The organism is Streptomyces bambusae (assembly GCF_020532645.1).
GTDB lineage: Bacteria > Actinomycetota > Actinomycetes > Streptomycetales > Streptomycetaceae > Streptomyces > Streptomyces bambusae.
Genome location: NZ_JAJAUZ010000007.1, coordinates 171289 through 213921, shown reverse-complemented (window position 1 = coordinate 213921; position 42633 = coordinate 171289). Strand labels below are relative to the sequence as shown.

Here is a 42633-nt window from a genome sequence, read left to right as displayed (position 1 = left end):
CCGTTGAGCAGCTGCCGGGGACGCTGGTCGTCGAGGTGGGTGAGCGGCAGGCCTGGCCCTTCCTGACCTTCCTCGACACCGAGAGCGACCCGGAGCGCGAGATGCGGCTCTACCTGGACACCGACTGGCGGATCACGGAGGCGGGCGAGGCCGGCCCCGGGGCGGCCGTGGACCCGGACAATCCACTGCCGGAGCTGGTCCGTCTCAACAACCGGCACGTGGAGGGCGCGGTTCAGAACGCGGACGGGTCGCTCGACATCGCGTTCGACGACAACCTCACCCTGCGGATCTCGGGCGAGCCGACCGCGACCACCGCCGGCGAGGCCTGGTGGCTCTCCCCCTGGCTGCGCGAGCCGCAGGCAGACCGGTAGGGCGACGGGCGGGCGACGTCGAGCCGCCATGGCCGCGCCCGGGCAACACCGGAGCCTCGCGGTCCGCACGCCGGATCGCGCCCGGCCCGGCGTACGCAGGCTCGATTGCACGTACAGCCTGTCATCGACGGCAGCGGTCCGCCGAAGGGCGAGAACGCGCCGACCTCCTGCCGTCGGCCGTTCCCGCCGCACACCACGACCTAGACTGCGACCGCTCCACACCTGGCGATCATCGGGAGGGCACACAAGATGCACCGAGCACTGATCAGCGCATGCGCGGCCGTGACGTTAGTGGTGTCCGGGGGAAGTGTCGCCGTCGCTTCCGACGGGGCTCCGCCGCGCACCACGCACGGCCCCTGCCAGTACACGCAGACCCCGGACGAGCCGCCCGCGCGCTCCGTTCCGCTGCCGCCCGACCCGCGGCGCACCCCGAGCCGCGGCACGGTCGACATGGCTGTTCCGACCAGTCAGGGCCCGCTCCCCCTGCGTTTGGACCGGGCCAAGGCACCGTGCACGGTGCAGAGTTTCCTGCACCTGGCGCGGCACGGGTTCTACGACCGGACGGTGTGCCACCGGCTGACGGCCTATCCGACGTTGAAGGTCCTGCAGTGCGGCGACCCCACCGGTACCGGTGAGGGAGGGCCCGGATACAAGTACAAGGACGAGCTGCCGGTGGATCTGCCCCCCGCACCGACCGATCCGAGCGGCGTGCGCCGCGTGTACGAGCGCGGTGTGCTCGCGATGGCCAACGCCGGTCCCGACACGAACGGCTCGCAGTTCTTCGTCGTCTACGGCAACTCCGCACTGCGGCCGAACTACACGGTGTTCGGCACGGTCGGCACCGACGGCCTGGAGACGCTCGACAAGACCGCCGCCGGGGGAATCGAGCCGACCGCGGAGAACCCCGCGCCGGTCGACGGCACACCCGTCCTGCGGACCGAGCTGCTCCGGGTCCGGCCGTTCTGCCGTCACTGACTCTCCCCGCCCGCCCCGAAGTCGCGGCCGCGGCTGTGCCGAGCTGAGGGCGAACTCGGCACAGCCGCCCGCGAGGGCATCAATATCTCCCTTTTCATCCCTTTCATTCATATAGGCGGGGCCCCCACGACAGCTCCGTATTGAAAATGAGTGTCATAATCGTATAGAAGTACGGGGTGCTCACCTCACGACAGGTGCTGGAGCGCCCGACGGCCCATGGCCGGCCCTTTGCGCTTCCCGCACTCCGACATCCCTCGGTTTCCGCCCTGCTGGCGGACCATCGCGCCCTGCTCACCGACCTCCTGGACGGTCTGGGCTCGCCGCTGCACGTCGTACTGCCCGAGATCTTCGAAGAGAACATCGGCAGGCTCCGGCAGGCGTTCGCCGAGGCGGGCGCCGCCGCCGACATCCTGTTCGCCAAGAAGGCGAACAAGGCCGACTGCTACGTCACGTCGGCCGCGGCCCTCGGCATCGGCGTCGACGTCGCCGGTGCGCCCGAGTTGGTCAAGGCCCTGGCAGGCGGCGTTCCAGGACACCGGATCGGCATATCCGGTCCGGAGAAGGACGATGCGCTGCATCGCCTGGCCGTGCAGCACGGCTGCCTGGTTGCCGTCGACTCGGTCAGCGAACTCCGTCGCCTCGCGGCAACGGCGCGGCTCGCCCAGCGGCAGGCCAACGTCCTGCTGCGGTCCCGGACGACTGCCCAACCCGGAAGCCGCTTCGGGCTGTCCGCTGCCGAGCGTCACGCCGCCGTGGGCCTGTGCGGGGAACTCTCCGGCCACATCAGCCTCCGGGGATTCTCCTTCCACCTGAACGGCTACTCCACGGCGGAACGCGCGACGGCGGCGAACGAGATGATCGGGCACTGCCTCGACGCCAGGCGGCGCGGCTCGCCCTCCGCCCAACTCGTCGACATCGGGGGCGGTCTGCCGGTCCGTTACGTCGAACCCCAGCTCTGGGAGGACTTCCTCCGCCAGAACGAACCCGCCCACTACCACGGGGCGAAGGACTTCAACGGCTTCTATCCGTACGGCGGGCAGCCCGCGGCCCAGGCGGCGCGCGCCATCATGGCGCACCCGGTCGACGGCGGGCAGACCCTGGCGGCGAAGGCGGCACGCCACGGGATCCGGTTCGTCGTCGAGCCGGGCCGGGCCCTGCTGGACCAGGCCGGGTTCACGATGTACCGCGTCCAGCAGGTGGACGACCGGCGGGACGCCTGCGGGTACGCGATCGTCACCGTCGCGGGCAGCAGTTTCAGTCTCTCCGAGCAGTGGTTCAACAGCGACTACCTCCCCGACCCGCTGCTGCTGTCCGCCCGGCCCGGCGCTGCGGAGGTGTTCCCCGCCTGTGTCGCCGGCTCGACCTGCCTGGAGAGCGACATGGTGACCTGGCGGAAGATCGGCTTCCCGCGGCCCGTCCGACGTGGTGACCACCTGGTCTACCTCAACACCGCCGGCTACCAGATGGACTCCAACGAATCGCCGTTCCACGACGCCGCCCTGCCGTCGAAGGCCGTGATCCGGCTCGGTGGCGAAGGTGCCAGGCCGCGTTGGCGACTGGACGGCATCTGATGCGCCCTCGAAACAACCTCATGCAAAAGCCGATGAAGGAGAAGCCCCCCATGGCACCCCCGTACGCTCCACCCGGGCAGCTGTGGCTGCTGCCGCAGTCCCAGCAGGAAGGACTGGACCTCGACCGCCGGAAGGTGATCGAGGTCGTCGAAAACGCCTACCGCGCGCTGCGGGAAGGCGGCTCGGACAACCCGGTCAAGACGATCATCGACGATCCCGGCCACCGCTCCCTGAGCTACTCGATGGTGGCGCGGGACGGCGGCAGCGGAACGGTCTGCTTCAAGGCCGTCTACGAGTTCGACCCCCGCCGCAGCCGCGACGGCTACCGGTTCCACTCGTTCGTATTCCTCGTCGACGACACCACCGGCGCACCCATCGCGCTGATGGACGTGGTGAAGCTCGGACCGCTGCGGTCCTCGGCCACCACGGCCCTCCTCGCCCGCGCGGCCTGCCCCGACGCACGAAGCGCCCTGGTCGTCGGCACCGGCGTCCAGGGGCAGGCGGCACTGCCGATGCTGGTGGCGGCGATGCCGGAGCTGGAGCGGCTGCAGGTGTTCGGCACCTTCCCCGAGGGCCTGCGCGCCGTCCGGGACGGTGTCGAGGGCCGTGAGGTGGAGATCGTCACGGACCTCCGGGCGGCCACCGCGGATGCCGACATCGTGATCGGCGCCTCCGGCCTGTCCGCGAGCGAGGAGGTCCGGCGGGACTGGATGAAGCCGGGCTCGGTCGCGGTGCTCCTCGGGTACGGAGTGCACGCCGACGTGTGCCACGGCGCGGACTACCGCATTGCCACCGACACCGCCCAGATGCATGCGACGTGCGACGACCTGCGCAATGCGGACGGCAGCCTGCCGCAGGTGGACGCCCAGCTGCCGGACATCCTGCTCGGCCGCTCCCCCGCCCGGCGCCGTCCGGACGACGTGGTCTTCGCCTACAACAGCGGCATGGCGGTCACCGACGCCGCGCTCGGCCGGTACGTCGCCGACCTCGCACTGGCCGCCGGCCGAGGGGAAAGGGCCGACTTCTGGTGAGCACCACCGACACCAACGACACGACCGGCACCACCGACACCAACGACACGACCGGCACCACCGGCACGGCCGGCACCACCGGCACGACCGGCACGACCGGCACGACCGGCACGACCGGCACGACGAGTACGACCACCACGGCCCCGACGGGCGCCCGCTGGTGGGCCCGGAACTCCCGCGCACTGCTCGGGCTCGCGCTCCCCCTGATCCTCACGAACTTCGCCTACGTCGCCCTGACCACGGTGGACATCGTGATGCTGGGCAGGCTCGGCGCGCTCGAGATCGCCGCCGCGGGCCTTGCCCTCGCGTTGTTCAACCAGTTGCGCACCACCGGAACGGGCCTGGTCACCGGTGTGAGCAACCTGGTGGCCGAGGCCCGGGTGCAGGGCGACCGGCAGCGCGTCGGCGCGCTGCTGTTCGCCGGATTCTTCTGGGCGACCGTGTGCGGGGTGGCTTTCTGCGCGGCGCTCTGGCTGATCGGTCCGCTCCTGGTCCTGCTGGGCCAGGACGAGGCGGTGGTCGACAAGGCCGGCGAGTTCCTGATGGTCCTTGCGCCCGGCATGCTGCCCTGCCTGTGGTTCCAGACACTGCGGCACTTCACCACCGGCCTCAAGCGGCCCGGCCCGCTGCTGGCCATCACCCTGGTGTCGATCGGCGCGACCATCGGCCTGAACCACGTCCTGATCCACGGTGCGTTCGGCGTGCCCGCCTTCGGATTCGTCGGCGTCGCGATCGCCACCGTCGCGGTGTTCGTCCTGTCCTTCCTGGCGTTCGTCGCGGTGATCCTGCGCGACAGCACCCTGCGTCCCCATCTCGCTTCGCCCGACGCGTGGAGGTGGAACGGCGACGCGGTCCGCTCCGTCTGGCGCCTGGGCCTGCCGATCTCGGGCACCTACGCCTCCGAGGCCGGGTTCTTCAGCGTTCTCACCCTCGTCATCGGCACCCTCGGCGTCGACGCGCTGGCCGCGCAGACCGTGCTGAACCAGATCGTCTACATCGTCTTCATGATCTCCGCCGGTCTGTCGCACGCGGCGTCCATCCACATCAGCGAGGCGGGCGGCCGCGGAGACTACGCCACGGCACGCCGTACGGGGCTGCTCGGCGCGGCCTGGGGTGTGATCGCGACGCTGGTGATCGCCGTCGCGTACCTGGTGATCCCGAACCCGATCGTGTCCCTGTTCATCTCGGCAGAGCACGCCGGCGATGCGGAGATCGTCGCCCTGACCGTGACCGGACTGATGATCGCCGCGCTCATGCAGGTCTTCGACGCCGTGCAGAACATCGGCAACGGCATCCTGCGCGGCATCGGCGACACCGCAGGTCCCTTCCGGATCTCTCTCGTCGGGTACTGGCTGATCGGGCTGCCCGCCGGCTACCTGCTGGGGGTGAGTGCCGACTGGGGCGTCGAGGGCGTCTGGATCGGCCAGACCATCGGCCTCGCGGCCACGTCCGCCCTCCTCATGACCGCCTTCCTGCGCCGCGTCGGCCGGCTCCGACGAGCCGCCTCCAGCGCACCCGTTCCGGAACCGGAGTCCCCATGAACCACGCCCTCGCCCATGCCGCGTCGGCTTCCCTGATCCGCCGGGAAGTGGCGGGTCTGCCGCGCTACGACCCGGGCGCCGACCCGGACGAGGTGGCCGCCCTCAGCGGCTCCGGCCGCGTCATCAAACTGTCCAACAACGAGAACCCGTTCGGTGCGTCACCGAGGGTCGCCGAAGCAGTGCGGCTGGCCCTTGCCGAGGGTGTCTCCCGCTACCCCGACCCCACCGGCAGACGGCTTGCCCAGGCGATCGGGACGGCTCTGGACGTGCCCGCCGAGCGCGTCGTGCTCGGCAACGGATCGGAGAACATCCTCGAGCTGCTGTGCCAGGCCGTACTCGACGCCGGTGACCTGGTGGTCACCCAGGCGCCCGGGTTCAGCCTGCACGAGACCTTCCCCCGCGTCATGGGCGCCCGGGTGGAGAAGGTCCCGGTCACCGCGGAGTTCGGGTTCGACGCGCAGGCCTGGAGCACGGCGCTGGCGGGCGGCCCGAAGCTCGTCTTCCTCGCCAACCCGTGCAACCCCACCGGCGTGGTGCTGAGCGCCGGGCAGCTGGAGCACGTCCTGGCCGCGACCCCCGAATCGGCCCTGCTGGTGCTCGACGAGGCGTACGGGGAGTTCGCCCGGTCCCGTCCCGGCTACCCCGACGGCCTCGAAGCCCTGCGCGGGCTGGACCGGCCGTGGATCGTGCTGCGCACCTTCTCCAAGGCCTACGGCCTGGCGGGCGTCCGCGTCGGGTACGGCATCGCGTCCGACCCGGCGCTGGTCCAGGCCCTGGACCGGGTCCGTACGCCGTACAACGTGAACCATCCGGCCCAGCAGGCCGCAATCGCCGCGCTGGGCGACCACGCGCACCTGGCGGAGACGGTCCGCCGCACCGCCCTGGAGATCGACAGGGTCGGCGACCGGTTGCGCGCATCGGGACTGCGTGTCGTGCCCTCGTCGGCCAACTTCCTCTTCATCGACACCGGCCGGCCCGCCGACCGTGTCGCCCGGGAGCTCCACCGCGCCGGAATCATCGTCAAGGCGTGGCGGGAGCCCGGATACGAGACCTACATCCGAGCCTCACTGTCGACTCCCGGGGACAACGACGTCTTCGTCCGGTGTCTGACCGGGATCTGCGCGAAGGAAAACCGATGATCACCAGCAAGATGTCCGAACTGATAGGGCGGACGCCGCTGCTGAAGCTGCCCGTCGCGGCAGGCGGGGCGACCGTCCTGCTGAAGCTGGAGCAGTTCAACCCCACCGGCACCGCCAAGATCCGGATGGCCAGGAACATGGTCGACGAGGCGGAGGAGGCCGGGCTCCTCGCCCCTGGCGGGTGGCTGGTGGAGTCGACGTCCGGCAACACGGGTCTCGGCCTGGCGCTCATCGCCGCCGAACGCGGGTACAAGTTCACCGCCGTGGTCGACAACCACTCCAGCCCGGACAAGCTGCGGGGCATGGTGGCGTACGGCGCCGACATCCTCAACGTCGCCGGGGACGAGGAAGGACTCGCCACCGCCGAACGCGACACCACGGCGGAGCGGCTCGCCGCCGAGCACGGCGCCTTCTGGACCGCCCAGCACCGCAACATCGGCAACCCCAACGGCTACCGGCCGCTCGCCCGCGAGCTCCACGACGACCTGGGCGACGACATCGACTACCTGTACGGGGCGGTCGGCACCGGCGGTTCGCTCTGCGGCACCGGCCGCGTCCTGCGCGAGCGCATCCCGTATCTGAAGATCATCGGTGTCGAGCCGGTGGGCTCCGTCGTCTTCGGCGGCCCGGGCGCACCCTACCACCAGTCCGGGACGGGTACGCCGGAGGGATCGGAGATCGGTTGTGTCGTCGACTACGGGGTCTTCGACGAGGGGATCAAGGTCAGCGACGCGGAAGCGTTCGAGACCTGCCGCTACCTGGCCAGGAACTTCGGTGTCCTGATCGGCGGTTCGGCCGGCGGCGTGGTGTACAAGGCCCTGGAGCGGGCGCAGTCCGCGCCCCCCGGCACCACGATCGTGGTGCTGGTCTGCGACGGCGGCGACAAGTACCTGGAGACCGTCTTCAACGACGACTGGATGACCGCCAACGGGCTGTTCGACGAGCAGGTCGCCCGCAGGCTCGCCGCCATGCTGCAGTAACTCCCGGCCGCGACCGGCTGCTTGAACCATTCTCCCCCTGCCCGTGAAAAACGAACTGGGACCTTCCTGCCATGAAGATGAAAATGACAACCATAACGACTGCGACTCTGGTGACTCTCGCGCTTGCGGGATGCACTGCGGAGCCCGTGTCCGGTGACCGCAAGCCCGCTGCGGCCAAGCAGCAGGGCGCGGCGACGGCCTACCCGTTCACCCTCAGGAACTGCGGCACCGACGTGACGTACAAGGCCCCGCCGCAGAAGGCCGTCACCCTCAACCAGAGCGCCGCCGAGATCCTCATCCACCTGGGCGTGGGCGACCGGATCGCCGGTTCGGGCTACGAGATCGAGAAGACGCCCGACGCGATCGCCGAGCAGTACAAGAAGATTCCGCTCCTGTCCGCGCCCGGGCAGGAGATCAAGAACGAGAAGCTGCTGGAAGCACAACCGGACTTCGTCTACGGCTCCTTCGCCGGCATGTTCACCGCCGAGCAGTCCGGCGACCGCAAGCAGCTCCACGACCTGGGCGTGCCGACCTACCTCACCGAGTTCGACTGCTCGTTCCACGAGAGCGTGGCCGGCGCGAACTTCGACATGCTGTACGAGGAGTACCGCCGACTGGGCAAGATCATGAACGTGCCCGCCGCCGGGGAGAAACTGGCGGCCGAGCAGCAGGCCGTCGTACGGAAGGCGCTGCGCGCGGTCAAGAAGCGGGACACTCCGCTGAAGGTCATGTGGTTCTACTCCACCTACGAGGGCACTCCGTGGGCAGCCGGCCCGGGTGGCCTGCCGCAGCACATCTCGCAGCTCGTCGGGGCCGAGAACATCTTCGCCGACGCCAAGACCAAGTGGGCGGAGGTGAGCTGGGACGAGGTCGCCGCCCGCAATCCCGACGTCATCATCCTGGCCGACCTGACCCGGGGCGAGCCCAACGACACCGCCGAGGAGAAGATCGCACTCCTCAAGAAGGACCCTCTCACCAGCAAGCTCGCCGCGGTCAAGGGCGACCGGTTCATCTCCGTCCCCGGCTCCCACATGGATCCCGGCTACGGCAGCGCGTCCGTCGTCCCCACCCTGGTCGACGGCCTGAACAGGCTCGGGTGACCGGCCGCCATCATGACAACGAGTCCACACAAGACCGCCGCGCCCACCGGAACCGCCCTCACCGGCCGTGAGACCGTTCCGGTGCGCCGGCGGCGCACCTCGACCGCAGTGCTCTTCGTCCTGGCCGGCGCAGGACTGCTGATGTCCGTGGTCACGGCCTCGCTGCTGGGCAGCGCGGACATCCGGCCCCTGGATGTCGTCTCGACGATCCTGCGGCACATCGGCCTGGGCTCCGTCGCGCCCACCCCGCCCCTGCCCGGACTGCTGGACGCCCTGGTCTGGGAGTCGCGCTTCCCGCGGGTGCTGCTGGCTGCCGCCGTCGGCATGGCGCTGGCGGTCTCGGGCACGGTCCTGCAAGCGGTGACCAGGAATCCGCTGGCCGACCCCTACCTGCTGGGAGTCTCCTCCGGCGCCTCCACCGGCGCGGTCGCCGTACTCCTGCTGGGCCTCGGCGGCAGCATCTCCCTCTCCTCCGGCGCCTTCGCCGGCGGACTGCTCTCCTTCGGCCTGCTCCTGCTCCTCCTGGGCGGGGGCCGCGTCTCCAGCCCCTCTCGCGTGGTGCTGACGGGCGTGCTCGTGTCCCAGTTCTTCGCCGCGGTCACCTCGGTCGTGCTCATGGTCAGCGGGGACGCGAACTCCACCCGCGGCTTCACGTACTGGCTGCTCGGCACGCTCGGGGGCGCCCGGTGGGAAGGGGTGACCGTCACCGTCGTCATCATCCTGACCGGGGTGATCGCCATCCACTTCTTCGCACCCGCCCTCGACGCCTTCACCTTCGGCTGGGACTCCGCCGCCGCCCTGGGGATCAACGTCACGGCGGCCCGCGTCTGGCTGATGGTGCTGACCTCCGTGACCACCGCGGCCGCCGTCGCCGCTTCCGGCGCGATCGGCTTCATCGGACTGCTCGTCCCGCATGCTGTCCGCATCCTGGCCGGCCCGACCCACCGCACCCTGCTGCCCCTGTCCGCGATCAGCGGCGCCATCTTCCTGATCTGGGTGGACGCGTTCGCCCGGACGGCCTTCTCCCCCCACGAACTGCCCGCCGGCGTCATCACCGCGCTCCTCGGCGCGCCCGCCTTCGCGCTGATCCTCAAGCGTCTGGAGTCCTGATGGGCACGATCACCACCACCCGGCTCTCCTGGTCGGTCAAGGGCCACCGGCTGCTGGACGGCATCGACATGGCCGCCCACGACGGCCGGACCGTCGGCCTCCTCGGCCCCAACGGCTCGGGCAAGTCGACGCTCCTGCGCCTGCTCGCCGGACTGCGCCGCCCCGACACCGGCACCGTCCGCTACGACGACACCCCTCTGAACGACCTGCACCGGCGAGTGCTGGCCCGACGGCTCGCCGTCGTCGAACAGGACGTGTCCGCCCACCACCACGTCACCGTCCGCCAGGTCGTGGAACTCGGCCGTACACCGTTCCGCGGCCGCTTCGACGCGCTGACCGGTCACGACCGGCGGACCGTCGACGCAGCACTGGAACGCACCGACCTCACCGACAAGCAGCACCACAGCTGGCACACCCTCTCCGGAGGGGAACGGCAGCGCACCCAACTCGCCCGCGCCCTCGCCCAGGAACCCCGGGAGATCCTCCTCGACGAACCCACCAACCACCTCGACATCCGCCACCAGCTCGAACTCCTCGAACTGCTCACGTCTCTGGACGTGACCTGCGTCGTCGCCCTGCACGACCTCAACCTCGCCGCCCGGTACTGCGACCACGTCGTCGTCCTCGACCACGGACAGGTCGTCGCCGCGGGCACCCCGGAGACCGTACTGACCCCGGACCTGATCCGGTCGGTGTACGGAGTCGACGTGCTCGTCGATCGCGAACCCGCCACCGGCGCCCTCCGCGTCACCTACCTGACCGCCACGGCCACGGCCACGGCCACTGCCACCGCCGCACGCACGACCACCGCCGCCCGTACACCGAACGGTGCAGCCGGCCGGGCGACGACACCGACCGGTGTACGACCGGAGGCCGACATCGGGACGACGACGCCCACGCCCCCTCCGTAGGTTCTGGATCACCGGAACGACACCGAGGAGGACGGCTTGACGTCGACGAACACGCGACCGGCAGGGGGAGGGCGGGCTCCGATCGTCCTGCTCGGCGCCGGGGCCCTGGCGATGGCTGCACTGGAAACGCTCAACCCGGGGTACTCCATGGTGAGCGAGACCCTCAGCCGGTACGTACACGGCACGGCCGGCCGGCTGCTCCCGGCGGCCCTGCCGGCCGTCGGCGCCGCCTCCGCCGTCCTCACGGTACGGATCGGCGCCGCCACCGGGCGGGCGGGGCGGGCCACCGACGGACTCACCGCCACCCGGACGATCGTCCAGGACCGTGAACTGACGGACTGCCGGGTCATCGTCCTCACCACGTTCGAGACCGACGAGTACGTCTTCGCCGCCCTGGCACCGCGCGGGAACGCGAGGTGACCCGGCTGATCGCGACCGGCCTGTCCAACGACCAGATCGCCGCGCAGCTGTTCATCAGCCCGCTCACCGCCAAGACCCACGTCACCCGCGCCATCGCCAATCGGCACGGCCCGGACGGCCAAGCACGCGTTCCTGCGCGGGCTAGGCGCCGACGAACTGATCGACTACTCGACGGCCGACTTCACCGACCTGCGCGAGGTGGACGTGGTGATCGACACGATCAGCAACGACTACGGGCCGAGGTCGCTCCGTACGCTCAAGCGGGGCGGCATCCTCATCGACGTCGTCGGCGTCGGAGTCGACCGGACGGCCGTGCAGGAGCAGGCGCGTGCGAACGGCGTGCGGTTCGTCGAGTACTTCCTCGCGCCGACCCCGGCCGACCCCGGCCGGCTTCGCCGATCTGGTGGACCGTGCCGGCATACGGCCGTTCGTCGAGGAGACCCTGGCCCTCACCGAAGCCGCCCGGGCGCACCGGCTGATCGAGAGCGGACGCGTCCGCAGCAAGATCGTGCTCGTACCCTGAGCGCGGATGACGGACACCCACCACGGCCTCCCTGAGGCGCCGCCTCCGGGCCGGGGTCCCCGCTCGGTCGTCGGCTTCCGCAAGGGTTCGCCGGGAGCCGGTAACCCCTCCGGCCGTGGCCTCGGTGGTGGTCACGATCTCCACCGAGGCCCATGGCATTCTCCCCCGACTTCGCGACTGTCACCCCCGACGGAATGACGGACTCCGGGTCACTTCCAGAAGGGCCCCAGAAGGAGCCACCACTCGGCGCCACCGGCCGCGATTCCCTCGATGTCGGCCACATTGGCGCCAACGGACAGCTGCGGCTCGATCCATTCCCGCGCGCCGAGCTTCAGGTTCAGAATCACTGCATGACCAGATCCGCCGCGGCTGTACACGAGCATGTGGTAGCCGAGACGGAGCGGGTCCTCGCCGGCGGCCAGCGTGTCGAGCTCCGTCTTCAGCATTTCCAGATCGGTGTATTCCTGGGGGTTTTTCCACAGGCCGCATTTCACTACGAGGTTGAGCACATCGGCGTTGTCGATACCCAGCGTCCCCGGAGAGGCCACGGGGATCCCGTAAGTCTCCGCAACCCGCTCCGCGGTGAATCCCGCACCGCCCCCGCCCAGAATGTATGCAACGCACACATGGACGCAGTTGTTGTTCGCGCCCGTGGGATTCCACACCGTGGCACCCTGGACCGGAACCTGCTGGTTGGCCTGCGTCAGGTGGTTCTGACCGGCCTGACTCCTCTGCACGGCAGCCTGCACGGCCTGCGGGTTCTGATGAATGGCCGCCTGGAATTCCTGGCGCTTGAGCGCGAGGAACTGCTGCTTGAACGTGTCCAGGTTCTGACTCTGCAGGAAGTTCTGCCACATCTCGTCCAGGAACTTCCCCTTGAGCATGTTCTCGTATCGCGCATCCCTGGGGCGGTAGTGCTTCTTGACGTCCGCCCATTTTGCAGCGACAGCCGTTCCCTGGTTGGCCAATTCCTGATTGAAGGCGACTGTCAGAACTGATTGATTTTTGAGATACTCCTGCCACGCCTTTTCCATGAGAGGGCGTTGCATTTCCTCTCGAAAGAGCTTGTCCAGGGGATGTTCCATAGCTTCAGAGTTCCTTTTCTGATCGTTCTCGCACGGGGAATAAATATCTCAAAATTAAGAGATTCCACTGCCGGAGCTTATGGAGAAAGGATCTCTGAGCCAACGAGTACGGGGACAAGCATTCGGGTAAGGTCGCTGTGTGGTCCCGGGTGTGGCACTCTGCGGACCGCCGGGCCGTTGTGCGGGGTGGTCCGGTACGGAGGGTGGGGGGAACGACACGTGGTGCGCGGCAGCAGGAGACGGTACGGCGCGGGGGCGGCACTGCTGATCGCCCTGGCGATGGGCGGGACCGGGTGCAGCGGGGAGGACGCCGACGCGAGGGCCGCGGCGGCGACGAAGGCGGCCGAGGCCACCAGGCCCTTCGGGCCGAACAGCGTCAAGGCCGCCCTGACGGCGGTGGCCGAGCAGGTGGGGACCTCGCGCGGGGACTGGACCATGCCCAGCACCAACGCCGCCGCGACCGCGCCCGGCGGCAACCCGCTCTCCGAGTGCGGGATGCACTACGTCGGCTTCGGGTCCGCGGAGAAGTCCGTGACGGTGGACGACGTCGCCGCGGGCGCGGAGGCCCTCGAGGCGCGGGGCTGGAAGCAGGCCCAGCGGCCTCGGGTGCGGAAGGAGAAGGACGGCCGTGTGTTCCACGCCCTGCACGTCCTGGAGAAGCGCCACTGGACTGCACTGGTCGAGTTCCGGCCGTACGAGGCGGACGGGGAGCAGAGGGGCAGTCTTGAGCTGTCCGGCATGGAAGACGACTGCGTCGACCGGGTCGAGGCGATACCCCACGAGTAGGGGCGACCGGCTCGTGCGATCAGCAGGCCGACACCTCGCCGGGAACCGGGCCGGCGAGAGACTGCTTGGTGCCGGCACGCCGGCCGGGAAGTTCCACGTCGCCGTCAGGGCCGAGGACGGAGCCGCCCTCAGGAACCCTGGCCCCAGGCAGGCCACTGCCGGTCTCCGGCATCGATGACTGTCGGTCGGATCGCCGGTACGGCGTGCTCTAATCGCCGGATGGGGAAGATCGAATCAGAGTTGACACGGCGTTGGCTGGACGGCTGGACGGTGGCCCGTGCCCTGCCCGCGGCCGAGGAGGTCGGGGCCTCCGGGGACGGCCTGCGGTCGGCGTGCGGCCAACCCGGCCGTGAGGTCGAGGTGTTCGCGTTGCGGGCGGACGAGGAGCCCGAGTCCTTGGCGCGGCTGGCGGCGACCGTTGCCGCCGCCCGGCAGAGCACCTGGCTCACCGTACCCACGCAGCACCCGGGCGCAGTCGAAGCCGCGGTCCGGGCGGCCGGTCTGGAACTGGTCCACCGGGCCGAGTGGTTGATGACGGCCGACCTGGCCGGACACCCCGTGCACGAGGCTGCCGCGCCGTACGAGCTCGAGGTGCGGACGGAAGGTCCGGTCACGGTCGTCTCTTTCCGCGCGCCCTCCGGAGAGGTGGCCGCACGGGGCACCGTCGCCGTGGTCGGGGCCGATGCGGTCGCCGACCGCATCGAGACGCACGCGGCGCACCGCCGGCGCGGCCTGGGCAGCGCCGTGATGGGCTCCCTGGCCGAGGTCGCCGTGTCCCGGGGCGCCCGTACCGGCCTTCTCATCGCGAGCGAGGAAGGCCAACGCCTCTACTCCGCCCTCGGCTGGCACCACGCAGCCGACGTCGTGATCGCCCGGGGACCGGCGGCTCCCTGAGCAGCGGAACGTGCGCCCTGGGGACGGCGTCCGGGTGGGGTGCCGCGGCTGTGGTGACCGCTTTCAGTCGGGTTCGGACGGGCTGACGGCGACGAGTTCGACTTCGAAGCCGTCGGTGTTCTCCAGGTAGGCGGCGTAGGTCTGCTCGCCTCCTGCGCGCGGGTGCCGGTCGGGGAACATCAGGGTCCAGCCGTGCTGTGGGGCCTCGGTGACCAAAGCGTCCAGGGCGTCACGGTCTTGGACGTGGAATGCCAGGTGGTTCAGCCCGGGTCGGCAACGCTCGTGATGGTCCGCGGTGAGTGCCCGGGACTGTTCGAAGACCAGGTAGGTCGTCCCGAGCCGCCAGCTGCGGCCGTCGTTCCAGCTCTGGAACGGATCGTAGCCCAGGGCTTCCAGCAGCCAGCCGAAGGAGGCGACGGCACGGTGGAGGTCGGGCACCCAGATCTCGACGTGGTGCAGCGTTCCGTTGGCAGGGCGGGCCATGCGGTCACCTCCGGGGCGGGTTCTTCGAAACGGCCGCGATCGCAGCGGACTGCGGCTCGGACCTGGGGGCCAGGGGGTGTAGTCGCCCGGAACCCCGCCCGCCGGCTGCCGGAGCCGTGCGGGCGGGGCGGTCGGCGGATCAGGCGAGGCGGTCGTACAGGTTCCAGTCGGCGCCGATGCGGTACTTCTTCACGTACGGCTTCTTCGGGTCGCCCGAGCCGCGGAAGACCCACAGGACTCCGGCGGCGTCCCGGGCGAGCAGGTCGCCGAGGCGGTCGCGGTGGGTGTCGCCGATGGTGCCCAGCGCGGTGTAGCCGCCCCAGCCGGAGCCCGCGTTGGTGCGCGGGCCGAAGGGGGCGTCCGCCCGGCCGGTGCCGGGGAACACCCAGAGCACGCCGGCGGCGTCGCGCGCGACGAGGTCCGCCCGGCGGTCGCCGGTCACGTCACCGGTGGCGGAGACGGTGCCGTACGTGTTCCAACCGGTCGCCACCCGCATCCGGGGCCCGTACGGTGCGGCGGCCTTGCCGGTGCCGGGGAAGAGCCACAGCGTCCCGGAGCCGTCGCGGGCCAGCAGGTCGGGGCGCAGGTCGCCGGTGAGGTCGGGCGAGGTGGTCAGCGAGGTGTAGCCGCCCCAGCTGCCGGAGACGCGCTGGCGGGGCCGGTAGGGCTCGTTCGGCTTCCCAGTGCCGCGGTAGAGCCACAGCGTCCCGGAGCCGTCGCGGGCGATGAGGTCGGCGCGGCCGTCGCCGGTGATGTCGGGGGTCGCGTTCAGGGTGCGGTAGACGTTCCAGCCGGCGCCGATCCGCTTGCGTGGGTAGAAGTAGCCGACGGCGCCGTTGTAGAGCCACAGCACTCCGCTGCGGTCGCGGGCCACCAGGTCGTTGGTGGTGTCGCCGGTCAGGTCGTAGCTCGGCCGGGGGCCGGGGGCGAGACGGGGCAGGACCCAGGAGGGCCGGCCCTCGGCGCTGCCGGCGCCGGGCACCGGGGTGCCGGCACCGCCCGGCCGGGTGACGGAGTGCAGGGTGGGTCGGCGGTCCTTGCCGGCCAGGTACATGACCGTGCGGCCGTCGGCCGACAGGACGGGGTGCCTGGCACCGCCCGGCTCGTCGGTGATCTGCCGTTCGGTGGACGCCATGTGGTCGTAGGCGAAGACCTGGCCGTACCGCAGGTAGGCGGTCGTCAGGCCGTCGGAGGAGGTGAAGGGCTGATCTCCCCGGTCGACCGGCAGTTGAGCGGCCAAGCCGTCGTGGGCCAGGCGGACCGAGCCGTCGTCGCTGAAGGTGATGCTGCCGTCCCGGGACACCGACGGGTCGGAGAGGACCCCGTCGCCCCAGTTCGCGGAGATGGTGGTCAGGCCCTTGCCGTCGGCTCCGACCCGGCGGACGGGAACCTGCCGTACGCCCTCGCCGGGCTTGAAGCCCAGCAGGAGCGCGTCGCTCTCGACGTCCCAGGTGATCTGGACCAGGGTTCCGCCGGGGACCTTCACGTCCTTGAGGACCGGGCGGGCGCGGGAGCCGTCGGGCTCGGCCGTCCAGATGTCCGGGACGCCGTCCCCGGCGATGAAGGCCAGCCGGTTGCCGTCGGGCGAGAACACCGGGCTGGTCAGCGGGACCCCGGCGGGCAGGCCCGCTCCGGTGGGGCGCAGGACGCGGCGGCCGGAGCCGTCCGTCCCCACCGACACCAGCCGGTACGTGCTCCGGCCGGCCTCCTCGCCGGCCTCGGCGTAGACGATCCGCTGTCCGGATCCTGCGGCGGCGGCCTGCGGCTCCGGTGCGGCCTGCGCCGCGGGCTGCGGGAGGATGCCCGCCCCGCCGAGCACGGCGGCCGTCACCACGACGGTCCCCCACCGCGCGCGCCCCTTCACGTTCTTTGTCATCTGCATGTCCCCCGTCTCGTACTCGTGCACGAACCCGGCGGGCCGCACTCTCCGGCCGCCGGCCGCCCGAGGCTGCTCGGGCGCGCGTTCGATACTGATCAAGGTACCGGGACCCGCATCGTCGGTCGGCGGCCACCCTCGTGGGGGCGGCCAAGGGTCAGGGATGTGGGCGGAAGTCCAGCATGCAGAAGACCTTGTCGTAACGGTGCTCGCCGACGGCCACGAAGTCGGGGAGGCGGCCGTACTCGGTGAAGCCCAGGGCCTGGTAGAGGCGCAGGGCGTGGGTGTTGTCGCCACGGGCGTCCAGGGTGAGGACCTCGATCGCCGCGGTTCGGGCGTCCGCGATCAAGGCGGCGGTCAGGGCGCGGCCGATGCCACGGCCGTGGGCGTCGGCCGCGACCGCGATCTTCTCCAGATCGGCGTGCGGCCGGTGGGTCTCGCGGGCGTAGCGGAGCCAGTACCCCAGACCGACGAGCCGGCCGTCGGCGTAGGCGGCGCGCAGGGCCGCGTCCCCGGCCCGGGCCGCGGACAGGACGGGGTCGAGGAGGTGCGTCACCTCGGTCCGCGAGGGCGGCTCGACCCAGCCCAGCGCGGCGCCCCCAGCGACCAGGTCCGCGAGGATCCGGTGGGCCGACTCCGCGAACCGTGCCGTCAGCCCGGGGTCGGACGCCAGGTCCGTGGCGTCGAGGAGGACGGGCTCGGTGGTCGCACCGCTGTTCGTGGCCGGGTTCATGATCACAGCGTAGCGAGCCCGGCCGAGCCGAACGACGGTCCCTACGGCCGCTCCGGGGGCCGTACCCAGGGGGCGAAGCGCTGGTCGGGGGCCGCGTCCTCGCGCCAGTACCGCAGGACGGATTCCTCGACGATGTCGAGCCGCTCGGCGGCGATGAGGCACGGGACGGGCTCCTGCCCGCCCGCGTCGGCCTCGAAGGCGACCACGACGGGCGGCTCCTCGCCGAACTGACGCGTGAGCCTGCTGAGCTCGGCCGTGTTCGGGGCGCGGAAGCTCGGATCGTGGAACGCGGAGGGGCAACTGACGAAGAGCGGTTCGCCGAAGGCCAGTTCCAGGCCGTGGTGGTACGTCAGGTCGTAGCCGGCAGCCAGGGTGAGCTGCCCGCCGTTCCAGACGACCACGTCCCAGTCCCACCAGGACCCGGGAGGAAGCGCCACGGCAGCATGCACTCGCTCGACGTCCATCCGCGCCCCCTCCGCCCGTCGGATCGATCACCAGATTACGCCTCGGCCGCCGGAAGACCCGCCGGAGAGGCCCTGGACCGCCTGCGTGGACGACTGCCCCGCGGGACATGGCCCGTTCTTTGCCATCTCCATAATCTCCCTTCACCGAAAGCGGACCGAAAAGGGAGAAATCCAATGAACGTCAAGCACATCGTCGCAGCTGTGACCGGATCGGTGGCGGTCGCCGGAACGCTTGCCATGGCGGCGGTTCCCGCCATGGCAAGTGAGACCTCGGCCACCTTCGAGGTGGTGGGCGCGGTACCCCTGGTCGCTGACCCCAAGAACGAGGACTCAAGGCGCGGGTCCGTCGAACCCTCGACCCGGCGATACGACGCGGTCTGCTACACGACGGGCTACGAGACGCAGGGGACGACCTACTGGATCAAGTCCGATACGCTGGAGGGCTACGTGGCGATGAGTGCCGCCATCCGCGCCATCGGAAACCCGCCGCCCTGCGCCTCGTAGGACCACGCCACCGGCCGCGCGCCGGGAGTCCCCCGGCACCCGACCGGGTCGACACGTGTACGGCCCCCACCCGCGCAGGTGGGGGCCGTACGGCGTTGCGCGCACGGTGCCGCTGTACGACGCGGGATCGGCCGGCGGGCACGGGCGGGACAGTGCTACCCCGCTCACGCCGCGGGGCCGGCGGGTCACGCGCCCAGTTCGAAGATCCGGCCGGTCTCCGCGCCCTCGATGGAGCGCACGTACGCCTGGGCCACCTCCGCGAGGTCCACTGGGGCGAAGCCGGGGAAGAAGTCGCCGTACACGTCCAGGGCTTCGGTGAAGACGGTCGGGCTGACGGCGTTGATCCGCTGCGGTGCGATTTCGATCGCCGCGGCGCGGACGAAGGCCTCCACCGCGCCGTTCGCCAGCGAGGCCGCCGTGCCCGTGACGATCGGGCTGCGCGCGAGCACCCCGGTGATCAGGGTGAACGAGCCGCGCGGCGACACCCGGTCCAGGCCCTGGCGGACCAGTTCGACCTGGCTGAGCACCTTGCCCTGGAAGGCGGCGGTCCAGTCCTGCGGAGTCATCTCGGCCACCGGCCGGTAAGGGACCGAGCCGGCGGCGCTCGCCACCGCGTCGAGGTGACCGTCCCGCCCGGCGGCCTCGTACAGGGCGGTGATCTGCTCGGGGTCCGTGATGTCGTACCGCAGGTCCCCGCCGGAACGCCCGGCAGTGACGATCTTGTGGCCGCGGTCGGTGAGTGCCCGGTGCACGGCCGAGCCGAGAAGACCGCCGGCGCCGATCAGGAGAATACGCATGCGCCCGATGCTAGGCACGCGGCCTGCTGCCCGGGAAATGCCTTCCATGCAGGAGTTATGCTCCATGGTTATGAATGTCGAGCTCAGGCACCTGCGGGCGCTGGCCGCCATCGGCGACGAGGGGACCATCACCGGAGCCGCGGCGGTCCTGCGGATCAGCCAGCCCGCACTGTCGAGGACGCTGGACCAGCTGGAGCGCCGCGTGGGAACCCGGCTCGTGGAACGGACGACGCGCAGCCTCGCCCTCACGGCCGAGGGCGAGCGCCTGAACGAACGCGCCCATCGCATCCTCGGGGAGCTCGACGACGCCCTCGCCGAGGCGGCCGGCTCCACCCGGCCGCTGCGCATCGGCTTCGCCTGGGCCGCCCTCGGCGCGCACACCGTCGAGCTGCTGCGGAGCTGGCGCCGGGACCACCCCCGCACTCCGGTGGAGGCCCACCACCTGGCGGACCCCTACGCCGCCCTGGTGCGCGGGTCCGTCGACGCCGTGTTCCTGCGGGCGCTGCCCGAGCGGACGGCGCCGGACCTGGCCGTCCTGCCGCTGTACAGCGAACCCCGCGTCGCGGCCGTGAGCACGGACGACCCCCTGGCGGTCCGCCCCGAGGTCTCCCTCCGCGAGCTGGCCGGCCGGACCGTGGCGCTGTGCGCGACGGCCGCGACCACCAGCGGCGCCCTGTGGCCGGCCGGCGGCGGGCCGGAGGCCACCCGGACCGTCTCGAACGTGGACGAGTGGCTGACTTCCATCGCCACCGGCGAGGCCGTCGGGCTCACTGCGGAGGCCACCCGCCACAGCCACCCCCATCCCGCGGTGCGCTACCTGCCGCTGACCGACGCCGGGCCCGTCACGGTGCATTTCCTGGCTCCTGCCGCGGCCGGCCACCCTGCCACCGCCGCGTTCCGCGCCCATGCACGTGCCGTGCTTCCCGCCACCGGGACGGCGCCGCCCGTTCCCGGCCGGAGGGACGTCAGAGCTTGAACAGGTCGCACCAGAGGTTGTCGCGGACGTGGCCGAGCCAGTGCAGGTTGTTGCAGTACAGCTTTCGGATCCCGCACTCAGAGCTCCTGCGCCCGGACGGCGATCGGGCGGCGGGCCGTCACGCGTAGACGTAGAGCGCGTAACCGCGGGCGCCGACGAAGACGCAGCCGTGCTCGCCGACGATCTGGGAGCCGGCGTCGAAGCAGTCCTCCAGGGTGGGGTAGTAGCCGACGAGGACGGGTGCCTGCGGGGCGGGTGCGGCCTGGGCGACGGCGGCACCGCCCGTGAGGGCCGCGGCTGCGGCGACGGCAACGAGCGCGGAACGCAGGCGGAACGCGGAGGTGCGGTACACGGCGGCTCCTCGGATCGCGGCTGCGGATGCGAGGACACGCATCCGTCTCCTTCATCCCACCGGACAGCGCCGGGCCTGACCACCGAGGAACCGGCCATTCCCGTCATGTCGGACACGCCGACGGCGGGAAATCCTTGACTGCGCGGAGACGGGTTGCCGTGCTCGCGAGGGGCGGGATCCGGGCGGGATCCGCGCCCCGTCGGCGGGCCGTCAGGGGCGGCAGGCTGGGCGGGTGGAGAGCCACTTCGTGGCGGCGGGGAGGGCGCGTTCCTCGTCGAGCTGTTCGTCCGGGGTCAGCGGTCCTCGGTGGATCCTGCCGGTGCGGTCCGCTTCGTGGGCGCCGGCGAGCAGGAGCATCGCGCCGTCGGGGAGGCGGTGGGCTTCGTTCGCCGTCGTCAGGCCACGGGTGGTCTCACCGAAGGACCGGGTGTCGGGGCGGCCGCGGAAGGCGATGGCCGCCGCCTCGGCGGCACTGGCCGTACGGTCGCTCGTCAGCACGGCCACCGGTGGCGCGGGGCGGGGCAGCGGCCGGGCCGGGCCCCAGGTGGGCAGTTGCTCGGCGGGGGTGCCGTTGCGGACGACCCAGGGCGTCCGCTTGCCGTCGGGGGTGACGAACGAGCCGACCGTGCCGTCTCCGAGGACCGCACCGACGGCGGCGAGCAGCGGGAACATGTCGCCGCCCGGATTGAACCGTAGGTCGACCACCCATCCGCAGGCGCCCCGGGCCGCCGCCCGGGCCACGGCGTCCCGGCCCGTACGGACGTATTCCGCGCCTGCCTGCTCGTCCGGTACGGACGGGAGGGTGACGTGCGCGATCCGGTCCGGCAGCAGGTCGACGACGGGCAGCTCCGCGGCGGGCTCGGGCGTCTCGTCATGTGGCGCGCCGGGGTCGAGGAACGTGCTGTGCCTCTCGCCCAGTTCGCGCAGCGCCTCCCGGATCGCCGGGTACGTCTGCGCGGTCGTCTGAGCCCGGTCCTGCTCGGCCCGCCGCACGGCTGCCCCGCGCACCGCCGCCCAGTCGGCCTCGTACCGCAGCAGGGACTCCCTCTCCATGAGGTCGAGCACGCCCTCCAGATACGTCCGCGCGCCGTCCGCCATCGGTTCCCGGTCCGGGCCGGAACAGGCGACCGCCCCGAGCACCATCCCGGCCACCCCGGCCCACACCGCCGCCGACCCGCGCACCGGCGCCCCCTGCCTCTTCTTGCTCACCGGTCTCGGCCCCTCACCGCATCCTCGCGGCCGGCGGGGCCACGGTGTGCGGGCGCAGGACCATGAGCGGGCCTTCCGGGGCAGCCACCATGGCGAAGGAGAAGCGGTCGAGTTCGAGGCAGAGTGCGATGTCGTCCTGGTGCACGCCCTGTCGCACGCCTTCCGCCAGCTCGGTGGCGGCGCGTGACGCTGCGGCGCGGCGGAGGAACTCGGCTGCATCCGTATCGGCTTCGGTGGTTCGCCGTGCGATGTACTGCGCACACGCCAGGTCCTCGTCGGCTCGGCCGGCTTCGCCGGTGACCACGAAGGTGACGCTGTCACCCCCGTGTGTGCGCAGCAGCCGTGCCGTTGCCTCCGCCACGACGAAACCGGCGCACAGCACCAGCGACGCGTCCTTGACGGCGAGGGCGCCGACGGTACCTGCCGTGGTCTTCTGCACGACGGTCCGTCCGCCGAGGTCGACGGTCCGCAGCAGGCCCGGGGAGTTGACGGCGTCGAACCCGGGCGCGGGCGGGCCGTCCTTGAGCGCCACCCAGTCCGGGTGGCGGGCCTTGAGAGCCAGGGCTTCGTCCAGCGACTCGGCGAGGACGATCTTCTCCGCGCCCTGCGCGAAAGCCCAGGCGGCCGCGGTGTAGGCACGCATGACGTCGATGACGACTGCCACGGTCGGGACTTCGGGCAGTTCGTCAATGCCGAGGAATCGAGTGTCCATTCGGTTCATGATCGCGTATGCCCGCTCCGAAGCGCAGGGAAGGTGATCCGCCTCACGTCGCTGCTCCGGCAGCCGGGAACGGAGGCCGCTCCACGCCGGTCGGGTGCCGGCGCCCGGGCCCTGGTCGGTAGCGTGATCACCTGCCGTACGGAGTGTCCGGCCGGTCCCTGCGGGGGCCGCCGGCGGAGAGCGATGGGGCTGGAATGGACGCACGGACGAAGCCCGAGGTCGAGGTTCCGGAGGGCGAGGCGCCTGCCGAGCTGGTCATCCGGGACCTGGTCGTCGGGGACGGGGCCGAGGTGAAGCCGGGGATGGTGGTCAGAGTCCACTACGTCGGGGTGACCTTCGCGTCCGGGAAGGAGTTCGACGCCTCCTGGGACCGGGGGGAGCCGTTCAAGTTCGCGCTGGGCAGCGGCAGGGTCATCAAGGGCTGGGACCGGGGGGTGCGGGGCATGAGGGTCGGCGGCCGGCGCGAGATCATCGTCCCGCCGCGGCTCGGCTACGGCAACCAGTCCCCCTCGCCGCTGATCCCGGCCGGCTCGACCCTGGTCTTCGTGGTGGACCTGGTCGACCTGTATTCCGGCACGTCCGGGTGGAGCAACGGCTGACCGGTCCGTTCGGGTCCCGGCCGCGCGTGGTCCGGAGGTCCTACGTCCAAGGCCGGGCAGTGCCCGGGCCTCGGGCCTGATCCGGTCACGCAGGACGCGGCATAGCGTGCTGCACGGGATCGAACACGCGCAAGGGAGAGAGCATGAGCACCGCCGCACCGGTATCGCTGGTCACGGGCGCCAACCGGGGAATCGGCCGGGAGACCGCGCGTCAGCTCGCCGCGCTCGGCCACACCGTGCTGCTGTGCGCCCGCCGTCCGGGGGACGCCGAGCAGACCGTCGCCGAACTCGCCCCCGGGGTGCCGCCCGGCACGCTGCTCCCATGCCGGCTGGACGTGACCGACGCCGGTGCCGTCCGCACCCTCGTCCGCAGTGTGGAGGAGAGGTTCGGTCGCCTCGACGTGCTCGTCAACAACGCCGCCATCAACTACGACACCGCCCGGCGGGCTGTGTCAGTCGACCTCGACGAGGTCCGGCGCACGTTGGAGACCAACCTGTTCGGCGCCTGGCTGACCGCGCAGGCGTTCCTCCCGCTGCTGCGCCGGTCGGCCCGCCCCCGCCTGGTGAACGTCTCCAGCGAGTCGGGATCCTTGGAGCACATGTCCGGGGGAACCCCGGCCTACGGAATCTCGAAGGCGGCCCTCAACGCCCTCACCCGCAAGCTCGCCGACGAACTGCGTGCCGAACGCATCCTCGTCAACGCCGTCTGCCCGGGCTGGATCGCCACCGACATGGGCGGCCCCGGCGGCGAACCCGTAGAGCGGGGCGCCGCCGGCGTCGTCTGGGCCGCCACCCTGCCCGACTCGGGTCCCACCGGCGGCTTTTACCGGAACGGCGAGCCTCTGGCCTGGTAGGCGAACCCACCGAGGCGGGGGGCGGTTCGCCTCACCCGGCGAGGACGCGGGTCCGACGGCGGTAATAGGCGATCGCGAGAGCGATGGTGACGGGTCCCCATGCGGCGAGCGGGGTGAGGCACACCGTGGCCAGCATCCGCCAGGCGTCGTTGGTGTAGTCGACGGTGGTGTCGATGCCGTGCAGGGTGAGCATGCGTCCGTCACCCATCGGGATGGCGGTGAAGAGAAAGGTGAGGACCAGGCCGCCCAGGACGGCGGGCACGACGGCTGCCAGTGGCCGGACCGGTCTGCCGCCCACGAGGGGGATCCAGGCGGGCACCACCTCTCCCCACCCCCGGACCAGCCCGATGGACAACACCGCGATCGCCTCCGAGAGCACGCTGAGCACGAGGACGTACGGGATGCTCACCCAGTAGGGCGGCATGCCGGGTTCGTGAACCTGCCCCATCTCGAAGTGCAGGGCGAAGGGCAGCCGCCACAGGCACGAGGGCAGCAGGAGCAGTGGCATGGCGTAGGCCAGGCGCATCGCCCAGCGTGGGACCGGCCGCTCGGTGTCGCCGGCCTGCGGAGGTGTGTGAAGGATCTTCGGTGTCATGGCTCCACTCTCGTGGCGCCGGTCCGGCAGCGGATCACTCGCGAGGGCCAACCTGTTCCGCTGCCCTCACCCGTCGGTCGCAGCAGTTCCTCGGCCATCCGGGGGAGCCGGGTTCAACCCGCAGAGCGAGCCGCCGCGCCACCAGGCGATGCCGGAGCCGCCCGACGGCCCGACCCGGCGTCCGAGGCCGGGCGTCAGTGGCCGGTGGCTGCTTTGACGAGGGCGACGGCGGTGCCGATGGCTGCGTCGATCGCGCCGGCGACGAGGGCGAAGAGCGTGCCGCCGCCGATCCGGATGCCGCCGTAGCAGCCCCACGCGAAGAGGGTGGCCACGTTGACTCCGGCTGCCGTGAACAGGGCCGTTTCCAGGCCCATCGCTCCCAGGGCGGAGATGCCGATCAGGATGAGCGGGCCCACCGCGGACAGCAGCAGCGGGCTGCTGACGAAGAGCATGGCACGCAGTTCCCGTCCGCGGGCCAGGGCGCCGTGGATGACGCGGTGGGCCTGCTGGTCGGCGACCAGGGCGGCCAGCCACAGGCCCACCGAGGCGGTCGCCACCGTCGCCGCGGCTCCTGGGGCGTCCGGGTGGCTGCTGCCGGCGAGCCCGATGACCACCGAGATCATGGTGATCGTCGCGTAGAGCCGTTCCTTGAGCCGGGCCGCGGCCGTCTCCACACCGAGGTCGCCTGCCGCACGTTCCGTCACGAAGGCCACCGTACGGGTGGTGATCCCGGGAGCTGCGGCAACGCGCGCGTGGCGGGCAGGAGCCGGGATCCGGCCTGCCCCGCCCGCCACCGGTCAGTGGGCCCCACCCCCGGTTCGGGGCCCGCTGACGCTCAGGACCGCCGGGTGCGGTCAGTTCGCGTGGACGCCCCACCACTTCTGGTAGTTCATCCCGTTGCAGTCGAACGCGCGCAGGCCGTAGGCGAGGCTGTCGTCGATGCAGCGGCCGGTTGCACGGTTCCTGAAGGTCGTGCCGCCCGTGGTGTTGCTGACCGACCACTGCTGGTACGACTGGCTGTTGCACGTGAAGGCCCGCAGCCCGTACGCGAAGCTGTCGTCGATACAGCGGCCCGTGACCTTGTTCCGCAGTTCGTGGTAGTACGTGCCGTCGCCGAAGCGGAACTGCTGGAAGTCCGTCCCGTTGCAGCCGAACGCACGCAGCCCGTACGCGAAGCTGTCGTCCATGCAACGGCGGGTCGCGTTGTTCTGCCCGTCGAAGTGGAAGACGTCCGCACGGGCCTGCGCCGGCGTGGCGAACGACAGCGCGGCGACCGCGGCGGTCGCGGTGACGACGGCCCAGCGGCGGACGGCGGATATCTGCATGGTTCCTCCAGATGGTTGAGGGACAGCACCCGGGGGTTGCCGCCGGGCGCCTCTCACGTGCGGGCCGGTCGTCGGCCCGGGACCGCATCCGTCGGCGGACCGCCCGGGCCGAACACCCGCTGAACCCCACACTCCACGCCGCCACGATTGTTGCGCTGCACCTCGGCGGCCACGAAACAACTCATCCGCCCGTCCCGCCCCAGGGGAACGGGTGAGGCAGAGGACGGACGTGTTCCGAAGGTCAACTCCCTTGAGGAGAAGAGGAGGCCGTCATGCCTTCACTGTCTGCCGCGCGCACCGCCGCTGCTGTTGCCGCCTTGGCCGTCGGACTCACCCTGTGCGGTTCGTCGGTCGCCTCGTCCGCCATCTCGTCCGCCACCTCGTCCGCCAGCACGTCCGCCGAGCGGCAAGCGGAACATCGTCGGGCGCCCGTGGCGCAGGGCGGGTGGGCTTCGCCTGGAACGGGGTGAACCTGCTGGTCAACGGTAAGGAAGCGGAGGTCGGGACCTGCATGGCGCCCGCCCCGTACGCCCCCGTCGTCAAGGGCGGATACACCGTCACCCACGGCGAACTTCCGCCGCTGCCCCGCCGGTAGGCACCGTGCGGGACCGCCGCAACACCCCCTAGGCTGTCGGCATGGAGCAGCGGATCAGTCTGGTCACCCTCGGGGTCGCCGACCTCGCCCGCTCCCGGCGCTTCTACGAGGCGCTGGGGTGGCGCGGTACGGAGGTCGAGGAGACCGTGTTCCACCAGGCGGGCGGCCTGGCGCTGGTGCTGTGGGACCGCGGCAGGCTCGCTGCGGACTGCGGCCTCGCCGACACCCCGCCGGACCCGCCCGGGGCCGGCGGGTTCGGCGGCATCGCCTTGGCCCACAACGTCCGTACGGACGCCGAGGTGGACGTTCTCCTCGCCGCCGCGGAGGCCGCGGGCGGCACCGTCACCCGTCCGGCCGCCGTCAACGTGATCGGCTTCTACTCCGGGGTCTTCACCGACCCCGACGGCCATCCGTGGGAGATCGCCCACAACCCCGGCTTCACCCTGGCCGAGGACGGCTCCCTGCGGCTCCCCGACTTCGGGGCCTGAGCCCGCGGCCGGTCCGCTCAGCCCCTGCCGCCGGTGGTGATCTCCGCGCAGCGCCGGACCACGCCCGCGAGGCTGCCCTCCGTCTGCCGCAGCGCGCGCTGCACACGGGCACCGTTGCCGCGTTCCAGCAGACCGGTGATCTCCGCGCGTACGAGGTCTTCGTCACCGGAATCCGCGAGCGCGTCCGCGACATGGCGGTACAGCAGGCCGACGGCCTCCTCGGCCGGTGTCCGCTCCAGCGTCAGCGGGTGGAGCAGGGGGCCGTCCAGCCCGGAACGGCCCGCCTGCCAGGCGGCGAGCCGCAGCAGTCCGGTGCCGATCCGGGGCGGCGGCTCGCCCGCGTGCCAGGAGCGGGACGCGGTCTCCACCAGCCCGCGGACGAGGGCGGCCAGGAGCACGGGGGTGGACGCGTCGAGGCACACATCGGCCGCCCGTACCTCCACCGTCGGGTACGAGGCCGAGAGCCGGGCGTCGAAGTACACCATGCCCCGGTCGCGCAGCACGCCCGAGCGGACCATCGCCTCCACCTCCTCGTGGTACGCGTCGGCGGATCCGAACACGTCGGTTGCTCCGGCCGAGGGCAGCCGGTTCCACACCCGGCTGCGGTAGCTCGCGTACCGGCTGTCCTCGCCCTGCCAGAAGGGCGAGTTGGCGCTCATCGCGGTCAGCACGGGCAGCCACGGCCGGATCCGGTCCAGCACCGCGACGCCCTCCTCGTCCGAGTCCACGGACACGTGGACGTGGCAGCCGCAGGTCAGCTGCTCCTGGACCGTCAGCCCGAACTGCCGGGCCGCCCACTCGTACCGCCGGCCCGGCGAGAGCGTCGGCCGGACGGGCAGGGGGGAAGTGGCGAGCGCCGCCGGCAGCGCCCCGGCCGTACCCGCGTGCCGGGCTGCCTCGGCCCGCCAGCGGAGGATCTCCTCCCGGAGCTCGCCCATCTCGGTGACGGGTTTCGTGGCGAACTCCAGCTGCTCCTCCTGGAGCTCCGCCTCCAGGGCGTGCCCCTCCCCCTCCGGGCCGCCGGAACCGCCGGCGGGGGTGGCCTGCTCCGCCGGCTCCTGCGGTGGGATCCCGGCCGCACGGTCGGCTGCCGCCAGCACGGCGCCCGCGACCGCCAGGGGTTCCCCCGTGCCGGGGTCGACCAGCAGCAGTTCCTCTTCGACGCCCACGCTCCGCATCGGCAGCTCCTCGTTCCTCGTGCTTGGTTCGAATGCTCCCCCGTCTGCCCCCGCAGGCTGCGGACATGCCGGTCCCGGCGGGTCCGCGCGGGACACCGGCGGAACGCGCATGAGTCAAACCCGAGAACGCGGGCAAGCGCGCGGCATGACGCCGAACACACCGCTCGAACTCGCCGCCGGCACAGGCCCCCCGGGCCCCGTGTGGCTCCATCTGGTCCTGCTCACCCTCGCGTTGGGCGTGCTCGTCCGCAGCCTGACCAGCGGCCGCTGAACCGAAAGGAAGGATGCGACATGGCACTCCGGCACTCCACCACGGCACGGAACCGGCTCGGCGCCGCCATCGAGGCGCTCGCCGCGTCCCCCCGCTCCCGCAACCGCTTCCGCAGCGGGCTCCGCAGCCGGTCCCGCAAGCGCACCCGTTCGGAGGACCGCGCGTCGGCCCTCGCCCACCTCGTCGCCGGGGCGGCCTCCCGCGTGGCGCGCCGGGCCGAAGAACTCGCCGGCCGGGGCGCACGGACGGCCCGCCACCACGGCAGCAGCCGCAGCCACTGACACCCGCGCGCCCCTGCCCGGACCCGACCACACGAACCCCCCGAAGGGAATCCCCGTGAACGAGAAGCACGATCCCACCGCGAGCAACACGAACCGGCAGGACATCTGGGCCTACCGCCTCGCCGTCGGCCGCCTCGAAGGGGTGGACCTGACGGGCTACAAGGTCGAGGCCGTGGACGGCACCATCGGCAAGGTCGACAAGCACTCGGCCGAGACCGACTCCTCGTGGATCGTCGTGGACACCGGCCCGTGGATCTTCGGCAAGGAGGTCCTGCTGCCCGCCGGCACGATCGTCCGCGTCGACACCACGGACGAGAAGGTCTACGTCGACCGGACCAAGGACCAGGTCAAGGAGGCACCGGAATTCGTCCGCGACCGGCACCTCGGCAACCCCGACTACCACCGGGAGGTCGGCGGCTACTGGGGCGACGCCCCCATCGGCCGCCCTTACTTCTGACGATCGGCTCACTCCCGGGGAACGCGAGGCGCCGGTCTCCTCCGGGGGACCGGCGCCTCGGTCGAGGCCGGGCGAGTGACTGCGCGGACCGTCAGCAGACCGGGCCGGAGCGGGCGGCGGTGGCCCGGAGGAGGTCGCGCAGCAGGTCGAAGTCGATCTCCTCCACGCGGCGGAAGCGCAGGCACCCCCTGCCCATGTTCCGGCCGGCGAGCCGCTCCTCGAACTCCTCGCGGACGTCACCGCGCATCAGATAGAACGAGACGTACTGCTTCTGGGAGGCGAACGCGATCTCGCCGGTGCCGTTCCGTTCGTACACGGGCATCCCGTGGGCCATGACCTCGTCGAAGCCCGGCAGCTCCTGCCGGCACGGCCGGCGCAGCTCCGTCAGGGCCGCCCGCCGTTCGCCGGGAACCTCGGCCAGGTATCCGTCGACATCACGCGCTGCGCTCTGCACCATCCTGCAAGGTTACGCCGGGTCGGGAAGGATCCGGGGCGATCGGCTCACGGCCGACCGGCTCACGGGTGGTCAGGGAGCGGTGGCCGGTGCGTAGACGAATCCGTTCAGCGGGGCGAGCACCTTCCAGCCGAGGGTTTCGTAGAGAGCCCTGCCCTGGACGGTCGCGCCGAGGAGGCCGGTGGAACTGCCGCGCTCCAGAGCCGCCTGGGTGAGGGCGGCCATCACCACCGTCCCGAGGCCGCGGCGCCGGTGCGCCGGCTCGGTGACGATCTGGTCGTAGACGCAGGCGGCAGCGGCGGTGGCGAGGCCCGTCCGGCCGACCGCGGCGAGTTCCCCGCCCGTGGTGAGGATCCGTACGGAGGAGGCACTGCCGGAGGTCTCGGTGGTGACGGTGTATCCCTCCGGCGGCCGCACCGGTGACGGCCGCAGGTCGACGGCCATCAGGAAACAGGGGTCGACGGCCTCCCACAGGGAGGGGAACCACGGCTCCATGTCCGGGAGCGACAGGAACGCCTTGACGCACGTGGTGGGCTCGGCGACCGTGCCGATGAACCCGCGGGCGGCTGCGGACACCGAGGCGGCGGAGGACGCGGCGCCGGCGAAGGACGCGGCGTCGGCAGAGGACGCGGCGTCGGCGGAGGCATCAGCGTCGAGGAGAACGTGACGTACCGCCTGAGTCGGCTGTCCGACGTCGACCCTGAGCCCCCACGGCACGTCCACCGGTTCGGGCAGCCCGCGGGCCGCGGCCCACCCCTCGACCCACAGTCGTCCTGCTTCCCGCATGCAGCCCCCCGCCCCCGCTCACCCACATGGCGGAGAGAGTCCGTGCCCCGCGTGCGCACCGGCCCGGGCTCCCCCGCACCGCACTGTACGGGAAGGCCGATCACCGGCGGCCGCTTACCCCGAGTCCCTCAGCCGCCGCCGTCACGGCGCACGGACTGCAACACGCGCGTGGCGCGGTGCGCAGGCCGGTCGGAGCGGGCTCCTCCGGTACCGGAGCCCTGCCGTCACTTCCACCTTCCGGTCAGGGCCCGGGGAATGTTCGCGCGGTTCTTCGTGTCGAGGCCCTCCTTGTGGATGCGGCCGAGGATGCCCAGCAGGTTGTCGTTGCCGAGTGTCTTGAGGACGGTCGCGAACTCCTCCCGGGACACCGCACTCTCCCTGGACATCCGGGTCTTCACCAGGCCGGCCAGCGCACTGCTGCGCTCGATGCCCTGCTTGCGGTGCACGCCGTGCGCCACCGCCGCGTTCACCAGGCCGAAGGCCGCTTTGCTGCGGATCACGTCGCAGACGAGAACCACGTCCTGGGAGGCGAGGTCTGCGAGGGGTCCGAGGACCTCTGCCGGAAGGTCGCAGTGGGTGTCGAGGAGCACCAGGCGGCGGTCGTAGAGGCTGGCCTGCTGCCCGTCGTTCTCCACGCCGGCCCGCGCCTGGACGACGCGCACCCGCTGCCGCTCGCCCGCGTTCTGCGCGTCCTCCTTCCGGCTCTGGTCCCTGTCCCGGCACTGGGCGGCGAATCGGTCGACGAACCGTTTGTACATCGCGTCGAATGTGCTGCCCTGCCGGATGCGCCTGAACTCCGAGGCCACGTACGCGACCGTGACCTCGTTGCGGAAGTCGTCGTCCGTCTCGTACGCCTCGGCGAGCGCCGGCAGGTGACCGCGCACCTCGCTGCCGTACCGGGTGAAGAGGAACGAGATGAACTCGCAGGCCAGCTCAGGGGCCGCGTCCAGGTCCCGGCCGTCGCCGCCCGCATACCGCTTGAGCAGGCGCACGTTCTTCGACGAGTAGATCCGGTCCACGAAGTCGCCGCCGACGGGCGTGAGTTCATCACTGGGGTCGGACACCCGCGCTGCCGTGCGCGGGGAACCGGAGGGCTGCTGCCCCCTCCCGGACGCCGGGGGCTGTTCGCCGAGTGGCAGCGTCACGCCGAAGACGTCCTGGAGCCTGAGTTCCGAGCCGGTGCGGCACCAGTCGACGAACACCCGGAACTCTTGCAGGACTTCGCCTTCACTTTCCAGGACCAGCTCTTCGGCTTCCACGGACAGCTCCCCGCTGAGGCTGCGGTTCCCGGACATCACTTGTCCGGCACCCTTGCACCTGCGGAAGGCGGTCAGCTCGCAATGGGCCAGGAACGCCGCGAAAAGGTTGGGGCTGGTACGGATGTCGCGTACGGAGACGCAGTCCCACAGCTTCCCCGTCTCCTCAGGGCCGCACTGTGCCAGCGCCAGGAGGAGTTCGGACTCCAGCCGGCTCTCCCAGTCAGCACATTCACCGGCCGAGAGCCCGTCATCTGTGCCCTGGCCGACCACGTCCAAGGTCTCGTTCTCGATCTCCATGCGCCGCACCCGACCTCCGGCACCGCCCCTTCGACGGCGAAGGGGTTCCGACAATGCTGGAACGTGCCGGAGTCTCACACCGGCTTCCGGACGGTTCCAGTCCTATCGGGCATACCTCCGGGACACGGGCCCCGGAGGTATGCCGTCATGCCGTGCGCGGGGTCACTCCGGAATTTCGAGGTAGAGCGTGTAACCGCTCCGGTCGTTCCACGTGCCCTTGAGGAGGCACTGCGTCGATTTCACTTCCTCGCCCTCCTTTTGAGGTATTCGAGGCATGCACCCCACGTCGGTACCGGCGGCACCGTGAGGCGCTTCACGTTCAGTTGGTGGTTGGTGCGCATGTCGTCGAGCAGGAGGGCGCCCTCCTCTGCGGAACGGGTCTCGGACTTCTCCGGCTTGCCGAAGGGGCAGCGCGGCGGGGCGCGGGCTCGTAGCGCTTCTCGTCCTCCGTGGCACGGGGCGGGACCGAAGGTTCCTTGCGCTTCCGGTCCGGCTTGCGCGCTTCCTCGTCGTCGAGTTCCGGTGCTCACGCCAGCAGGTAGAGCGAGCCCGCGTCCTTCAGCTCGCCTGCCGCAAGCTTGGAGAGCGTCGTCGGCCGGTCCACGAAATGGATGTCGGGATGCTTCGCCTCGACTCCTCCCAGGGCCCTCTTCGTGTTCCCCGTCTCTCGCGGCACCCGGCGGTACGCGCCCTCACTGTCCGTACCGGCCGCGGCACTCGTCGACGGCCGATCGGCGGTGTACGCGGACCGCGGGCCTCCCCGATCGGACAACCGGAGGAGCCCTGGTTGCACACCTGCTGCCTCACGGCAATCCCCACTCCGGCTCCTCCTCATGAGCGTGCTTTCGCATGATCCCGGTGCCGGGGCGCGCACCTACCGTGGCCTGCACCTGCCCCTCGAGGAGAGAAGAAGACCGTAGTGCGTGCCGTAGTACTGAACTCCCACGGACAGATAGACGAAGTCGTCGGTCTGGCCACCGTGCAGGAACCCCCGCTGCGACCTTCCGACCTGCGGGTGGAAATGCGCGCGGCGAGCGTGAACCCGATCGACTGGCTGATCGTGGCAGGGGCCCTGCGAGTCCTGCCCGACGAGGCCTTCCCCCTGCTGCTGGGCAGCGACGGTGCGGGCGTGGTCACTGCCGTCGGAACGGACGTCACCGGCTTCTCGGTCGGTGACCAGGTCTTCTTCCGCGTGGCTCCGGACCGTACGGGCACCTTCGCCACCGTCGCCGTGGTCGATGCCGCGCTGGCCGCGCCGATGCCCGCCTCCGTGAGCTTCGTCGAGGCCGCCGGCATCCCGCTCGTGGCGCTCACGGCGTGGCAGGGGCTGGTCGAACAGGCCCGGGTGGAAGCGGGACAGCGGCTGCTCGTCCACGGCGGGGCCGGGGCGGTCGGAGCCGCCGTGGTGCAGATCGCCCGGCACCTGGGGCTGCACGTCACGGCCACCGCGGGAACGGAGGACGTGGAGTGGGTCCGCGGCCTGGGCGCGGAGCAGGTCATCGACTACCGCACGCAGTCCTTCGCGAACGAAGCGGAGCCGTACGACGTGGTATTCGACACGGTCGGCGGGGAGACGCAGGACCGCTCGTTCTCCGTCCTCAAGCGCGGGGGCACCCTGGTGTCGGTGCTCGGCGTCACGGATGCCGACAAGAAGGCGGAGCTGCACGACGTCTCCGTACGGCCGTTCTTCATGCGGCCGGACGGTGCGCAGTTGGCCCGGATGGCAGCGCTCGTCGACGCGGGCGCTCTCCGCTCCCGCACCGACAGCGTCTTCCCTCTGGAAGCGGCCCCGCAGGCCCTCAGCCGCAGCGCGTCGGGCCGCGCCAAGGGCAAGGTCATCATCTCGGTGGACGAGTGACGGGAACGGACCGGCCCACCGGAGGAGTGTTCCCGCCGCGGACGTGACACCGCGGAGGGAGCACTCCTCCGGTGGGGGCCGGTTGAAGGCAGGTCCGCCGACGGTGCCCTGCTACGGCCCGGCAGAGCACCGACCCTTCGGACCCGGCGCATCCGCACGCATCAAAAGATCACTTCCTCTTGACCTTGGGATGGTATTTCCGGACGTATTCGCGAGCATCTTCCTCGGAGAAGCCGTATTCTTGCAGCTCTTCAAAGGCGTCCTTGGGGCCAAAGTCGGAAGCAAGGAAAAGAATCCTGTTGCGCGCAAACTGTTCAGTGAGGCGAGCATCCCAAGTCTTGCCGCGCTGATGAGCGAAGAGTCCCGTCATGTGACAGCTCGGCGCAACCTTCGAAGAAAGCAAATTACCCGCAGCAGGAGCATTCCCGACGGCGAATCCCTCGGACGTGGGGTCGAAAGAATCGGACCAGAACACATTGGCCACGAACGACCAGCTACCCGTTTTCCCGATCCTGCTGCTATTGCTCGGATTGAGCCACGCGTCGTGAGGCACCTGGTCCAGAGCGCCGCCCTGAGGGTCGTACACGACCCCGTCCCTCACTTCCCACACCTCCCAGTAGTGATCTTCGTGCGCATACTCTTGATTCACCCCGTCTCCGTATGCCTCACTGCGCCACACTTCTTGGATCACGTAACCCGACAGATTCCTGTCGCACGCCCACTGGAACGTACGAGTAAAACCCCCGCAGTCATCGGATTCGTCCACCAAATCGACCACCGTCACGCCGATCGTCTGCTGCTCCACAGGATTTCCTTTCAGTGGATCAGAAAAAGGCTCTCACGCCCTCATTTCCCACACGATCGTCCCACCATGGCCGTCTGTTTCGTTTCCTCAACGGGGAAACTTAGGGGCTGTGCAGGCAGGCATCACACGCTGTCCCGGATCTGGTGCCGGCGGAGTTGGCCGGTGGCGGCTGTGCGGGGCAGGGTGGCGACGAGCCGGAGGCGTCGGGGGTGCTTGTGCGCCGCGAGCCGGTCGTGCAGGAAGGCGCGCAACTCGTCCAGGCCGGGCGGGGAAGCCGGGTAACGGGGCACGATCACACAGCACACCACCTCTCCCCATACCGGATCGGGCAGCCCGATGACGGCGACGTCCGCCACCGCGGGGTGGCCGGCGAGTGCCTGCTCCACCTCGACCGGCACGACGGTCTCGCCGCCCGTACGGATCACGTCTCCCACTCGGCCGACGATCGTGAGCCGTCCTTCCGCGTCGATGTCGGCCAGGTCGCCCGTCCGGTACCAGCCGTCGGTGAACGCGGCTTCGGTTGCGCCGGGGTCGTCGAAGTAGCCGTCGAAGAGGAGCGGTCCGCGGACGTGCAACTCCCCGGTCCCGGTGACGTGGACGCGCACCGAGGTGCCGGGCGGGCCGACGCTGCGGGGGTGCTTCGCCACGTCGTCGCCGGCGAGGCACGCCACGTTGCCCGCTTCGGTGGAACCGTAGAAGACCCGCACGTCCGCGCGCGGCGCGACGGAGCCGATGGCGGCGAGGAGACCGGGCGTCACCGACGAGGTTCCCGTGTCGGCGAACCTCAGGGTGGACAGGGGGGTGCCGCCGGCGTCGAGCACGCGCTGCCAGACGGCGGGGATGCAGTACAGGCGGGTGGCTCCGTGGGCGGACACCGCCTCCCGGATCGCCTCTCCGCGCGGGCGCTCGACGTACACGACGGCTGCCCGCGCCTGCCACTGCTGCAACGAGATCGTCCACGCCGCCATGTGGAAGAGGGGAAAGGTGCAGACGGCCGCGCCGCGCGGTTCGAGCTGTGAACCGGGGTGCGAACGCAGGAAGCTCGCCCGGTGCGACAGGACGACGCCCTTGGGCCTGCCGGTCGACCCGGAGGAAGGGAAGATCACGTGCGGGTCGGTTTCGGCCGAGGGTCCCGGCGGGGCTGCGGCGCCGGGGACCCGAGGGGCAGGGCGGTCCGGCGCGCCGGATCCGACCAGCGATCCGAGGCGGACGGTTCGGGACCCGGTCGCCGCAGCGAGGAGGGTGGTATCCGCGACCGGTCGGTCTCCTCCCACGGCGACCAGCGAGGGGCGCATCGCCGCGGCCACCTGTGCCGCCTCCGTGCCGCCGAGCGTGCCCGCGATCGGGACGAAGACCGCTCCGGCCTTGGCGAGGGCGGCGAACAGCACCACGACGTCCAGACCCGTCCGGGCCCAGCAGGCGACGCGGTCCCCCGGTCGCACTCCCCGGGCCTGCAGGCCGGCGGCGGTCCGGTCGGCCAGGGCGTCGAGCCTGCCGAAGGTGAGCGACCGGTCGCCGAGGACGGCCGCCGTCCGGTGGGGCACCGCGCGGGCGGCGTTGGCGAAGACCTCTCCGATGAGCAACTGGTCCACTGCGCTCCTCCCGCAGCGCCGGCCCGGGGGTCGGCGAGGTGACGGCGCCCGCCCGGACAGCGGGGCGGGGTTCAGTCCTTCAGCTCGACGATGATCTCGACGTACGGATGCGTTCCGGGATTGACCGCCGTCTCCACGCCGCCGCGGCCGACGAACACCACGGCGCCGGGCACCACGTCCGCCTCCAGGTAGTCCCGGTACGGCCCCTCGCTGTCGGCTTCCGGCCGCACGGCGATCCGGTCCCCTGAGATCTGCACCAGTACGTGTTCGAGCTCGTGCCTGTGTACGTCGCTCTCCTCCCCGGGAGCCAGCCGCAGCTCCCAGACGCGCACCCGGTCGTTCTCGAAGAGGACGCCGCTGCCGATCGTGCCCAGTTTCCGCTCGGGGGTCATTTGCCTTCTCCTCTGTCCGGTCCGGCGCCCCGTCCGGGGCGCGGTTTCAGTAGCCGAGCGCGGGGTCCACTTCGTTGACGAGCGGGCGGCCGCTCAGAAAGCGCGCCAGATTGTCCTGGAGGAGCCGGTACAGGCCGGTGAAGTGGGCATCGGCGGCGGTCGCCGCGTGGGGTGAGACCGCCAGGTGCGGTGCACTCCACAGCGGGTCGGCGGGGTCCGGCGGCTCGTGGCGCGCGACGTCGATCGCGGCAGCTCCCAGGTGGCCCGACCGGAGCGCCGCCACCAGCGCTTCTTCGACGACGCACGAACCGCGTCCCACGTTGCAGAAGAAGGCGCCCGGGCGCATGGCCGCGAACGCCTCCTCCCCCATCAGGTCGGTGGTCTCCGCGGTGTCGGGCAGCGCGGCCACCACCGCGTCGCACTGCGCGAGCACGGCGTGCAGGTCATGGGGGCCGAACACGCGCTCCACGTGGGGCGCGGCGAGGTCCGTGTGTCTGCGGACCGCGAGCACCCTCATGCCGAACGCCTGCGCCAGCCGTGCGACTTCGGTGCCGATCGCGCCGAGTCCGAGCACGCCCAGCGTCCTGCCCGCCAGTTGGGTGCCGTGGCAGGGGCTCCAGCGTCGCTCCGCCTGCAGCGCGGCCAGTTCGTCGAACCGTTTGGCGTGGGCGAGCACCCGGGCGATGGCGAACTCGGCCACGGCGCCGGCGTTCACGCCGGAGGCGGTGGTCACCCGGATGCCGGCGCGGACCAGGTCCGGCGTGAGCACTCCGTTCGCACCGGCGCCCATCGACTGCACCCATCTCAGGCGCGGCGCGATCCTCGTGACGTCCGCCGGCAGGCTCAGGGCGACGGCGACGTCGGCGCGGCGGGCCAGTCGGGCGGCCGGGCCCCGTCCGGCACGGTCGAGGCGGCAGTGCACCAGCCGGACGCTCCCGTGGACCGCGGTCAGGGCCCGTTTGTCCCGTGCGACGTCCTCCGGGCACCGCGGGTCCCACGCGGGGGGATAGGAGAGGCAGACGACGACGGGTTCGTCTCGTGTCACCGGCTCCTGCCTCCCCCGGTGTCCTTGAGGACGCCCATGGAGTGGATCCGCGCGTGGTGGTCCGCCATGTACCGGGCGGACCGGGTGGTGTCCACCGCCCACCCGGTCGGACACATCGTCAGGACCTCGACGAGTGCGAAGCCGCGCTTCTGCGCCTGCAGGGCTTTCAGGACCATGCGTTTGGTGCGCTGTACGTTGACGGCCGTGTCGACCGCGCCCCGCGCGACGTACACCGCACCGTCCAGTGTTGCCACGAGGTCGGCGAGCCGTATCGGGTGGCCGTGGTGCCGGGCGTCCCGGCCCTCCGGGCTGTTCTTGGTCCGCTGGCCGAGCACGGTCGTCGCCGTCATCTGGCCGCCGGTCTCGCCGAAGACGCCGTTGTTGAGCATGAAGCACGTGATGCGTTCACCGCGGGCGGCGGCGTGCAGCACCTCCTGCAGGCCCTCGTTGACCATGTCTCCGTCGCCCTGGACGGTCAGCGCCGTCACGTCGGGACGCATGCGGGTGATGCCCGTCGCCACGGACGGGGCGCGGCCGTGCAGTGCCTGGACGACCTCGATGTCCAGGTTGTTGGAGAAGGCAGTGGAGCAGCCGATGCCGAACACGGCGATGCAGGAGCGGGTCAGGCCCAGTTCGGCCACGGCCTCGGCCACGGCGCGTATCGCCATCGGTTCGCCGCAGCCCGGGCAGAGCTGGTGCGCGCCCACGCTGATCAGCTCGGGTGTGAAGTCGTGGACCAGGGAGGCGGCACAGGCCGGCGGGTGGTCCGTGGGGACGACCGGGAGGAACCGGGGCTCGTTCATCGTGCCGCCACCCGCCCGACCAGCTGCATGATGCGTTCCTTGAGGTGGGTCACGTCCAGGTCGGGGGCGATTCCGAAGCCTGAGGGGTCCATGGAGAGTCCTCCGATGAACTCGACCGGCACCTGCCCGTCGACGGCGAGCCGGACGTCGTCCACGGCCTGCCCGCTGTTGTTCTCGTACACGGCCACGGCCCGGCAGCCGCGGGCGAGGCGGGCGAGGGCGCCGTAGGGGAACGGGACGAGGGTGACGGGCCGGGCGTAGCCGACCGGAAGGCCCTCGGCGCGCAGTTCCCGGACGGCCGCCCGTACGTACGCCGCCGGTGAGCCGTACGCCACGACGAGCACGGCCGTGTCCCCGCCCGTCTCCGCCTCGATGCGCGGTGCGATGCCGTCGAGCATGGCCCGGGTCCGGTCCGCACAGGCTCGGTAGTGGACCGCCAGGTCGTAGCCGGCCTGCGCCCCCTGGCCGTCGCGCTGCTTGACCGTGCCGAGCGGAGAGATCAGTCTGGCCCTGCCGGTGCCGCCGCTGCGGCCGTCCACCGCCCAGGCGGGCGTGACCGGTTCTTCGGGTGCGGGAATGCTCACCGATCGGTGGGTGTGGGCCAGGTAGTAGTCCCCGAAGAGCATGACGGGGGTGCGCCAGGCCTCCGCCCAGCCGAAGGCCAAGGACACGTGGGTGACGGCCTCGGACACGTCGACGGGGGCGAGGACGGGGAGACGGTAGTCGCCGTGTCCTCCCCCGCGCGTCGTCTGGAAGTAGTCGCCCTGCCCCCGGGCCATGTTGAGCACGACCAGCGGCAGCCGGGCCGACGTCATCTCGGCCAGCGATTCCTGCATCAGCGCCAGGCCCTGGCCGGTGGAGCCGGTGGCGGCCCGCGCGCCGATCGCGGCAGCCCCCCAGCACATCCCGATCGCTTCGAGTTCGCTCTCGGCGTTCATGCAGACGCCGCCCGCCCCGGGGAGGCGCTGCGCCATCGCTTCGAGGACCCCCGTGAAAGGAGTCATCGGGTAGCCCGCGAAGAAACGGCACCCCGCCGCCACCATCGCGGCGGCCAGTGCGTCCGAACCGGCCATGAACCGGGGGGCACTCACCGCGTGTCCTCCTCGCTCGGGTGGTAGCGGTAGACCTGGAACACGAAGTCGGGGCAGATCGCGGTACAGGCCTTGCAGGCGATGCATCCGGGCAGCAGCTCGGGGTGGCGGTACCCCCGTGCGTTGACCCGGTCGGTGGTCATGACGAGGACGGCCGGAGGGCAGGCATCGACACAGAGCTCGCAGCCCTTGCACGCCTCCGTGTCGATGACCAGCGTCCCGGCGCTCATGCCGGTGCCTCCGCCCAGGCTGGTCGCGAGGACGCGGGCACCGCACCGTACCCGGCGGCCAGCGCGCGCATGTTGGCGGTGGCCTGCTCCAGGCGGTGCGGGGGCAGCACCTCGGGAAGGGCCTGCGCCAGCGCGTCCGCCCCGACGATGTCGGTGGCCCGGGCGTAGGCCCCGATCGCGACCATCGTCGCTGCGGCCGGGGAGCCCAGGTCACGGGCCAGGGCGGTGGCGGGTACCTCGAGCACGTCGAACGCCGCGTCGGGCCGCCGGACCCCGCCCGGTGCCACGCCGTCCCGCCAGGGGGTGCGGCAGACGGTGCTGTCCACGAGCAGCCAGCCGCCCGGCCTCAGCCGGGGGACGACGTGGTCGGCGTAGGCGTCGTGCATGACGATCGCCGACCAGGCCAGGGGGACGGTCGGCGGGCTCTCCACCGCGGTGTCGGCGGCGATCAGCGTCGCTTCCGTGTTGCCGCCGCGCATCATCCCGCCGAAGCTCCCGAAGAGTTGTACGCCACGTCCCGCGGCGGTCAGGGCGTGGGCGAGCAGCCGCGCGGCGAGCTGGACCCCCTGCCCTCCGATCCCGGTCATCAGCAGTTCGCGTTCCACACCGCCACCTGCCTTCCCCTCGAACCTTTCTGACGAGCTGTCAGAACGCCGTTCTCACCATAGGGACGACTGTTCTCGGGCGCCAGGGTTGTGGCAGCATCTGCGGTGGCAACGAGCGAGGGGGGATCATGGCGGAGGGCGAGTTCGCCGCGGACCTGATGGCGCGGGCCGTCGAGAGGCCGCTGGCGAAGCACCACGCGGCCTCGGCCCAGGAGGTCCGCCACCTGCTCGGGGCCGCCTACGCGGTGATCGAGCGGACGGGATCGCTCGACTTGACGATGCGGGAACTCCTGCACGAGGCCGGGATGTCCAACCAGGCGTTCTACCGGCACTTCGGGTCGAAGGACGACTTGTTCATCGCGATCCTCGACCACGGCCGCCGCCGCATGGCCGAGCTCCTGCGGGAACGGATGTCACGGGCGGACGGCCCCTTGGCCGCGGTGCGTGCGTGGGTCGACGGAGTCCTCGCCCAGGCCGCCGACCCACGTCTCGCGGCACGCACCCGGCCCTTCGTGGCGCATGTGGACAGGCTGGCCACGCGCTTCCCCGAGGCACACCGCGCCTCCGAGCGCGCCATGATCGAACCCCTGATGGACGCGCTGCGTGCGGCGACCGCCGACGGGTCCCTGCCCGGCCCCGGCGGCCGGGCCGACCCCGAGCGCGACGCACGTACCGTCTACCTGCTCACCGTCGCCTCACTCCACGACCACCTGATGGCCGGCACACCTCCGACCCCCTCGCAGGTCGACCACCTGTTCGCCTTCGTGTCGGGTGGCCTGAGGGGCACGGCGGGGTCCGACAGCCCGGCGGACCGCCCGGAACAGGGCTGACGCCAGTCGGGGTACGTGCTCACTTGCCCTTGTCGAGGGTGAGGGCGACGGAGACGCTCTGGGACGCGCCTCCCGTGCGGGTGAAGGTGCCCTGGCCCCGCGCCGTCTTGTAGTCCGCCGTGCCGCTGGTCACGCCCGAGATCCGGCTTCCCGCCTGCTCTCCGAGGTGGATCGGGGTGCCGAGCGGCTGCGTGTGGCGGCCCCAGAACGTCAGGCCGCCCTCGGGCAGCGTGTACGCGCTCTGGCACTGCGTCGTGGTCGACTGTGCATCCACGCGGGTGATCGTGCAGATCAGGTCGAAGGTGCCGACCGCGGAGCCGTTCCGGTACACGGTGCCGCCGGCAATGCTCTGGTCGCCGACACTCTCACCCGCCGGGGCCACGTCGATGGGGTCGTGCCGGTCGATGGTCTGGGTCCAGTTCAGCGTGACCTTCCGGTCCCCGCCTCCACGGGGAGCCGCGGCGGCGACGGGTGCGGTGGCGGCGGCGGTGACAGCACCGGCGGTCAGCACCAGCGCGAGGATGGAGAGCCTGCTTCTACGCATGCCGTACTTCTTCCGGGAGTTGGGACACTACCCGATGGAAATTACTGTGCGAATCACCATAAATACGTACAGTAACCCATCCGAGGGCGTGCCCTCCTCTGTGCGGCGGGGAGCGCCTGCCTCGCAGCGGCCGCCCGGCAGCGAGGGCACGGTCCCGAGGCTGACCGGCCGGAGGAATGGGCGATCAACCCACCGGTACGGCCAGGGGGCCCGCGCCGGGGTTCAGGTACGTCACGTGGAGGACGACCTCGTGCCCGCCGGTGTTGCGGCCCTCGTGGACGTGCCGGCTGCCGCGGGGCTCGAGGAAGGCGTCCCCCGGACCGTAGCGGTGGGTCCGCCCGTGGCCGTCGGTGTGGGTCAGCTCGCCCTGCTCGACGACCGCCAGGAGGTCACCGGGGTGCCAGTGCCACCCGGTGGTGCCGCCGACCGGAAGGACGATCCTGCGCATGAGCACCTCGGACACGCCCTCGACGTGCAGCTCGATGGGCTCCTGGGCGGTGCCCCTGGCCAGCTGCCGGGCGACGGGGACGAACGCACCGGTGCCGTACTCGGCGGCCGCGGTGTCGGGAGCCGGTGCGAAGGACGTCCCGGGGTGCCGCGGGAGGGGGCGGGTGTGTGTCGCAGGCATCCAGGCCTCCTGGGCGAGAAGCGGAACGGGTTTCCTCCAGTGTCCGCGCGGGCCGCGACCGCCTCGCCCCCCGACCGGGGGACGGGACCGGTGGACCGCGGCGATCCTCACTCGGGACCGGCTCGCCCGCGCCGGGAGTCGTACGGGGCCGCATCGACGAGAACCTGACCGGACCATCCGCATCCACCGCGCACTCCGCCGATCGGCCGGTGACGCGGT

Annotated in this window: 50 protein-coding genes and 2 pseudogenes; 25 read left to right on the top strand and 27 right to left on the bottom strand. The window is 71.4% G+C overall.

The features are described 5' to 3' along the window. The 12 genes and pseudogenes from LG634_RS07885 to LG634_RS38575 all read left to right on the top strand — a co-directional run. The coding region (locus LG634_RS07885) for a hypothetical protein (RefSeq protein ID WP_226732922.1) at positions 1-371 on the top strand (371 nt) is incomplete at its 5' end. A 450-nt stretch (positions 372-821) separates the two neighbouring features. Next, the gene (locus tag LG634_RS07880; RefSeq protein ID WP_226732932.1) at positions 822-1346 is read left to right on the top strand and encodes a peptidylprolyl isomerase; all 525 of its coding nucleotides are present in this window, start codon (positions 822-824) and stop codon (positions 1344-1346) included. Positions 1347-1522: 176 nt separating this feature from the next. Next, positions 1523-2917 carry an alanine racemase gene (locus tag LG634_RS07875; RefSeq protein WP_226732921.1) on the top strand — a complete coding sequence of 465 codons (1395 nt, stop codon included), beginning with the start codon at positions 1523-1525 and terminating at the stop codon, positions 2915-2917. A gap of 50 nt (positions 2918-2967) precedes the next feature. Then, on the top strand, positions 2968-3948 hold the full coding sequence (locus tag LG634_RS07870; RefSeq protein WP_226732920.1) for an ornithine cyclodeaminase: 981 nt from the start codon (positions 2968-2970) through the stop codon (positions 3946-3948). Next, positions 3945-5489: an MATE family efflux transporter gene (locus LG634_RS07865; protein WP_226732919.1), complete on the top strand. Its 1545-nt coding sequence runs from the start codon at positions 3945-3947 to the stop codon at positions 5487-5489. Before LG634_RS07870 ends, LG634_RS07865 begins: the two co-directional genes overlap by 4 nt. Beyond that, positions 5486-6628 (top strand): histidinol-phosphate transaminase, encoded by a 1143-nt coding sequence (hisC, locus tag LG634_RS07860; RefSeq protein WP_226732918.1) that lies wholly within the window; start codon positions 5486-5488, stop codon positions 6626-6628. The genes LG634_RS07865 and hisC overlap by 4 nt, the downstream gene beginning before the upstream one ends. Continuing rightward, positions 6625-7608, top strand: coding sequence for a PLP-dependent cysteine synthase family protein (locus LG634_RS07855; RefSeq protein WP_226732917.1), 984 nt, complete (start codon positions 6625-6627; stop codon positions 7606-7608). Before hisC ends, LG634_RS07855 begins: the two co-directional genes overlap by 4 nt. A gap of 146 nt (positions 7609-7754) precedes the next feature. Further along, the gene (locus LG634_RS07850; protein WP_226732916.1) at positions 7755-8708 is read left to right on the top strand and encodes an ABC transporter substrate-binding protein; all 954 of its coding nucleotides are present in this window, start codon (positions 7755-7757) and stop codon (positions 8706-8708) included. Positions 8709-8789: 81 nt separating this feature from the next. Then, positions 8790-9818 carry a FecCD family ABC transporter permease gene (locus LG634_RS07845; RefSeq protein WP_372482386.1) on the top strand — a complete coding sequence of 343 codons (1029 nt, stop codon included), beginning with the start codon at positions 8790-8792 and terminating at the stop codon, positions 9816-9818. After that, complete coding sequence (locus tag LG634_RS07840) at positions 9818-10729, top strand: ABC transporter ATP-binding protein (RefSeq protein ID WP_226732914.1); 912 nt, start codon at positions 9818-9820, stop codon at positions 10727-10729. The genes LG634_RS07845 and LG634_RS07840 overlap by 1 nt, the downstream gene beginning before the upstream one ends. A gap of 285 nt (positions 10730-11014) precedes the next feature. Next, positions 11015-11247, top strand: a pseudogene (locus LG634_RS38200) (helix-turn-helix domain-containing protein); the annotation flags it as partial. Positions 11248-11347: 100 nt separating this feature from the next. Next, positions 11348-11672, top strand: a pseudogene (locus LG634_RS38575) (zinc-binding dehydrogenase). A gap of 209 nt (positions 11673-11881) precedes the next feature. Here the strand turns inward: LG634_RS38575 and LG634_RS07820 are convergent. Further along, positions 11882-12757: a hypothetical protein gene (locus LG634_RS07820; RefSeq protein WP_226732912.1), complete on the bottom strand. Its 876-nt coding sequence runs from the start codon at positions 12755-12757 to the stop codon at positions 11882-11884. A 219-nt stretch (positions 12758-12976) separates the two neighbouring features. On the opposite strand from LG634_RS07820, the gene LG634_RS07815 reads away from it, so the two are divergent. Both LG634_RS07815 and LG634_RS07810 read left to right on the top strand, forming a co-directional pair. Continuing rightward, entirely contained in the window at positions 12977-13543 is a 567-nt protein-coding gene (locus LG634_RS07815) for a hypothetical protein (RefSeq protein ID WP_226732911.1), read from the top strand. Positions 13544-13762: 219 nt separating this feature from the next. Then, positions 13763-14437, top strand: coding sequence for a GNAT family N-acetyltransferase (locus LG634_RS07810; protein WP_226732910.1), 675 nt, complete (start codon positions 13763-13765; stop codon positions 14435-14437). A 63-nt stretch (positions 14438-14500) separates the two neighbouring features. Here LG634_RS07810 and LG634_RS07805 read toward each other — a convergent pair whose 3' ends face one another. The 4 genes from LG634_RS07805 to LG634_RS07790 form a co-directional block, all read right to left on the bottom strand. Beyond that, positions 14501-14920 (bottom strand): VOC family protein, encoded by a 420-nt coding sequence (locus LG634_RS07805; protein ID WP_226732909.1) that lies wholly within the window; start codon positions 14918-14920, stop codon positions 14501-14503. Positions 14921-15059: 139 nt separating this feature from the next. Beyond that, entirely contained in the window at positions 15060-16796 is a 1737-nt protein-coding gene (locus LG634_RS07800; protein WP_226732908.1) for an FG-GAP-like repeat-containing protein, read from the bottom strand. Between the two features lie 157 nt (positions 16797-16953). Then, positions 16954-17529, bottom strand: coding sequence for a GNAT family N-acetyltransferase (locus LG634_RS07795; RefSeq protein WP_226732907.1), 576 nt, complete (start codon positions 17527-17529; stop codon positions 16954-16956). Positions 17530-17570: 41 nt separating this feature from the next. Further along, the gene (locus tag LG634_RS07790; protein WP_226732906.1) at positions 17571-17993 is read right to left on the bottom strand and encodes a hypothetical protein; all 423 of its coding nucleotides are present in this window, start codon (positions 17991-17993) and stop codon (positions 17571-17573) included. Positions 17994-18167: 174 nt separating this feature from the next. Here LG634_RS07790 and LG634_RS07785 point away from each other — a divergent pair, with 174 nt between their 5' ends. Next, the gene (locus LG634_RS07785; protein ID WP_226732905.1) at positions 18168-18497 is read left to right on the top strand and encodes a hypothetical protein; all 330 of its coding nucleotides are present in this window, start codon (positions 18168-18170) and stop codon (positions 18495-18497) included. 185 nt (positions 18498-18682) lie between these two features. Here the strand turns inward: LG634_RS07785 and LG634_RS07780 are convergent, their stop codons facing one another. Beyond that, on the bottom strand, positions 18683-19294 hold the full coding sequence (locus tag LG634_RS07780) for a short chain dehydrogenase (protein ID WP_226732904.1): 612 nt from the start codon (positions 19292-19294) through the stop codon (positions 18683-18685). 70 nt (positions 19295-19364) lie between these two features. Here LG634_RS07780 and LG634_RS07775 point away from each other — a divergent pair, with 70 nt between their 5' ends. Beyond that, a complete protein-coding gene (locus LG634_RS07775; RefSeq protein WP_226732903.1) occupies positions 19365-20270 on the top strand; it encodes a LysR family transcriptional regulator in 906 nt (301 codons plus the stop codon). Positions 20271-20388: 118 nt separating this feature from the next. Here LG634_RS07775 and LG634_RS07770 read toward each other — a convergent pair whose 3' ends face one another. The 3 genes from LG634_RS07770 to LG634_RS07760 form a co-directional block, all read right to left on the bottom strand. Then, positions 20389-20664 (bottom strand): hypothetical protein, encoded by a 276-nt coding sequence (locus tag LG634_RS07770; protein ID WP_226732902.1) that lies wholly within the window; start codon positions 20662-20664, stop codon positions 20389-20391. A 168-nt stretch (positions 20665-20832) separates the two neighbouring features. Beyond that, positions 20833-21831 carry a S41 family peptidase gene (locus LG634_RS07765; protein WP_226732901.1) on the bottom strand — a complete coding sequence of 333 codons (999 nt, stop codon included), beginning with the start codon at positions 21829-21831 and terminating at the stop codon, positions 20833-20835. Between the two features lie 13 nt (positions 21832-21844). After that, on the bottom strand, positions 21845-22543 hold the full coding sequence (locus tag LG634_RS07760; RefSeq protein ID WP_226732900.1) for a 2-phosphosulfolactate phosphatase: 699 nt from the start codon (positions 22541-22543) through the stop codon (positions 21845-21847). Between the two features lie 203 nt (positions 22544-22746). Between LG634_RS07760 and LG634_RS07755 the strand changes: the two genes are divergently transcribed. Together LG634_RS07755 and LG634_RS07750 are read left to right on the top strand one after the other, a co-directional pair. After that, entirely contained in the window at positions 22747-23151 is a 405-nt protein-coding gene (locus tag LG634_RS07755; protein ID WP_226732899.1) for an FKBP-type peptidyl-prolyl cis-trans isomerase, read from the top strand. A gap of 143 nt (positions 23152-23294) precedes the next feature. Further along, a complete protein-coding gene (locus LG634_RS07750) occupies positions 23295-24005 on the top strand; it encodes an SDR family oxidoreductase (RefSeq protein ID WP_226732898.1) in 711 nt (236 codons plus the stop codon). A gap of 31 nt (positions 24006-24036) precedes the next feature. On the opposite strand, the gene LG634_RS07745 is transcribed toward LG634_RS07750, so the two are convergent. The 3 genes from LG634_RS07745 to LG634_RS07735 all read right to left on the bottom strand — a co-directional run bounded on the left by LG634_RS07745 (position 24037) and on the right by LG634_RS07735 (position 25925). Next, the gene (locus LG634_RS07745) at positions 24037-24600 is read right to left on the bottom strand and encodes a hypothetical protein (RefSeq protein WP_226732897.1); all 564 of its coding nucleotides are present in this window, start codon (positions 24598-24600) and stop codon (positions 24037-24039) included. A 194-nt stretch (positions 24601-24794) separates the two neighbouring features. Continuing rightward, positions 24795-25304, bottom strand: a complete 510-nt coding sequence (locus tag LG634_RS07740; protein WP_226732896.1) for a hypothetical protein — start codon at positions 25302-25304, stop codon at positions 24795-24797. A 150-nt stretch (positions 25305-25454) separates the two neighbouring features. After that, positions 25455-25925, bottom strand: coding sequence for an RICIN domain-containing protein (locus LG634_RS07735; protein WP_226732895.1), 471 nt, complete (start codon positions 25923-25925; stop codon positions 25455-25457). A gap of 445 nt (positions 25926-26370) precedes the next feature. Between LG634_RS07735 and LG634_RS07730 the strand changes: the two genes are divergently transcribed. Together LG634_RS07730 and LG634_RS07725 are read left to right on the top strand one after the other, a co-directional pair. After that, positions 26371-26520: a hypothetical protein gene (locus LG634_RS07730; RefSeq protein WP_226732935.1), complete on the top strand. Its 150-nt coding sequence runs from the start codon at positions 26371-26373 to the stop codon at positions 26518-26520. A gap of 41 nt (positions 26521-26561) precedes the next feature. After that, the gene (locus LG634_RS07725; RefSeq protein ID WP_226732894.1) at positions 26562-27008 is read left to right on the top strand and encodes a VOC family protein; all 447 of its coding nucleotides are present in this window, start codon (positions 26562-26564) and stop codon (positions 27006-27008) included. A 17-nt stretch (positions 27009-27025) separates the two neighbouring features. Here the strand turns inward: LG634_RS07725 and LG634_RS07720 are convergent, their stop codons facing one another. Next, positions 27026-28186: a glutamate--cysteine ligase gene (locus LG634_RS07720; RefSeq protein ID WP_226732893.1), complete on the bottom strand. Its 1161-nt coding sequence runs from the start codon at positions 28184-28186 to the stop codon at positions 27026-27028. Between the two features lie 145 nt (positions 28187-28331). Between LG634_RS07720 and LG634_RS37790 the strand changes: the two genes are divergently transcribed. From LG634_RS37790 to LG634_RS07710, 3 genes are read left to right on the top strand one after another with little or no spacing between them, the layout of a single operon-like run. Further along, positions 28332-28457: a hypothetical protein gene (locus LG634_RS37790; RefSeq protein WP_264202820.1), complete on the top strand. Its 126-nt coding sequence runs from the start codon at positions 28332-28334 to the stop codon at positions 28455-28457. Between the two features lie 20 nt (positions 28458-28477). Continuing rightward, positions 28478-28738 (top strand): hypothetical protein, encoded by a 261-nt coding sequence (locus LG634_RS07715; protein WP_226732892.1) that lies wholly within the window; start codon positions 28478-28480, stop codon positions 28736-28738. A gap of 55 nt (positions 28739-28793) precedes the next feature. After that, the gene (locus tag LG634_RS07710) at positions 28794-29195 is read left to right on the top strand and encodes a PRC-barrel domain-containing protein (RefSeq protein ID WP_226732891.1); all 402 of its coding nucleotides are present in this window, start codon (positions 28794-28796) and stop codon (positions 29193-29195) included. A gap of 91 nt (positions 29196-29286) precedes the next feature. On the opposite strand, the gene LG634_RS07705 is transcribed toward LG634_RS07710, so the two are convergent. The 4 genes from LG634_RS07705 to LG634_RS07690 all read right to left on the bottom strand — a co-directional run bounded on the left by LG634_RS07705 (position 29287) and on the right by LG634_RS07690 (position 32667). Further along, positions 29287-29652, bottom strand: a complete 366-nt coding sequence (locus tag LG634_RS07705) for a DUF1801 domain-containing protein (protein WP_226732890.1) — start codon at positions 29650-29652, stop codon at positions 29287-29289. 69 nt (positions 29653-29721) lie between these two features. Continuing rightward, positions 29722-30435, bottom strand: a complete 714-nt coding sequence (locus LG634_RS07700) for a GNAT family N-acetyltransferase (protein ID WP_226732889.1) — start codon at positions 30433-30435, stop codon at positions 29722-29724. Between the two features lie 224 nt (positions 30436-30659). Further along, entirely contained in the window at positions 30660-31991 is a 1332-nt protein-coding gene (locus LG634_RS07695; RefSeq protein WP_226732888.1) for a hypothetical protein, read from the bottom strand. A 526-nt stretch (positions 31992-32517) separates the two neighbouring features. Continuing rightward, on the bottom strand, positions 32518-32667 hold the full coding sequence (locus tag LG634_RS07690) for a hypothetical protein (protein ID WP_226732887.1): 150 nt from the start codon (positions 32665-32667) through the stop codon (positions 32518-32520). Between the two features lie 243 nt (positions 32668-32910). Between LG634_RS07690 and LG634_RS07685 the strand changes: the two genes are divergently transcribed. Continuing rightward, complete coding sequence (locus LG634_RS07685) at positions 32911-33849, top strand: NADP-dependent oxidoreductase (RefSeq protein WP_226732886.1); 939 nt, start codon at positions 32911-32913, stop codon at positions 33847-33849. A gap of 169 nt (positions 33850-34018) precedes the next feature. On the opposite strand, the gene LG634_RS07680 is transcribed toward LG634_RS07685, so the two are convergent. The 8 genes from LG634_RS07680 to LG634_RS07645 all read right to left on the bottom strand — a co-directional run bounded on the left by LG634_RS07680 (position 34019) and on the right by LG634_RS07645 (position 40412). After that, positions 34019-34654 (bottom strand): hypothetical protein, encoded by a 636-nt coding sequence (locus LG634_RS07680; RefSeq protein ID WP_226732885.1) that lies wholly within the window; start codon positions 34652-34654, stop codon positions 34019-34021. 122 nt (positions 34655-34776) lie between these two features. Further along, complete coding sequence (locus tag LG634_RS07675; protein ID WP_226732884.1) at positions 34777-36246, bottom strand: class I adenylate-forming enzyme family protein; 1470 nt, start codon at positions 36244-36246, stop codon at positions 34777-34779. A gap of 71 nt (positions 36247-36317) precedes the next feature. Further along, the gene (locus LG634_RS07670; protein ID WP_226732883.1) at positions 36318-36638 is read right to left on the bottom strand and encodes a cupin domain-containing protein; all 321 of its coding nucleotides are present in this window, start codon (positions 36636-36638) and stop codon (positions 36318-36320) included. A 46-nt stretch (positions 36639-36684) separates the two neighbouring features. After that, entirely contained in the window at positions 36685-37683 is a 999-nt protein-coding gene (locus LG634_RS07665; protein ID WP_226732882.1) for a D-2-hydroxyacid dehydrogenase, read from the bottom strand. After that, a complete protein-coding gene (locus tag LG634_RS07660) occupies positions 37680-38486 on the bottom strand; it encodes a thiamine pyrophosphate-dependent enzyme (protein WP_226732881.1) in 807 nt (268 codons plus the stop codon). Before LG634_RS07660 ends, LG634_RS07665 begins: the two co-directional genes overlap by 4 nt. Then, positions 38483-39577 (bottom strand): hypothetical protein, encoded by a 1095-nt coding sequence (locus LG634_RS07655; RefSeq protein ID WP_226732880.1) that lies wholly within the window; start codon positions 39575-39577, stop codon positions 38483-38485. The genes LG634_RS07660 and LG634_RS07655 overlap by 4 nt, the downstream gene beginning before the upstream one ends. After that, positions 39574-39807 (bottom strand): 4Fe-4S dicluster domain-containing protein, encoded by a 234-nt coding sequence (locus LG634_RS07650; protein WP_226732879.1) that lies wholly within the window; start codon positions 39805-39807, stop codon positions 39574-39576. The genes LG634_RS07655 and LG634_RS07650 overlap by 4 nt, the downstream gene beginning before the upstream one ends. Then, positions 39804-40412 (bottom strand): 2-oxoacid:ferredoxin oxidoreductase subunit gamma family protein, encoded by a 609-nt coding sequence (locus LG634_RS07645; protein ID WP_226732878.1) that lies wholly within the window; start codon positions 40410-40412, stop codon positions 39804-39806. The genes LG634_RS07650 and LG634_RS07645 overlap by 4 nt, the downstream gene beginning before the upstream one ends. Before the next feature lie 128 nt (positions 40413-40540). On the opposite strand from LG634_RS07645, the gene LG634_RS07640 reads away from it, so the two are divergent. Continuing rightward, entirely contained in the window at positions 40541-41242 is a 702-nt protein-coding gene (locus LG634_RS07640; protein WP_226732877.1) for a TetR/AcrR family transcriptional regulator, read from the top strand. A gap of 19 nt (positions 41243-41261) precedes the next feature. Here the strand turns inward: LG634_RS07640 and LG634_RS07635 are convergent, their stop codons facing one another. Further along, the gene (locus LG634_RS07635; protein ID WP_226732876.1) at positions 41262-41786 is read right to left on the bottom strand and encodes a hypothetical protein; all 525 of its coding nucleotides are present in this window, start codon (positions 41784-41786) and stop codon (positions 41262-41264) included. 184 nt (positions 41787-41970) lie between these two features. Then, the gene (locus tag LG634_RS07630) at positions 41971-42414 is read right to left on the bottom strand and encodes a cupin domain-containing protein (RefSeq protein ID WP_226732875.1); all 444 of its coding nucleotides are present in this window, start codon (positions 42412-42414) and stop codon (positions 41971-41973) included. Between the last annotated feature and the right edge of the window lie 219 nt (positions 42415-42633).

Bases quoted from the DNA above. Each gene is read 5' to 3' on its own strand.
- LG634_RS07880 (WP_226732932.1), top strand. From the start codon at position 822: ATGGCTGTTCCGACCAGTCAGGGCCCGCTCCCCCTGCGTTTGGACCGG.
- LG634_RS37790 (WP_264202820.1), top strand. From the start codon at position 28,332: ATGACGCCGAACACACCGCTCGAACTCGCCGCCGGCACAGGCCCCCCG.
- LG634_RS07755 (WP_226732899.1), top strand. From the start codon at position 22,747: ATGGACGCACGGACGAAGCCCGAGGTCGAGGTTCCGGAGGGCGAGGCG.
- LG634_RS07660 (WP_226732881.1), bottom strand. From the start codon at position 38,486: ATGAACGAGCCCCGGTTCCTCCCGGTCGTCCCCACGGACCACCCGCCG.
- LG634_RS07810 (WP_226732910.1), top strand. From the start codon at position 13,763: ATGGGGAAGATCGAATCAGAGTTGACACGGCGTTGGCTGGACGGCTGG.
- LG634_RS07780 (WP_226732904.1), bottom strand. From the start codon at position 19,294: ATGCGTATTCTCCTGATCGGCGCCGGCGGTCTTCTCGGCTCGGCCGTG.
- LG634_RS07695 (WP_226732888.1), bottom strand. From the start codon at position 31,991: ATGGAGATCGAGAACGAGACCTTGGACGTGGTCGGCCAGGGCACAGAT.
- LG634_RS07670 (WP_226732883.1), bottom strand. From the start codon at position 36,638: ATGACCCCCGAGCGGAAACTGGGCACGATCGGCAGCGGCGTCCTCTTC.
- LG634_RS07770 (WP_226732902.1), bottom strand. From the start codon at position 20,664: ATGCGTGTCCTCGCATCCGCAGCCGCGATCCGAGGAGCCGCCGTGTAC.
- LG634_RS07725 (WP_226732894.1), top strand. From the start codon at position 26,562: ATGGAGCAGCGGATCAGTCTGGTCACCCTCGGGGTCGCCGACCTCGCC.
- LG634_RS07785 (WP_226732905.1), top strand. From the start codon at position 18,168: ATGAACGTCAAGCACATCGTCGCAGCTGTGACCGGATCGGTGGCGGTC.
- LG634_RS07630 (WP_226732875.1), bottom strand. From the start codon at position 42,414: ATGCCTGCGACACACACCCGCCCCCTCCCGCGGCACCCCGGGACGTCC.
- LG634_RS07775 (WP_226732903.1), top strand. From the start codon at position 19,365: ATGAATGTCGAGCTCAGGCACCTGCGGGCGCTGGCCGCCATCGGCGAC.
- LG634_RS07805 (WP_226732909.1), bottom strand. From the start codon at position 14,920: ATGGCCCGCCCTGCCAACGGAACGCTGCACCACGTCGAGATCTGGGTG.
- LG634_RS07870 (WP_226732920.1), top strand. From the start codon at position 2,968: ATGGCACCCCCGTACGCTCCACCCGGGCAGCTGTGGCTGCTGCCGCAG.
- LG634_RS07735 (WP_226732895.1), bottom strand. From the start codon at position 25,925: ATGCAGATATCCGCCGTCCGCCGCTGGGCCGTCGTCACCGCGACCGCC.
- LG634_RS07750 (WP_226732898.1), top strand. From the start codon at position 23,295: ATGAGCACCGCCGCACCGGTATCGCTGGTCACGGGCGCCAACCGGGGA.
- LG634_RS07820 (WP_226732912.1), bottom strand. From the start codon at position 12,757: ATGGAACATCCCCTGGACAAGCTCTTTCGAGAGGAAATGCAACGCCCT.
- LG634_RS07650 (WP_226732879.1), bottom strand. From the start codon at position 39,807: ATGAGCGCCGGGACGCTGGTCATCGACACGGAGGCGTGCAAGGGCTGC.
- LG634_RS07715 (WP_226732892.1), top strand. From the start codon at position 28,478: ATGGCACTCCGGCACTCCACCACGGCACGGAACCGGCTCGGCGCCGCC.
- LG634_RS07640 (WP_226732877.1), top strand. From the start codon at position 40,541: ATGGCGGAGGGCGAGTTCGCCGCGGACCTGATGGCGCGGGCCGTCGAG.
- LG634_RS07745 (WP_226732897.1), bottom strand. From the start codon at position 24,600: ATGACACCGAAGATCCTTCACACACCTCCGCAGGCCGGCGACACCGAG.
- LG634_RS07705 (WP_226732890.1), bottom strand. From the start codon at position 29,652: ATGGTGCAGAGCGCAGCGCGTGATGTCGACGGATACCTGGCCGAGGTT.
- LG634_RS07795 (WP_226732907.1), bottom strand. From the start codon at position 17,529: ATGAACCCGGCCACGAACAGCGGTGCGACCACCGAGCCCGTCCTCCTC.
- LG634_RS07760 (WP_226732900.1), bottom strand. From the start codon at position 22,543: ATGGACACTCGATTCCTCGGCATTGACGAACTGCCCGAAGTCCCGACC.
- LG634_RS07635 (WP_226732876.1), bottom strand. From the start codon at position 41,786: ATGCGTAGAAGCAGGCTCTCCATCCTCGCGCTGGTGCTGACCGCCGGT.
- hisC (WP_226732918.1), top strand. From the start codon at position 5,486: ATGAACCACGCCCTCGCCCATGCCGCGTCGGCTTCCCTGATCCGCCGG.
- LG634_RS07800 (WP_226732908.1), bottom strand. From the start codon at position 16,796: ATGACAAAGAACGTGAAGGGGCGCGCGCGGTGGGGGACCGTCGTGGTG.
- LG634_RS07720 (WP_226732893.1), bottom strand. From the start codon at position 28,186: ATGCGGAGCGTGGGCGTCGAAGAGGAACTGCTGCTGGTCGACCCCGGC.
- LG634_RS07790 (WP_226732906.1), bottom strand. From the start codon at position 17,993: ATGGACGTCGAGCGAGTGCATGCTGCCGTGGCGCTTCCTCCCGGGTCC.
- LG634_RS07700 (WP_226732889.1), bottom strand. From the start codon at position 30,435: ATGCGGGAAGCAGGACGACTGTGGGTCGAGGGGTGGGCCGCGGCCCGC.
- LG634_RS07855 (WP_226732917.1), top strand. From the start codon at position 6,625: ATGATCACCAGCAAGATGTCCGAACTGATAGGGCGGACGCCGCTGCTG.
- LG634_RS07840 (WP_226732914.1), top strand. From the start codon at position 9,818: ATGGGCACGATCACCACCACCCGGCTCTCCTGGTCGGTCAAGGGCCAC.